This is a genomic window from Nonomuraea sp. NPDC050328 (assembly GCF_044459405.1).
In the GTDB taxonomy this organism is placed as follows: domain Bacteria; phylum Actinomycetota; class Actinomycetes; order Streptosporangiales; family Streptosporangiaceae; genus Nonomuraea.
Map to the genome: position 1 here is coordinate 56926 of NZ_JBITIW010000008.1, position 55348 is coordinate 112273.

Annotated in this window: 53 protein-coding genes and 1 other RNA gene (2 of these 54 running past the window's edge); 24 read left to right on the top strand and 30 right to left on the bottom strand. The window is 72.3% G+C overall.

Annotated elements, in window-relative coordinates; translation table 11 throughout:
* Positions 1–1059: the 5' end (the start) of a valine--tRNA ligase gene (valS, locus tag ACIBG7_RS27850; protein ID WP_397338160.1), read on the bottom strand. It extends 1419 nt beyond the left edge of the window; the window shows 1059 of its 2478 coding nt (coding positions 1–1059); the start codon lies at positions 1057–1059; the stop codon falls past the left edge of the window.
* 42 nt (positions 1060–1101) lie between these two features.
* Between valS and ACIBG7_RS27855 the strand changes: the two genes are divergently transcribed.
* The gene (locus ACIBG7_RS27855; protein ID WP_357921364.1) at positions 1102–1386 is read left to right on the top strand and encodes a DUF4235 domain-containing protein; all 285 of its coding nucleotides are present in this window, start codon (positions 1102–1104) and stop codon (positions 1384–1386) included.
* Here ACIBG7_RS27855 and ACIBG7_RS27860 read toward each other — a convergent pair.
* The 8 genes from ACIBG7_RS27860 to paaN all read right to left on the bottom strand — a co-directional run bounded on the left by ACIBG7_RS27860 (position 1367) and on the right by paaN (position 8721).
* Positions 1367–2752, bottom strand: coding sequence for a trehalose-6-phosphate synthase (locus tag ACIBG7_RS27860; protein ID WP_357921367.1), 1386 nt, complete (start codon positions 2750–2752; stop codon positions 1367–1369). The two genes, ACIBG7_RS27855 and ACIBG7_RS27860, sit on opposite strands and share 20 nt — an antisense overlap.
* Before the next feature lie 226 nt (positions 2753–2978).
* Positions 2979–3986 carry a 2Fe-2S iron-sulfur cluster-binding protein gene (locus tag ACIBG7_RS27865; RefSeq protein ID WP_397338161.1) on the bottom strand — a complete coding sequence of 336 codons (1008 nt, stop codon included), beginning with the start codon at positions 3984–3986 and terminating at the stop codon, positions 2979–2981.
* Entirely contained in the window at positions 3987–4445 is a 459-nt protein-coding gene (paaD, locus tag ACIBG7_RS27870) for a 1,2-phenylacetyl-CoA epoxidase subunit PaaD (RefSeq protein WP_397338162.1), read from the bottom strand.
* Entirely contained in the window at positions 4439–5089 is a 651-nt protein-coding gene (gene paaC, locus ACIBG7_RS27875; RefSeq protein ID WP_397338163.1) for a 1,2-phenylacetyl-CoA epoxidase subunit PaaC, read from the bottom strand. Before paaC ends, paaD begins: the two co-directional genes overlap by 7 nt.
* A complete protein-coding gene (gene paaB / locus ACIBG7_RS27880) occupies positions 5086–5358 on the bottom strand; it encodes a 1,2-phenylacetyl-CoA epoxidase subunit PaaB (RefSeq protein WP_357921379.1) in 273 nt (90 codons plus the stop codon). Before paaB ends, paaC begins: the two co-directional genes overlap by 4 nt.
* Entirely contained in the window at positions 5355–6263 is a 909-nt protein-coding gene (gene paaA / locus ACIBG7_RS27885; RefSeq protein WP_397338164.1) for a 1,2-phenylacetyl-CoA epoxidase subunit PaaA, read from the bottom strand. Before paaA ends, paaB begins: the two co-directional genes overlap by 4 nt.
* The gene (locus ACIBG7_RS27890; RefSeq protein WP_397338165.1) at positions 6260–7084 is read right to left on the bottom strand and encodes a 3-hydroxyacyl-CoA dehydrogenase family protein; all 825 of its coding nucleotides are present in this window, start codon (positions 7082–7084) and stop codon (positions 6260–6262) included. Before ACIBG7_RS27890 ends, paaA begins: the two co-directional genes overlap by 4 nt.
* Entirely contained in the window at positions 7081–8721 is a 1641-nt protein-coding gene (gene paaN / locus ACIBG7_RS27895) for a phenylacetic acid degradation protein PaaN (RefSeq protein WP_357921388.1), read from the bottom strand. The genes ACIBG7_RS27890 and paaN overlap by 4 nt, the downstream gene beginning before the upstream one ends.
* A 99-nt stretch (positions 8722–8820) precedes the next feature.
* Here paaN and paaI point away from each other — a divergent pair, with 99 nt between their 5' ends.
* Genes paaI through ACIBG7_RS27910 form a run of 3 tightly spaced genes read left to right on the top strand, consistent with a single transcriptional unit; the run spans position 8821 to position 11061 of the window.
* Positions 8821–9189 carry a hydroxyphenylacetyl-CoA thioesterase PaaI gene (paaI, locus tag ACIBG7_RS27900; RefSeq protein ID WP_397338357.1) on the top strand — a complete coding sequence of 123 codons (369 nt, stop codon included), beginning with the start codon at positions 8821–8823 and terminating at the stop codon, positions 9187–9189.
* On the top strand, positions 9186–10484 hold the full coding sequence (gene paaK / locus ACIBG7_RS27905) for a phenylacetate--CoA ligase PaaK (RefSeq protein WP_397338166.1): 1299 nt from the start codon (positions 9186–9188) through the stop codon (positions 10482–10484). The genes paaI and paaK overlap by 4 nt, the downstream gene beginning before the upstream one ends.
* A 4-nt stretch (positions 10485–10488) precedes the next feature.
* Positions 10489–11061 (top strand): TetR/AcrR family transcriptional regulator, encoded by a 573-nt coding sequence (locus tag ACIBG7_RS27910; protein WP_357921394.1) that lies wholly within the window; start codon positions 10489–10491, stop codon positions 11059–11061.
* A gap of 30 nt (positions 11062–11091) precedes the next feature.
* Here ACIBG7_RS27910 and ACIBG7_RS27915 read toward each other — a convergent pair whose 3' ends face one another.
* The 5 genes from ACIBG7_RS27915 to ACIBG7_RS27935 all read right to left on the bottom strand — a co-directional run bounded on the left by ACIBG7_RS27915 (position 11092) and on the right by ACIBG7_RS27935 (position 14890).
* Positions 11092–11322, bottom strand: coding sequence for a hypothetical protein (locus ACIBG7_RS27915; protein ID WP_357921396.1), 231 nt, complete (start codon positions 11320–11322; stop codon positions 11092–11094).
* A gap of 48 nt (positions 11323–11370) precedes the next feature.
* The gene (locus tag ACIBG7_RS27920; RefSeq protein WP_357922173.1) at positions 11371–12150 is read right to left on the bottom strand and encodes a hypothetical protein; all 780 of its coding nucleotides are present in this window, start codon (positions 12148–12150) and stop codon (positions 11371–11373) included.
* A gap of 213 nt (positions 12151–12363) precedes the next feature.
* A complete protein-coding gene (locus ACIBG7_RS27925; RefSeq protein WP_020542847.1) occupies positions 12364–12663 on the bottom strand; it encodes a DUF4193 domain-containing protein in 300 nt (99 codons plus the stop codon).
* Between the two features lie 284 nt (positions 12664–12947).
* Positions 12948–14198, bottom strand: coding sequence for a sensor histidine kinase (locus ACIBG7_RS27930; protein ID WP_397338358.1), 1251 nt, complete (start codon positions 14196–14198; stop codon positions 12948–12950).
* Positions 14199–14236: 38 nt separating this feature from the next.
* On the bottom strand, positions 14237–14890 hold the full coding sequence (locus tag ACIBG7_RS27935) for a response regulator transcription factor (RefSeq protein ID WP_357921402.1): 654 nt from the start codon (positions 14888–14890) through the stop codon (positions 14237–14239).
* Positions 14891–15060: 170 nt separating this feature from the next.
* Between ACIBG7_RS27935 and ACIBG7_RS27940 the strand changes: the two genes are divergently transcribed.
* Positions 15061–15228 carry a hypothetical protein gene (locus ACIBG7_RS27940; protein ID WP_357921405.1) on the top strand — a complete coding sequence of 56 codons (168 nt, stop codon included), beginning with the start codon at positions 15061–15063 and terminating at the stop codon, positions 15226–15228.
* 69 nt (positions 15229–15297) lie between these two features.
* Here the strand turns inward: ACIBG7_RS27940 and ACIBG7_RS27945 are convergent, their stop codons facing one another.
* Entirely contained in the window at positions 15298–16071 is a 774-nt protein-coding gene (locus ACIBG7_RS27945) for an inositol monophosphatase family protein (RefSeq protein ID WP_397338167.1), read from the bottom strand.
* On the bottom strand, positions 16068–18044 hold the full coding sequence (locus tag ACIBG7_RS27950) for a S9 family peptidase (protein ID WP_357921411.1): 1977 nt from the start codon (positions 18042–18044) through the stop codon (positions 16068–16070). The genes ACIBG7_RS27945 and ACIBG7_RS27950 overlap by 4 nt, the downstream gene beginning before the upstream one ends.
* 38 nt (positions 18045–18082) lie before the next feature.
* On the opposite strand from ACIBG7_RS27950, the gene ACIBG7_RS27955 reads away from it, so the two are divergent.
* The gene (locus ACIBG7_RS27955; protein WP_357921413.1) at positions 18083–19009 is read left to right on the top strand and encodes a ferrochelatase; all 927 of its coding nucleotides are present in this window, start codon (positions 18083–18085) and stop codon (positions 19007–19009) included.
* Here ACIBG7_RS27955 and ACIBG7_RS27960 read toward each other — a convergent pair.
* Positions 19000–20187: a lytic murein transglycosylase gene (locus ACIBG7_RS27960; RefSeq protein WP_357921416.1), complete on the bottom strand. Its 1188-nt coding sequence runs from the start codon at positions 20185–20187 to the stop codon at positions 19000–19002. The genes ACIBG7_RS27955 and ACIBG7_RS27960 overlap by 10 nt on opposite strands.
* A 143-nt stretch (positions 20188–20330) precedes the next feature.
* Between ACIBG7_RS27960 and ACIBG7_RS27965 the strand changes: the two genes are divergently transcribed.
* Positions 20331–21047 (top strand): polysaccharide deacetylase family protein, encoded by a 717-nt coding sequence (locus ACIBG7_RS27965; protein ID WP_357921419.1) that lies wholly within the window; start codon positions 20331–20333, stop codon positions 21045–21047.
* A 47-nt stretch (positions 21048–21094) separates the two neighbouring features.
* The gene (locus ACIBG7_RS27970) at positions 21095–22372 is read left to right on the top strand and encodes a D-arabinono-1,4-lactone oxidase (RefSeq protein WP_357921421.1); all 1278 of its coding nucleotides are present in this window, start codon (positions 21095–21097) and stop codon (positions 22370–22372) included.
* Positions 22373–22377: 5 nt separating this feature from the next.
* On the opposite strand, the gene ACIBG7_RS27975 is transcribed toward ACIBG7_RS27970, so the two are convergent.
* Positions 22378–23286 (bottom strand): hypothetical protein, encoded by a 909-nt coding sequence (locus ACIBG7_RS27975; protein WP_397338168.1) that lies wholly within the window; start codon positions 23284–23286, stop codon positions 22378–22380.
* 383 nt (positions 23287–23669) lie between these two features.
* Here ACIBG7_RS27975 and sepH point away from each other — a divergent pair, with 383 nt between their 5' ends.
* A complete protein-coding gene (gene sepH, locus ACIBG7_RS27980; RefSeq protein ID WP_397338169.1) occupies positions 23670–26369 on the top strand; it encodes a septation protein SepH in 2700 nt (899 codons plus the stop codon).
* Between the two features lie 214 nt (positions 26370–26583).
* Here the strand turns inward: sepH and ACIBG7_RS27985 are convergent, their stop codons facing one another.
* Together ACIBG7_RS27985 and ACIBG7_RS27990 are read right to left on the bottom strand one after the other, a co-directional pair.
* A complete protein-coding gene (locus ACIBG7_RS27985; protein ID WP_397338170.1) occupies positions 26584–28038 on the bottom strand; it encodes a PH domain-containing protein in 1455 nt (484 codons plus the stop codon).
* Entirely contained in the window at positions 28035–28544 is a 510-nt protein-coding gene (locus ACIBG7_RS27990; RefSeq protein ID WP_397338171.1) for a PH domain-containing protein, read from the bottom strand. The genes ACIBG7_RS27985 and ACIBG7_RS27990 overlap by 4 nt, the downstream gene beginning before the upstream one ends.
* 153 nt (positions 28545–28697) lie before the next feature.
* On the opposite strand from ACIBG7_RS27990, the gene ACIBG7_RS27995 reads away from it, so the two are divergent.
* From ACIBG7_RS27995 to ACIBG7_RS28010, 4 genes are all read left to right on the top strand, one after another.
* Positions 28698–29306 carry a YbhB/YbcL family Raf kinase inhibitor-like protein gene (locus ACIBG7_RS27995; RefSeq protein WP_357921433.1) on the top strand — a complete coding sequence of 203 codons (609 nt, stop codon included), beginning with the start codon at positions 28698–28700 and terminating at the stop codon, positions 29304–29306.
* A gap of 179 nt (positions 29307–29485) precedes the next feature.
* Positions 29486–30850 (top strand): hypothetical protein, encoded by a 1365-nt coding sequence (locus tag ACIBG7_RS28000; RefSeq protein WP_397338172.1) that lies wholly within the window; start codon positions 29486–29488, stop codon positions 30848–30850.
* Positions 30851–30964: 114 nt separating this feature from the next.
* A complete protein-coding gene (locus tag ACIBG7_RS28005) occupies positions 30965–33358 on the top strand; it encodes a SulP family inorganic anion transporter (RefSeq protein ID WP_397338173.1) in 2394 nt (797 codons plus the stop codon).
* The gene (locus ACIBG7_RS28010) at positions 33355–34362 is read left to right on the top strand and encodes an NAD-dependent epimerase/dehydratase family protein (RefSeq protein ID WP_357921441.1); all 1008 of its coding nucleotides are present in this window, start codon (positions 33355–33357) and stop codon (positions 34360–34362) included. Before ACIBG7_RS28005 ends, ACIBG7_RS28010 begins: the two co-directional genes overlap by 4 nt.
* A 256-nt stretch (positions 34363–34618) precedes the next feature.
* Here the strand turns inward: ACIBG7_RS28010 and ACIBG7_RS28015 are convergent, their stop codons facing one another.
* Positions 34619–35392, bottom strand: coding sequence for a MerR family transcriptional regulator (locus tag ACIBG7_RS28015; protein WP_397338174.1), 774 nt, complete (start codon positions 35390–35392; stop codon positions 34619–34621).
* On the bottom strand, positions 35389–36183 hold the full coding sequence (locus ACIBG7_RS28020; protein ID WP_357921446.1) for an alpha/beta hydrolase: 795 nt from the start codon (positions 36181–36183) through the stop codon (positions 35389–35391). The genes ACIBG7_RS28015 and ACIBG7_RS28020 overlap by 4 nt, the downstream gene beginning before the upstream one ends.
* An 82-nt stretch (positions 36184–36265) precedes the next feature.
* On the opposite strand from ACIBG7_RS28020, the gene ACIBG7_RS28025 reads away from it, so the two are divergent.
* Positions 36266–36805, top strand: coding sequence for a hypothetical protein (locus ACIBG7_RS28025; RefSeq protein ID WP_397338175.1), 540 nt, complete (start codon positions 36266–36268; stop codon positions 36803–36805).
* Between the two features lie 2 nt (positions 36806–36807).
* Here the strand turns inward: ACIBG7_RS28025 and rnpB are convergent.
* From rnpB to ACIBG7_RS28045, 4 genes are all read right to left on the bottom strand, one after another.
* Positions 36808–37198, bottom strand: an RNA gene (rnpB, locus tag ACIBG7_RS28030) — RNase P RNA component class A.
* A 142-nt stretch (positions 37199–37340) separates the two neighbouring features.
* Entirely contained in the window at positions 37341–38594 is a 1254-nt protein-coding gene (locus ACIBG7_RS28035) for a bifunctional RNase H/acid phosphatase (protein ID WP_397338359.1), read from the bottom strand.
* Between the two features lie 2 nt (positions 38595–38596).
* Positions 38597–39337 (bottom strand): C4-type zinc ribbon domain-containing protein, encoded by a 741-nt coding sequence (locus ACIBG7_RS28040; protein WP_357921451.1) that lies wholly within the window; start codon positions 39335–39337, stop codon positions 38597–38599.
* Positions 39338–39447: 110 nt separating this feature from the next.
* A complete protein-coding gene (locus ACIBG7_RS28045; protein ID WP_397338176.1) occupies positions 39448–40257 on the bottom strand; it encodes a Nif3-like dinuclear metal center hexameric protein in 810 nt (269 codons plus the stop codon).
* 101 nt (positions 40258–40358) lie between these two features.
* Here ACIBG7_RS28045 and ACIBG7_RS28050 point away from each other — a divergent pair, with 101 nt between their 5' ends.
* The 8 genes from ACIBG7_RS28050 (at position 40359) to ACIBG7_RS28085 (ending at position 49261) form a co-directional block, all read left to right on the top strand.
* On the top strand, positions 40359–41813 hold the full coding sequence (locus ACIBG7_RS28050) for a flavin-containing monooxygenase (RefSeq protein ID WP_397338177.1): 1455 nt from the start codon (positions 40359–40361) through the stop codon (positions 41811–41813).
* Positions 41814–41870: 57 nt separating this feature from the next.
* The gene (locus tag ACIBG7_RS28055) at positions 41871–42899 is read left to right on the top strand and encodes a dipeptidase (protein WP_397338178.1); all 1029 of its coding nucleotides are present in this window, start codon (positions 41871–41873) and stop codon (positions 42897–42899) included.
* Entirely contained in the window at positions 42896–43996 is a 1101-nt protein-coding gene (locus ACIBG7_RS28060) for a M20 family metallopeptidase (protein ID WP_357921462.1), read from the top strand. The genes ACIBG7_RS28055 and ACIBG7_RS28060 overlap by 4 nt, the downstream gene beginning before the upstream one ends.
* A gap of 83 nt (positions 43997–44079) precedes the next feature.
* On the top strand, positions 44080–44916 hold the full coding sequence (locus ACIBG7_RS28065) for a peptidylprolyl isomerase (RefSeq protein ID WP_357921465.1): 837 nt from the start codon (positions 44080–44082) through the stop codon (positions 44914–44916).
* Between the two features lie 30 nt (positions 44917–44946).
* Positions 44947–45681, top strand: a complete 735-nt coding sequence (locus ACIBG7_RS28070) for a GNAT family N-acetyltransferase (protein WP_397338179.1) — start codon at positions 44947–44949, stop codon at positions 45679–45681.
* A 54-nt stretch (positions 45682–45735) separates the two neighbouring features.
* The gene (locus ACIBG7_RS28075) at positions 45736–47151 is read left to right on the top strand and encodes an Nramp family divalent metal transporter (protein ID WP_397338180.1); all 1416 of its coding nucleotides are present in this window, start codon (positions 45736–45738) and stop codon (positions 47149–47151) included.
* A gap of 43 nt (positions 47152–47194) precedes the next feature.
* Complete coding sequence (locus tag ACIBG7_RS28080) at positions 47195–48166, top strand: WYL domain-containing protein (RefSeq protein ID WP_357921470.1); 972 nt, start codon at positions 47195–47197, stop codon at positions 48164–48166.
* A gap of 3 nt (positions 48167–48169) precedes the next feature.
* Positions 48170–49261 carry a C45 family autoproteolytic acyltransferase/hydolase gene (locus ACIBG7_RS28085; protein ID WP_397338181.1) on the top strand — a complete coding sequence of 364 codons (1092 nt, stop codon included), beginning with the start codon at positions 48170–48172 and terminating at the stop codon, positions 49259–49261.
* On the opposite strand, the gene ACIBG7_RS28090 is transcribed toward ACIBG7_RS28085, so the two are convergent.
* Together ACIBG7_RS28090 and ACIBG7_RS28095 are read right to left on the bottom strand one after the other, a co-directional pair.
* The gene (locus ACIBG7_RS28090) at positions 49245–49889 is read right to left on the bottom strand and encodes a response regulator (RefSeq protein ID WP_397338182.1); all 645 of its coding nucleotides are present in this window, start codon (positions 49887–49889) and stop codon (positions 49245–49247) included. The genes ACIBG7_RS28085 and ACIBG7_RS28090 overlap by 17 nt on opposite strands.
* On the bottom strand, positions 49886–50962 hold the full coding sequence (locus ACIBG7_RS28095; protein WP_397338183.1) for a sensor histidine kinase: 1077 nt from the start codon (positions 50960–50962) through the stop codon (positions 49886–49888). Before ACIBG7_RS28095 ends, ACIBG7_RS28090 begins: the two co-directional genes overlap by 4 nt.
* 68 nt (positions 50963–51030) lie before the next feature.
* Between ACIBG7_RS28095 and ACIBG7_RS28100 the strand changes: the two genes are divergently transcribed.
* Together ACIBG7_RS28100 and ACIBG7_RS28105 are read left to right on the top strand one after the other, a co-directional pair.
* Positions 51031–52284 (top strand): FAD-binding oxidoreductase, encoded by a 1254-nt coding sequence (locus tag ACIBG7_RS28100; protein ID WP_397338184.1) that lies wholly within the window; start codon positions 51031–51033, stop codon positions 52282–52284.
* A complete protein-coding gene (locus ACIBG7_RS28105; RefSeq protein WP_397338185.1) occupies positions 52281–53195 on the top strand; it encodes a carboxymuconolactone decarboxylase family protein in 915 nt (304 codons plus the stop codon). The genes ACIBG7_RS28100 and ACIBG7_RS28105 overlap by 4 nt, the downstream gene beginning before the upstream one ends.
* On the opposite strand, the gene ACIBG7_RS28110 is transcribed toward ACIBG7_RS28105, so the two are convergent.
* Positions 53146–54612 carry an AMP-binding protein gene (locus ACIBG7_RS28110; RefSeq protein ID WP_397338186.1) on the bottom strand — a complete coding sequence of 489 codons (1467 nt, stop codon included), beginning with the start codon at positions 54610–54612 and terminating at the stop codon, positions 53146–53148. The genes ACIBG7_RS28105 and ACIBG7_RS28110 overlap by 50 nt on opposite strands.
* Positions 54613–55348: the 3' portion of an acyl-CoA dehydrogenase family protein gene (locus ACIBG7_RS28115; protein WP_357921491.1), read on the bottom strand. It continues 266 nt past the right edge of the window; the window shows 736 of its 1002 coding nt (coding positions 267–1002); its start codon lies off the right edge, out of view; its stop codon occupies positions 54613–54615.

A 55348-nucleotide genomic window follows, 5' to 3' on the forward strand; every position in this document is an offset into this window, starting at 1 on the left:
GCGCTCGCGCGCGCTGTGCACCGTCTTGCCGGCCAGCTCCTTGTACGGCTCGGCGTCGACGCCCTGCGGCGGCTCGGCCAGCAGCCGGCCGTCCCAGCCGATGACCGCCCGGGTGGGCAGGTCGAGCTCGCGCCACCAGGTGACGTCGGTCAGGTCCCCGAAGGTGCAGATCATCGCGATGCCCGAGCCCTTGTCCGGCTCGGCCAGGTGGTGGGCCAGGACCGGCACCTCGACGCCGAACAGCGGGGTGAGCACGGTGGTGCCGAACATCGGCCGGTACCGCTCGTCGTCCGGGTGCGCGACCAGGGCGACGCAGGCCGGGATGAGCTCGGGCCGGGTGGTCTCGATGTGCACCGGGCCGGCGTCGCCGTAGAAGGAGACGCGGTGGAAGGCGCCGGGCCACTCGCGGTCCTCCAGCTCCGCCTGCGCGACAGCCGTACGGAAGGTGACGTCCCAGAGCGTCGGCGCCTCGGCCTGGTAGGCCTCGCCGCGCTCCAGGTTTCGCAGGAAGGCGAGCTGCGAGGCGCGCCGGGCGTTGGCGTCGATGGTGGCGTAGGTCTTGGACCAGTCGATGGACAGGCCCAGGCGCCGCCACAGCGCCTCGAACGCCTTCTCGTCCTCCTGCGTCAGCCGCTCGCACAGCTCGATGAAGTTGCGCCGGGAGATGGAGATCTGGTTTTTACCCGGCTTGGCGGGCGGCTCGAAGTCGGGGTCGTAGGGCACCGACGGGTCGCAGCGCACGCCGAAGTAGTTCTGGACCCGCCGTTCGGTGGGCAGGCCGTTATCGTCCCAGCCCATCGGGTAGAAGACCTCGCGCCCGCGCATCCGCTGGAATCGCGCGACGGTGTCCGTATGGGTGTAGGAGAAGACGTGGCCGACGTGCAGCGACCCCGAGACCGTGGGGGGCGGCGTGTCGATCGCGTAGACCTCGGCGCGGGTCCTGGTGCGGTCGAAACGGTAGGTGCCGTAGGCCTCCCAGCGCTCTACCCATACCTGCTCGAGCCCGTCGAGAGTGGGTTTCTCGGGCACGAAGACAGGAACGGGTCGCTGATGAGTCATGCCTCCTGATGGTAAGGCCTCTGGAAGGAATAGGGTTCACACATGGCAGATGACAAGCCGGACGTCGCATGGCGGGTGGTAGGCGGACTTCTCGGTCTGGCCACCGCGTGGGGCGCCAAGAAGGTTCTGGGCTGGGCCTGGGTCAAGGCGACTGGCAAGGAGCCTCCGCTCGATTCGGAGGCTCCCGAGGTCAGCATGGGGGAGGCCATCGGCTACGCGGTGGTCATGGGCGTCGGCATGTCCGTCGCGCAGATCGTGGTCAACAAGACCGCGAAGAAGCGCTACGACGCATGGCGGGCGCTGAAGCTCAAGACTCCAAAGCCGTGAGGAAGTCCCCCGCCCACCGGTCGACGTCGTAGGTCGCCACGCGGCGGCGCAACGTCCGCATCCTGCGGGCCATCTCGTGCGGGGTGGCCCGCATCGCCGTGATGAGGGTGGATTTCAGCCCCTCGACGTCGTAGGGGTTGACGCGGAAGGCCTGTTTCAGCTCGTCGGCGGCGCCGGCGAACTCGCTCAGCACCAGCGCCCCGCGCAGGTCGTGGTGGCAGGCCACGTACTCCTTGGCCACCAGGTTCATGCCGTCGCGCAGCGGGGTCACCACCATCAGGTCGGCGGCCAGGTAGAGCGCGGTCAGCTCGCGCCGGTCGTAGGACTGGTGGAGGTACTGGATCGGCTGGTGGCCCAGCAGCGAGTGCTCGCCGTTGATCCGGCCGACCTGCAGCTCGATGTCGTCGCGCAGCCTTCGGTACTCGTCCACCCGTTCCCGGCTGGGCGTGGCGATCTGCACGAAGACCGCCTCCCCCGGCTGCACCCGCTTCTCGTCCAGCAGCTCGCCGAAGGCCTCCAGGCGCTGCCCGATGCCCTTGGTGTAGTCGAGCCGGTCCACGCCCAGCAGCAGGTGCTCGGGGTCGCCGAGCTCGAAGCGGATCTCCTTGGCCCGGTGCACGATCTGCGGGTCGCGGGCGAGCGCGTCGAGCTCGCCGAAGTCCACCGAGATCGGGAAGGCCCGCGCGGTGATCGTGCGGTCCTCGTGGTAGATCTCGTTCCCCTTGTACGGCACGCCGAGCAGCCGCCGGCACAGCCGGATGAAGTTCGAGGCGCCGCCGGAGAGCTGGAAGCCCACCAGGTCGGCGCCGAGCAGGCCCTTGACCAGCTCGGTGCGCCACGGCAGCCGCCAGAACAGCTCGACCGGCGGGAAGGGGATGTGCAGGAAGAACCCGATGCGCAGGTCCGGGCGGCGCTCGCGGAGCATCGCCGGGACGAGCTGGAGCTGGTAGTCCTGCACCCAGACCACCGCGTTCTCCGCCGCCGCCTCGGCGGTGGCGTCGGCGAAGCGCTCGTTGACCGCGCGGTAGGTCTCCCACATCTCGCGGGAGAAGACCGGCGGCGCGACCACGTCGTGGTAGAGCGGCCACAGGGTCGCGTTGGAGAAACCCTCGTAGTAGAGCTCGATCTCCTCGCGCGACAGCGGGATCGGGATGAGGTTCATGCCGTCGTCACGGAACGGCTCGATCTGTTCGTCGGGCGCTCCGGCCCAGCCGAGCCAGGCGCCGTCGCGGCGCTGCATGACCGGCGCGATCGCGGTGACCAGCCCGCCCGGGCTCCGTCGCCACGTCGCCGTGCCGTCGGGCTCGATCGAGCGGTCCACCGGCAGCCGGTTGGCCACAATCAAGAACGAGCTACGGCCACCCACGTACGTCCCTCCCACGTGTTCACGGGAACCGGCCGGATGGCCGGTTCACTGGCAGCCGCTCTCGGCCCCCGCCCGGGGGACGTTCCAGCTCATCAGCCGGCGCACGGCGAGCGGTGCCGTGTACACCCTGCCCAGAACATGGCGAAACAAACCCGAACCGAGCATTTCGCCCACAAGGCTCACAATGCCACCGCGCCTCATCCGTCACTCCCGTCACAGGGCGCGCTCAGGCGTCGAAGTCTCCGGTGACCTCGGGCGTGACCGGATGGCTCTGACAGGCCAGGACGTAACCGGCGGCCAGCTCGGCCGGTTCGAGGGCGTAGTTCTGGTCCATGGACACCTCGCCGGTCTCCAGGCGCATCCGGCACGTGCCGCAGACCCCGCCGCGGCAGGCGTAGGGCGCGTCGGCACGGACGCGGAGCGCCGCGGTGAGCAGGGGCTCGTCGCCGTCGAGGGAGACGCGGGTGGTCCGTCCGTCCAGGGTGAAGGTGAACACCGCGCCCGAGGGCACGGAGTGCTGCCGGACGACCGGCTCCCCGGCGTAGAAGAGCTCGAAGTGCACCCTGCGGCCCGGCCCGAGCGCCTCGCGGGCGGCCTCGACCAGGCCGATGGGGCCGCAGAGGTAGTACTCGTCGCCCTCCCCCAGCAGCGGCAGCAGCGTCCGGAGCTTGGCCGCGTCGATCCGGCCGCTGGAGATCGGCGCCTCCATCGGCTCCTGGCTGAGCACGTGCAGCAGGGTGAAGCGCGGGCCGTACCGGTCCTTCAGGTCGGCCAGCTCCTCGGCGAACATCACCTCGCGGGCGGTGCGGTTGCCGTAGACGAGGCTGAACCGGCTGGACGGCTCGACGGCCAGCGTCGTGGCGATGAGCGAGAAGACCGGCGTGATGCCGCTTCCCGCCGCGATGGCCACGTGGTGGCGGGCCAGCTCGGGGCGGAGCTCGACGTGGAAGCGCCCCAGGGGCGGCATCGCCTCGACGACGTCGCCCGGCTTGAGGTCGCGGTTGGCCCACTCGGAGAAGGCCCCGCCGGGCAGGCGTTTGACGCCGATGCGCAGGGGGCCGCCGACCGGGGAGCAGATCGAGTAGCTGCGCCGTACCTCCTCACCGCCCAGGAAGGTGCGGACGGTGAGGTGCTGGCCCTGCACGAAGGGCAGCCGCTCGGCGAACGTGACGGCCACCGCGTCGTCGGTGAGCCGGTCCACGGCCGCGACGGTCAACGGCTGGAAGCGGCTCAATCAGAACTCCTTGAAGTGGTCGAAGGGCTCCAGGCAGTCGCGGCAGGCGAACATGGCCTTGCAGGAGGTCGAGCCGTACCGGCTGACCAGCCGGGTGCGGGGCGAGCGGCAGCGCGGGCAGCGGGGGTTGAGCTGCAGGACGGGGGTGCGGCCGGGCGGGGAGATGCCGTGCTCGGCCAGCTTGCGGCGGCCCTCGTCGGTGATCCAGCCGGTGGTCCAGGGCGGCGCGAGCACGGTGCGGACGCTCACCCCGGGCAGGACGCGCTGGATGTCCTCGCGGATGGCGTCCATGGCGGGGCAGCCGGAGTAGGTGGGCGTGATCACCACCTCGACCCCGCCGTCGGCCCGCCGTACGACGTCGCGCAGGATGCCCAGGTCGCCGAGGGTGAGCATGGGCAGCTCCGGGTCCGGGACGGCCGCGGCGGCCGCCCTCGCCTCCTCCAGTGACACAGTCACCATGTGGCCCCCGAGTGCTCGCGGTGCAGCGCCTGCATCTCCGCCAGCAACGCCGCCAGGTGCGGGCCGTGCTCGCCGCGCCGCCCGCCGGAGCGTTGCTCCACGCCTTCCGGTACGGCCAGCGAAGCCTCCGCCAGCGTCGCCAGCACGTACTGCTCCCACGGCCCGCGCAGCTCGGCCCGGCTCTCGAACAGCTCGTCCACGAAGGGCCACAGCGCCTCCAGCGCGGCCATGGTGCGACGGCGGCTCTCCTCGGTGCCGAGACCCAGCCGCAGCGTCCACACCCGCGCGTAGTCGCGGTGGTAGGCGAGCTCCTTGACGCCCTTGGCGGCCACCTCGTCGCCGGGGTGGGCGCGGTAGAGCTCGTACAGGTAGCTCGCGAACAGCAGGTGCCGGACGACGGTGTGCGCGAAGTCGCCGTTCGGCTGCTCGACCAGCAGGCAGTTGCGGAACTGGCCCGGGGAGCGCAGGTAGGCGAGCGCGTCCTCGTCGCCCTCGCGCGCCAGCAGCGCCCGGGCCTGGCCGAGCAGGTCGAGGGCGAGGTTGGCGAGGGCGACGTCCTCTTCGAGGGTGGGCGCCAGGGTGACCCACTCGGCCAGCCGCTGGGCCAGGACGAGGCAGTCGTCGCCGGTCTCGAGCGAGTTCACAGGTGTTTCACCCCTTCGGGCAGCTCGTAGAAGGTGGGGTGGCGGTAGGGCTTGTCGGCCGCGGGGTCGAAGAAGGCGTCCTTCTCGTCCGGGGAGGAGGCGCTGATCTGGTCGGCGGGCACGACCCAGATGCTGACGCCCTCCTGGCGGCGGGTGTACAGGTCGCGGGCGTGTCGCAGGGCGAGCTCGGCGTCCTCGGCGTGCAGGCTGCCGGCGTGCACGTGCGACAGGCCCCGCTTGGGGCGCACGAAGACCTCCCAGAGCGTCATGCCGTCTCCCGGGCGGCATAGGCCTGGGCGGCCTCGCGGACCCAGGCGCCCTCCTCGTGCGCCCGACGCCGGTGCGCGATCCGCTCGGCGTTGCAGGGCCCGTCGCCGGACAGCACCCGCTTGAACTCGGTCCAGTCGATCTCACCGAAGTCGTAGTGCCCGCGCTCGGGGTTCCAGCGCAGATCGGGGTCGGGCAGCGTGAGCCCGAGGATCTCCGCCTGCGGCACGCACATGTCGACGAAGCGCTGGCGCAGCTCGTCGTTGGAGTGCCGCTTGATCTTCCAGGCCATCGACTGCGCGGAGTGCGTCGACTCGGTGTCGGGCGGCCCGAACATCATCAGCGACGGCCACCACCAGCGGTCCACGGCCTCCTGCGCCATCCGCTTCTGGGCGGGGGTGCCGTGCGCGAGGGTGTGCAGCAGCTCGTAGCCCTGGCGCTGGTGGAAGCTCTCCTCCTTGCAGATGCGCACCATCGCCCGCGCGTAGGGCCCGTACGAGCACCGGCACAGCGGCACCTGGTTGACGATCGCCGCGCCGTCCACCAGCCAGCCGATCGCCCCCATGTCCGCCCAGGTGGGCGTGGGGTAGTTGAAGATCGACGAGTAGCGTTGCCGGCCGTCGTGCAGGGCGTCGAGCAGCTCGTCGCGGCTGACGCCGAGCGTCTCGGCGGCGCCGTACAGGTAGAGCCCGTGCCCGGCCTCGTCCTGGACCTTCGCCAGCAGGATCGCCTTGCGCTTCAGCGAGGGCGCGCGGGTGATCCAGCTCCCCTCGGGCTGCATGCCGATGATCTCGGAATGGGCGTGCTGCGCGATCTGCCTGATCAGCGTCTTGCGGTAGGCCTCGGGCATCTCGTCGCGCGGTTCGATGCGTTCGTCGGCGTCGATGATCTGCTGGAACGTGGTCATCGCTCCTCCTCCCACGTGTAGAACCCCTTCCCGGTCTTGCGCCCCAATTCCCCTTTCGCCACCTTTTCTCGGAGGATTTCCGGCGCCTCGAAGCGGGGGCCGAGGCGGTCGCGCAGGTAGTCGGCGATGGCCAGCCGGACGTCCAGGCCGACCAGGTCGCCCAGCCGGATCGGTCCCATCGGGTGGCGGTAGCCGAGCTCCATCGCGGTGTCGATGTCCTCGGGGGCGGCCACGCCCTCCTCGACCATGCGCATCGCCTCCAGGCCGAGCAGCACGCCGAGGCGGCTGGAGGCGAAGCCGGGCGAGTCGCGCACGACGATCCCGGTCTTGCCGAGCGCCCCGACCCAGCCCTTCGCCCGCTGGAGCAGCTCGGCGGGCGTCTCCGGCGTGACGACGATCTCGACCAGGCGCTGCACCGGGACGGGGTTGAAGAAGTGCAGACCGATCAGCCGGCCGGGCCGCTCCAGCACCGCGGCGAGCTCGCCGATGGACAGGGAGCTGGTGTTGGAGGCCAGGACCGCGCCGGGCGCCCGGCGCTCGGCCTCGGCCAGCACCTCGACCTTGAGCTTGGGGTCCTCCGGCACGGCCTCGACGACCAGCTCGGCCTCGGCCGGGACCGGCCCGAGGGTCAGCCGGTCGAGCGCGCCGGGGGCCGCGCCCTTGGACTCGGCGATGGCCAGGCCGCGGGCGACGGCCGCGCGGGCGGCCTCGGCCCGCGGCTCCTGGACGGTGACGGACGCGCCCGCCAGCAGGAAGACCTGGGCGATGCCGGCCCCCATGCGGCCTCCGCCGATGACCGCGACCTGGCTCGGGACGCTCATCGCCGCGACTGCACCACGTGGAAGCGGCCGGCGACGTAGCCGGGATCGGTCAGCGAGGCGGTGGCCGCCGGGTTGGCCCCGGTGCCGTGGAAGTCGCTGAAGGCCGCCGACTGGTTGACGAAGACGCCGCCGGTGAGGTTGCAGGACAGGTTGACCCCGGCGTCGATGGCCGCCTTCTCGGCCTGCTCCAGCACCTCCTCGGAGGTGGAGTAGACCGACGCGGTCAGCGCGCCGTGGGCACTGACCGTCTCGCGCAGCAGCCGGAGGCTGTCGGCGGTCGAGGCGGTCGGGATGACGAAGGAGATCGGCCCGAAGTGCTCGCTGGTGTAGACGTCGTCGCGGTCCGGGTCCACCCGGACGATGACCGGGGTGCGCACCACCGCGCCGGGGAAGGCCGGGTGCTTGAGCGCCCGCGACTCCAGCACCACCTCGCCGAGCGAGGGCGCGGCCTCCACCCGGGCCAGCACCTCGGGGTTGGCCAGCGCGCCGGTCAGCTCGACCGCGCGCGCGTCGTCGCCCAGGAGCTTGCCGACCGCGGCGGCCAGCCCGGCGGCGACCTCGTCGAAGCTCTTGTGCCCCTCGTCGGTCTCGATGCCGCCGGCCGGGATGAGCAGGTTCTGCGGCGCGGTGCACATCTGCCCGCTGTACAGCGACAACGAGAAGGCCAGGTTGCCGAGCATGCCCTTGAAGGAGTCGGTGGAGTCGATGACGACCGTGTTGAGCCCGGCCTTCTCGGTGTGCACGAGCGCCTGGCGGGCGTTGGCCTCCAGCCAGTCGCCGTAGGAGGTGGAGCCGGTGAAGTCGACGATCCGCACCGCCGGGTGGGTGGCCAGCTCGGTGGCCAGGCCGGTGCCCTCCTCCACGGCGAGCTGCACCAGCGCGGGGTCGAACCCGGCCTCGGCCAGGACGTCGCGGGCGATCTGCACGGTGATCGCCAGCGGCAGGATCGCCCGCGGGTGCGGCTTGACGATCACCGGGTTGCCGGTGACCAGCGAGGCGAACAGGCCCGGGTAGGAGTTCCAGGTCGGGAAGGTGGTGCAGCCGATCACCACGGCCACGCCGCGCGGCACGACGGTGAAACGCTTGTCCATGACCAGCGGCTCGCCCTTGGCCGGCTTCTCCCAGCGCGCCTGCCCGGCCGAGGAGGTCTGGGCGGCGTAGCCGTAGGCGACCGCCTCCAGGGCGCGGTCCTGCGCGTGCGGGCCGCCGGCCTGGAAGGCCATGACGAAGGCCTGGCCGCTGGTGTGCTGGACGGCGTTGGCGATCTCGAAGCTGCGCTGGTTGACCCGGTGCAGGATCTCCACGCAGGCCAGTGCGCGGGCCAGCGGCCCGGCGTCGCGCCAGGCGGGCATCGCCGCGCGGGCCGCGCCGACCAGGGTCTCGGTGTCCGGCGCGGGGTAGGTCACCCCCAGCTCGATCCCGTACGGCGAGCGTTCCGCCCCGACCCACGAGCCGGTCCCAGGCTGGTCGGTCGGGAAGGGCCGGCCCAGGTAGGACTCGAAGGCCGCCTTCCCCTGCTCCGCCGCGCCCTCGCCGTACACGCGGGGGCTGGGCGACTCTGGATAGGCGCTCCAGTAGCCGCGTTCGGCGATCGCGGAGAGCGCCTGGTCGAGGGTCTCCCGGTGCTGCTCGAACATGTTCGTCCCTCTCTTGACAGGGATCGGCCGGACGATGGACTGTTTACCGAACATTCGGTCAGTTGACAAGGGAGACTTCCGTTGGACAACGCGCGCCGCATGATGGAGGCCGACGCCGCCTCGGCCGCGCTGGGCATCGAGCTCACCGAACTGGGTCCGGGCCGTGCGGTGTGTCGCATGGCCGTCACCGACAAGATGATCAACGGGCACGGCCTGTGTCACGGCGGGTACGTCTTCCTGCTGGCCGACACCGCCTTCGCCTGCGCGTGCAACAGCCACGGCCCGGTCACCGTGGCGGCCGGCGCGGAGATCGTCTTCGTCGCCCCGGCCCACACCGGCGACGTGCTGGTCGCCGAGGCGGCCGAGCGCACCCGCTACGGCCGCAGCGGCGTCTACGACATCACCGTGCGCAGGTCCGGCGGCGACGTGGTCGCGGAGTTCCGCGGCCGCAGCAGGGAGTTGAGATGAGATACGGCCCTCCCCCCGCCCCGGGCGAGCTCGACCCCGCCGAGCGGATGTCCGTCGACGAGCTGTGGGCGCTGCAGCTCGACCGGCTCCGCTGGAGCGTCCGGCACGCCTACGAGAACGTGCCGCGCTACCGCGAGAAGTTCGACCGGCACGGCGTGCACCCCGACGACCTGAAGGAGCCGGGCGACCTGGCCGCCTTCCCCTTCACCACCAAGCAGGACCTGCGCGAGAGTTACCCGTTCGGCATGTTCGCCGTCCCCCGCGAGCGGGTGGCCCGCATCCACGCCTCCTCCGGCACCACCGGCAAGCCCACCGTCGTCGGCTACACGCAGGCCGACCTGGACGTCTGGGCGGAGGTCATGGCCCGCTCGATCCGCGCCGCCGGCGGCCGGCCCGGCGACCTGGTGCACGTGGCCTACGGCTACGGCCTGTTCACCGGCGGCCTCGGCGCGCACTACGGAGCCGAGCGGCTGGGCTGCACCGTGGTACCGGTCTCGGGCGGCATGACGCCGCGCCAGGTGCAGCTCATCACCGACTTCCGGCCCCGCGTGATCATGGTCACGCCGAGCTACCTGCTCGCCCTGCTCGACGAGTTCGAGGCGCAGGGGCTCGACCCGCGGGCCAGCTCCCTGGAGATCGGCGTCTTCGGCGCCGAGCCCTGGACCGAGGAGATGCGCAAGGAGATCGAGGAGCGCTTCGGGCTGCACGCGGTGGACATCTACGGCCTGTCGGAGGTGATGGGGCCGGGCGTCGCGCAGGAGTGCGTGGAGAGCAAGGACGGCCTGCACGTGTGGGAGGACCACTTCTACCCCGAGACCGTCGACCCCTTCACCGGCCAGGTCACCGACGGCGCCGGCGAGCTGGTCTTCACCTCGCTCACCAAGCAGGCCCTGCCGATCATCCGCTACCGCACCCGCGACCTGACCCGCCTGCTCCCCGGTACGGCCAGGCCCGCCTTCCGGCGCATGGAGAAGGTCACCGGCCGCACCGACGACATGATCATCCTGCGCGGCGTGAACCTCTTCCCGACCCAGATCGAGGAGCTCATCCTGCGCGTCCCCGGCCTGTCGCCGCACTTCCAGGTCGAGCTCACCCGGCCCGCGCGGCTCGACGTGCTGACCGTGCGGGTGGAGGCCCGGCCCGGGTTCGAGGCCCGCGACCAGGCCGCCGAGACGCTGCGCCGGGCGGTCAAGGACCACGTGGGGGTGAGCGTCGAGGTGGCGGTCACCGACCCGGAGACGCTGGAGCGGAGCATGGGCAAGCTCAAGCGCCTCATCGACAAACGGGATAATTGACGCCATGAAGAAGCGTGGCCACGATCCGGAGTCCGTCCTGCACACCGCCGTCGGCGTGTTCAACGAGCGGGGCTACGACGGCACCAGCATGGAGGATCTGGCCCGCGCCCTCGGCGTGACCAAGTCGGCCATCTACTACCACGTGCCCGGCAAGGAACAACTGCTCGGCCGGGCGCTCGACCGGGCGCTCGACGGGCTCTTCGCGATGATCGGCGACGAGCGGGCGCGGTCCGGCCGGGCCATCGACCGGCTGGAATGGGTGGTACGGCGCAGCGTGGCCATCCTGGCCGAACGCCTGCCGTACGTGACGTTGCTGTTGCGGGTGCACGGCAACAGCCCGACGGAGCTGGGAGCGCTGGAGCGGCGGCGGGAGTTCGACCGCTTCGTCAGCGCGCTGGTGAAGGAGGCGGCGGCCGACGGGGACGTGCGGCCGGACGTGGATCCTGCGCTGGTCACCCGGCTGCTGTTCGGCATGGTCAACTCGATCGCCGAGTGGTACCAGCCGGCCCGCGGGGGCAGCCCGGACGCGCTGGCCGAGGCGGTCCTGAAGATCGCCTTCGACGGCCTGCGGGTCTAAGCCGCCAGTGGTCTGAGCGGGCTGCGGGGTCTAGGCGGCCAGCGCGGGGGCGAAGGCGCGCTCGACGGCGGTGAGCGCCCAGCGCATGCGCGCGGCGTAGCTCTCGGGGTGGTCGCCGGCCTCCTGCGCGACCAGCGCGGCACACCGCGACAGGTCGCACGAGTGGTTCTCCACGGCCCGGCGGATCTCCGAGGCCGACAGCGCCTGCGACGGCTGCAGGGGCGAGCTGAACAGGATCTGGGCGAGTTCGGTGGTCGTCATCGGGGGCTCCTCTCCACTATCCATACAGACTCGTGAAGAGGCCCGGACTCATCGCTGGATCTGCTCGCGATCCTTGGCTTTCGGCAACGGCGGCAGCTTGCCCCGCAGATCGGTGCGGATCGCCTCGCCGAGCTTCTTGGTCGCCGCCCGGTTGAGCGCGCCGCCGGCGACCGCGCCGGTGAGGAACGGGCCCAGCGTGGTGAGGTGCCGGCCGAGCACGCGCATGAGGCGCTTGCGCAGCGCGGTCTTGGCGGCGGCGCCCAGCGCCAGGGTGACGGTGGCCGGCGCCAGCGGGTCGAGACCACGCTGGCGGGCCCAGGCGGAGGTGAAGGCGGCGGCGCGCTGCGTGCCGGTGCCGTCGATGCGCACGCCGTACACCTCGTGCAGCTCGGCCAGGAGCTTGACCTCGATGGCGGCCACCACGATGGTCTCGGCCACGAGCTGCGCGGGTGCGGACAGGAGAAGGGGTGGAGCGGCGAACTCGGCCGCCGACAGGGCTCCGCCGACCGCGCCGACCGTCATCGTCGCCTTCATCGCGGTGCGGACGAGATCGTCGGCCAGCGCCTCGCCGGTGAGGCCGTGGTGGTGCTCGGAGAGGGTCTGAAGATCACGAATGGGGATGCGGGGGGCGATGCTGAGGAAGACGTCGGCCAGCCATCGGCCGCGGCCCACGCCGGAGGCGCCGGCCTTCTTCGCTCCGGACGCCAGCGATCTGGCGAGACGGCCGAGCAGCCTGCGCCGCTCGGCCGGCTCGATCCCGTCCTCGCCGGTCAGCCTGCCGACGAGCTCGCCGACCTCGCGGCCGTGGTCGGCGTCGCCGGCCTCGATCCCGCCGCCGGCGTCGCCGAGCCCGGTGCCCGTCCCCTCGGGCGGCGATCCGGCCCCTACCGGATCGGGACCGCCGTCGGGTGTGGTCGCCCGGCCGTCGTCCGGCCGGGCACCGCGCTCCAGCTTGTGCTCGTTGTGCTGCTCTTTGTCCTTGGTCACGACGCGAAGCCTCCCTCGGTCTGCTTCCCTACCCCGAGCGTCGCCCTTGGATCGTCAGGCGGCGCATTCGCGGCAGACCTGCTGGCCGTTCTTCTCGCTGGCCAGCTGGCTCCGGTGGTGCACCAGGAAGCATCGCGAACAGGTGAACTCGTCCGCCTGCCGCGGGATGACCCGCAGCGAGAGCTCCTCGTTCGACAGGTCCGCGCCGGGCAGCTCGAGCGACTCGGCGAGGTCGGTCTCGTCGATGTCGATGCTGCCGGAGGACTTGTCGGTACGCCGCGCCTGGAGCTCCTGAAGGGAGTCTTCCCCCAGGTCGTCGTCCGTCTTGCGCGGGCTGTCGTAGTCGGTTGCCATTGTGCTTACTCCATCCCCCTCATATGTCTGCACGCGGGATTGCGCGTCGTGTAACGTCCGAGAGGCCCTTCTTGTGCCCGATTCCATCCGGGAGATTTTGCAATCGGTACCCCTCTGGAGTGGTTGCCGAACCTCCCTACACGCCAGTGCCTTCTGCCGGAAGCGGCGGTAAGCCAAATATGGCCAAACTCACAGCTTTGGCGTCATGCACCACCGTGTTCGACGGCACATCCAACCACATGTACGGCGGCTAGGAGACTTCCGCGCCAGATCAACACGCCGGATCAACGCCCGGGGAGCCGGACGGTGACGACAAGGCCTCCGCCCTCGCGTGGCGCGGCAGTCACCGACCCGCCATGGGCTTGGACGACCGCTCGCACGATGGACAGCCCCAGACCCGCTCCCTTGGCCGAGTCCACGCGGTCGGCGTGGAGCCTCCGGAACGGCTCGAACAGGCTGTTCACCTCGTACGCCGGGACGTGTTGCCCGGTGTTGGCCACCTGAACAACGGCCCCCCCGTCCGACATTCCCACCTGGATCCAGACTTTTCCGGATTCGGGCAGGTTGTACTTGACGGCGTTCTCCAGCAGGTTGCTGACCGACCGCTCCAGGAGCACCGGATCGCCGACCGTCCCCGCCCTGGCGAGGTCCGTCGTGATCGTCACCCCGTGCTCCTCGGCGAAGGGCAGCACCTGCTCCACGGCCGTGGCGGCGACGTCCTTGACGTCCACCGGCTTGCGCACGGCCAGCTCGCGCTCGCTGCGCGCCAGCAGCAGCAGGCCCTCGATGAGCTTCTCGTTGCGGGCGTTGACCTCCAGGAGGGTACGGCCCAGCGCCTTGAGGTCCTGCGACGCCTCCGGATCGGTCAGCGCGATCTCCAGGACCGTGCGGTTGATCGTCAGCGGGGTGCGCAGCTCGTGCGAGGCGTTGGCCACGAAGCGCCGCTGGGAGTCGAAGGCGAGGTTCAGCCGGGTCAGCATCTCGTCGAAGGTGTCGGCCAGCTCCTTGAGCTCGTCGTCCGGGCCCTTCAGGTCGATGCGCTGGTGGGCCAGGTTGCTCTCGGAGAGCTTGCGCGCGGTGGCGGTCATCTTGGCCACCGGTTTCAGCGCCCGGTCGGCGACCACGTAGCCCAGGATCATCGCGATCAGGCCCATCCCGATGAGCACCATCACCGACCGCCGCACCAGCTCGGCCCGCGCCGCGTCGATGGCCGCGTCCTGCAGCTTGGTCAGCACCTCCTGGACCTCCGGGTTGTACGACCCGATCCAGGCGGCCTCGATCGCCCAGCCGACGATCACGTAGATCACGAGCAGCAGGGCCAGGGCGGCGACGAAGAAGAGCGCGGCGTAGGTCAGCGTCAGGCGCCAGCGGATGCTCACTTGATGAGGCAGTTGCCGCATCCGCTCCCGCGCCGAGACCTTCAGGGGCGCGGGGTGGGGCGGCGGCGGGCCGTCCCAGGCGGGCGGCCCGGTGGGAGGTGGCGGCTGCCGGTCCCGGCCTCCGGGGGCGAGCACCTCGGTGTGCGGCCGGATCATGGGGTGCGTCGGCTCGGCCCGGCGCTCTGGCCGTTCGCTCACAACTTGTACCCCACCCCGGGCACCGTCTCGATCACCTGCGGCTCCCCCAGCTTCTTGCGCAGCGTCATCATGGTGACCCGCACGACATTCGTGAACGGGTCGATGTTCTCGTCCCACGCCTTGTCCAGCAGGTCCTCCTGGCTGACCACGGCGCCCTCGGCGCGCATCAGCTCCTCCAGGACCGCGAACTCCTTCTTGGTGAGCACGATCTCCTTGCCCTCGCGCTGCACCAGCCGCTTGCCCGGGTCGAGCCGGATGCCGGAGCGCTCCAGCACCGGCGGCAGCGCAGGCGCCGAACGACGGCCCAGCGCGCGCACCCGGGCGACCAGCTCGATGAAGACGAACGGCTTGGCCAGGTAGTCGTCGGCGCCCAGGCCCAGGCCCGCCACCTTGTCGTCCACGTCGCCGGCCGCGGTCAGCATCAGGATGCGCGTCGCCGAGCGGGACTCCACCAGCCGGCGGGCCACCTCGTCGCCGTGCACCACCGGCAGGTCGCGGTCGAGGACGATCACGTCGTAGTCGATGTACGAGGTCTTCTCCAGAGCGCTCCCGCCGTCGTAGGCGACGTCCACCGCCATGGCCTCCCGCCGCAGCCCGGTCGCGATCGCGTCGGCGAGCACCCGCTCGTCCTCGACCACCAGAACCCGCACAGCTCACTCCTCAAGTCGATAGCCCATTGTGGCCGCACGGCCGATAAGCGCACGGTAAGGCATCGACGGGCGCGGGTGACGCACCGCACAGCGATCCGGAGGTTTGGCGGGAGTCAGGAGGTGGGTAAACCAACCCGAACACCCACTGGAACCCCCTGAGAGTAGGTGAGATGGGCGAGTTCACGACGACCATCGAGCGGCGTCTCGACCAGGCTCGGCGCAATCTGGACGAGGCCAGGACGGCCGGGGACGACTTCCTCGCCGACACCCTCACCGCCGAGATCGAGGATCTGCGCCGACTGGCAGACGATAACGGCGTCGCCTTGCCCCGCGCGTAGCACCCGGAACGCCCGCGAGATCCCCCTCTCGCGGGCGTTTCCCTGTCCGGGCCCTGCTACGGATCGCTCTTAAAGGTCACGCTCCGGATCCAGGGGCGCGATCAGGTCGTGCAGCTCGGTGAAGAGCTCCGGAGCCGCGCAGATCGCCATCTCCTGGCTTGCCGGCCGGCCGTGCAGGCCGCCCAGCACCGCACCGGCCTCCTGGGCGATGAGGCCGCCGGCCGCGTGGTCCCACAGGTTGGTGCCGCGCTCGTAGTAGGCGTCCACCCGGCCCGCCGCCACCGAGCACAGGTCCACCGCGCACGAGCCGCCGCGCCGGATGTCCCTGACCCTGGGCAGCACCCGCGCCACGACCTCCGCCTGTACGGCCCGCCGCCCCGCCGAGTAGCCGAAGCCGGTGGCGACCAGCGCCCGCTCCAGCGGGACGCCGGTGGTGCAGCTCAGCCGCTCCCCCGCCAGCCACGCGCCGCCGCCCAGCGAGGCGGTGAACACCTCGCCGCGCGGCACGTTGTGCACCACGCCCGCGACGATCACGCCGTCGACCTCGACCGCGATGGAGACCGCCCAGTCCGGCAGGCCGTACAGGAAGTTGACCGTGCCGTCGATGGGGTCGACGATCCACCGGACCGAGCCCGAGCCGGTCGCGCCCTCCTCCTCGCCGAGCACGGCGTGCCCGGCCGGGATGCGGGAGCGGATCAGCTCCTCGGCCGCCCGGTCGAGCTCGGTGACGACGTCGGTGGGACTCGACTTGGTCGCGGCCACGACGGGCTTGGAGCCGCGCTCGGCGAGCAACATCTCGCCCGCCTCGCGCGCGATCTCCTCGGCCAGTTCGAGATGGGTCATGCCAGCGAGTCCGGGCGCTTCCACTCCTGGCCGAGCACGTGCTGGGCCAGGAAGGCCAGGACCGTCTCGTACCAGGCGACGACGTTGCCGGGCTTGAGGATCCAGTGGTTCTCGTCCGGGAAGTAGAGGAACTTCGACTCCACGCCGGTGCGCTGCAGGTCCCACCACAGGCGCAGCGCCTCGCCGATCGGCACCCGGTAGTCGCGGTCGCCGTGGATGACGAGCATCGGGGTGGTGATCGCCTCCAGCGAGTGGTGCGGGGAGAGCTTCTCGTTCAGCGGGGAGCCGGGGGCGCCGAGCTCGCGCTGCCAGTAGTTGGCGCCGTCGGTGGTGCCGCTGAACTGGTCGAGGTTCCAGAGCGCGGCGTGGGTGACGATGGCCTGGTAGCGGTCGGTGTGCCCGGCCACCCAGTTGGCCATGTAGCCGCCGTAGGAGCCGCCCATCGCGGCGGTGCGCCCGCCGTCGATGTCGTCCCGCGCGAGGGCGACGTCCACGATGGCGTCGAGGTCGGCCATGGTGCGCGGGCCCCAGTTGGCCCAGCCGCGGTCGATGTGGTGCTGGCCGTACCCGGTGGACATGCAGGGGTCGGGCATGAGGACGGCGTAGCCGGCCTCGGCCATGATCCACGGGTTCCAGCGCCAGGACCAGTCGTTCCAGGAGCCGATCGGGCCGCCGTGGATCCACAGCAGGAACGGCGCCGGGCTGTCGGCGGAGGCGCCGCGGGGCAGGACCAGCCAGCCGCGGATCTCCTGGCCGTCGTCGGCGGTGGCGCTGATCTCGGTGAGCGTGCCGGGCAGCTCCAGCTTCGGCGCGGGCGAGGGCAGCTCGGTGACCTCGCCGGTGGCCGCGTCCACGCGGACCGGCGCGGCCGGGCCGTCGTAGCCGCTGCGCAAGGCGTAGATCGCGCTGCCGTCGGCGGTGACGTTGAGGTTGGAGTAGGCGCCGTCGCCCGTCGTCAGCCGGGTCACCTCGCCGTCGACCGGGACGCGGAAGATCGGGCGGCGGCCCTGCTCGTCGGCGAACAGGTAGAGCGAGCCGGAGTCGGGCGCCCACTCGTAGCCGCCGGGGAACAGGTCGCCGGCGTAGGCGCGGCCCTCGCCGGTGGCCAGGTCGGCGATCCACAGCTCCGCCCGGGCCGAGAGCTCGGGGGTGGTCAGCCGCTCGCGGGTGAAGGCCACCTTGGTGCCGTCCGGGGAGACCTTGGGCGCATAGAAGCTGTGCTCCTCGTCCGACAGCAGCGTGCTGCGCTCGCCGGAGGGCACCTCGATGCGGACCAGTTCGGTACGGCTCTCGCCGAGCGGCAGGGCCACGGTCCAGGTGCTGATCACCGCGGTGCCGTCGGGGGTCAGGTCGAAGCTCGCCTCGGTCAGCGCGGACCCCGCGTCGGGGGTCAGGTCGCGCACCTCGGCCAGCCGGTCGCCGGTCAGCCGGCCGGCGAACAGCCGGGGCTGGTCGGGCCCGAGGTCGTGGTCCCAGAAGCGCACCGGGTAGCCCTCGTGCAGGATCGCGCTGATCCCGGCCTCCTTGCGGGCCTTGCGGCGCTCCTCCTCGGTGGCCTCGTCGTCGCCGAGCACGTCGGAGACGAAGACGACGGTGCTCGCGGCGGTGGCGAGCGCGGCCACGCCGCCCGGCCGGGTGGCGATCTGGCGGGCCTCGCCGGAGCGCGGGAGCTGCCAGAGCGCGGGCACCTCGTCGGAGGAGTCCTGGACGGTGGGGTCGGGGCGGCGGGAGGTGAACAGGACGTCGCCGGAGCCGGTGAACTCGGCGCTGGACTCGCCCTTGGCCGACCTGGTCAGCCGGACCGCCTCGCCCTCGCCGCTCGCGGGGATCTCCCACAGGGCCGTACCGTACGACTTGCCGTCGGGGTTGAGGGACTGCACCACGGCCACCAGCCGGGTGCCGTCGGGCGACAACCGCAGGGACGCGAGCCGGGGAATGGCCACATATTCACGAATGTCGTTGAATGCGCTCACTCGATGGAACCTACCTGGCAGGACATAGGGTTGTCGCCGTGGGGAGCTACGACGCACTGCTGGTGCTTTCTTTCGGGGGGCCGGAAGGTCCCGAGGACGTCATGCCGTTCCTGGAGAACGTGGTACGCGGCCGGGGGGTGCCGCGCGCCCGCCTGGAGCAGGTGGCCGAGCACTACCTGGGATTCGGCGGGGTCAGCCCGATCAACGCGCAGAACCGCGCGCTGGTCGAGGCGCTGCGGGCCGAGCTCGACGTCCCGGTCTACTGGGGTAACCGAAACTGGCACCCGTTCGGCGAGGACACCGTCCGGCAGATGCGGGAGGACGGCGTCCGGCGCGCGGCAGTCTTCGCCACCTCCGCCTTCGCCGGCTACTCCTCCTGCCGCCAGTACTACGAGGACATCGCCCGCATCTCCCTCGACGACGGGCCCGAGCTGGTCAAGCTGCCGCACTTCGGCGACCACCCCGGCTTCGTCGAGGCGCAGGCCGACCGGGTGCGTGACGCGCTGGCCGCGCTGGGCCGGCCGGCGCGGCTGGTCTTCACCGCGCACAGCATCCCGGTCTCGATGGCGTCGACCAGCCGCTACGAGGAGCAGATCCGCCGCTCGGCCGGGCTGGTCAACGCCGCGCTGGGCCGCGAGGAGGACTGGGACCTGGTCTGGCAGTCGCGCAGCGGCCCGCCCGAGGTGCCGTGGCTGGAGCCGGACGTGCTCGACCACCTGCCGAAGGTGGACGGGCCGGTGGTGTTGGTGCCGATCGGCTTCGTCTCCGACCACATGGAGGTCGTCTACGACCTCGACACCGAGGCCCGCCAGCTCGCCGCCGAGCTCGGCCTGCCGCTGGAGCGCGCGGCCACCGTCGGCACGCATCCGCGCTTCGTCCGGATGGTCGGCGAGCTGATGGCCGGCCCCGAGCCGGTCGCCTGCGCGCTGACCTGCTGCCCGCCGCCGGTGCGGCGTCAGGCGTAGTCGCGGGCGTAGGCGGCGGCCAGGTTCAGCACCTTGTCCACGTACGACCAGGAGTGGTTGTAGGCGTAGACCGCCTTGCGCAGGTTGCCGGGCGCGCCGGTGGCGCACAGGTAGTTGGCCGCGCCGGGCACGGCGTCGTAGGGGCTCCAGATGTCCTTGACGCCGTCGCCGTCGCCGTCCACGCCGTAGTGCTTCCAGGTGCGCGGCATGAACTGCATCGGGCCGAGCGCCCCCGCGCTGGAGGGGCCGTTGTTGCGGCCGTGCGAGCTCTCCACCTGCCCGATCGCCGCCAGCACCGTCCAGGACAGGCCCGGGCAGCGGGTGGCCGCCGCCTTGTAGAGCTCCAGGTAGCTGCCCGGCCGGCCGACCGTCACCTCCTGCGCGGGCGGAGCCTCGGTACGGCGGGGCTCCAGGGAGACCACCTGCGCGCCCTGGCCCAGGACCCGGCCGACCTCGCCGGTGCCGATCTTCCCCTCCTTGCCGTGCAGCAGCACGACCACGTCGGCCGCCAGGCCGAGGCTCTGCCCGGCCGTGGTGCTGACCAGGCCGTCGATGCCGCTGAGGCCGAGCGTCGCCGAGGCGGCCACGCGCAGCCGCGGACCGGCGTCCACCTGGTACTCGGCGCCGAGGATCAGCCCGAACCTGCGCACCGCGCCCGGGTCGGCGACCAGTTCGCCGCGTTCCAGCGCGCTCCAGACCGCGGGCTCGTCGGCCACCGCCTTCGGGGTCCAGGAGCGGAAGTCCACGGGATCGACGGCGAGCAGGTTGAGCCGGGTGCCGGCGATGGTGATCACCCCGGCGTCGACGGTGAGCACCTTCTCCACGTGCGGAAGCGCGGACAGCGCGTGCCGGGTCCTGGCCGGGACCGCCGCCGGGGCGATGGCCAGGACGCGCGGCGGGGACGGGGTGATGCCGGGGCCGCCGCGGCCGAACTCCTTCACCGGCCGCCGCGTGCCGCCGGTGGGCTGCTCGGCCATTGGCTGAGTCTCGGGGACGAGGCTCTCCAGGCGCTCGGCGCCGGCGTTGCCGGAGCCCGCGGCGAGCTGCCGGGAAGCGGCCGGTTCGAGGCCGGGCGGCTCGTGCCAGAGGGTGAGGCCGAGGGCGCCGCCGAGCGCGGTGAGCACGATCGCGGCCGCCAGGACCGGCACGATCAGGCGCAGGGATGACGGGGCGGACACTCCGGCAAGCGTAGTGGACGGAGGCCCAGAGATCGGGAGGTTCGGATTTGCTGGGACTTTCCGGGCGGACCTGACTCCTTCCGGAGGCATCGGCTAGGTTGCTGTGAACCCTCGTACCATCCGTCACTCGTGAAAGTTTTCCTATGTCCCGACAAATCACTTCACTCCTGGCTGCCGCCTGTGTTGCCGTCACTCTGGCCACACCGGCTTCAGCAGCGGCGAAGGACGAACCTGTCGACTGCACCCAGGTCAAGTGCATCGCACTGACCTTCGACGACGGCCCAGGCAAGTACGCCGACAAGCTGCTGGACACCCTGAAGAAGGAGAAGGCCAAGGCCACCTTCTTCCTGGAGGGCCAGTACGTGAAGCTGCGGCCGGCCTTCGCCAAGCGCATGGCCGCCGAAGGCCACGAGCTGGGCAACCACAGCTACTCCCACCCCAAGTTCACCGATCTCGAGCCGTGGGCCATTCGGAGCGAGATCCAGAAGACGCAGGACCTGGTCAAGCAGGTCACCGGTGTCGAACCCAAGCTGCTGCGCCCGCCGTACGGGCTGGTGGACATGCCGACCAGCGAGATCGCCGCCGACTTCGGCATGCCGGTCGTGCTCTGGACCGCGGGGTCCAAGGACTGGTCCTCCAAGAACGCGGACTCGATCAAGCAGCAGGTCCTGGACGTCGCCGCGCCCAACGGCATCATCCTGATGCACGACTGGGTCAAGGAGACCGTCGACGTCATGCCGAACATCGTCACGCTGCTCAAGAAGCGTGGCTACCACCTGGTGACGGTCTCCGACATCATCAAGCAGTACGACCTGAAGCCCGGGGACACCTTCCCGGTTCCCGAAGGCTGGGAGAGATGAGTATCGTTCACGTTAATTAGGAACGACGCTCTGCAAGGGGTGCTCACATGGCCTTCACCAACTGGGCTCGAAACCAGACCGGCACCCCCGCCGAGGTGCGCACCCCGTCGTCGGCCGACGACGTGGTGCGTGCCGTGCGCGACGCCGCCCGCGACGGGCGCCGCGTGCGCATGGTCGGCACGGGCCACTCCTTCACCGGCGTGGCCCTCACCGACGGGATCATGCTCCGCCCGCACGGGCTGACCGGCATCCTCGACGCCGGCCCCGGCTCGGTCACCGTCGCCGCGGGCACCCCGCTGCACACGCTCAACGAGGAACTCGACCGCCGCGGCCTCGCCCTGGCCAACATGGGCGACATCACCGCCCAGACCGTCGCCGGCGCCATCCAGACCGGCACGCACGGCACCGGCCGCGACACCGGCGGCCTCGCCGACCAGGTCCTGGCCCTCGAACTCGTCCTCGCCGACGGGAGCGTGACGCGAGCCGTACCGGGCGAGGACCTCTTCGACGCCGCCCGCGTCGGCCTGGGCGCGCTCGGCGTGCTCACCTCCGTGACCCTGCGCGTCGAACCCGCCTTCCTGCTGCGCAACGTGCGCCGCGTGATGTCGCTGACCGGCATTCTCGACTCGCTCGACGAGCTCACCGCGAGCAACGAGCACCTCGACTTCTTCTGGCTGCCGCACACCGACGCGTGCCTGGTCAAGACCAACAACCGGCACCCCGGACCGGCCGCGCCGCCCAGCCCGCTCAAGCACTGGCTGGACAACGTGCTGCTGGAGAACAAGCTCTTCGGCGCGATGTGCGCGCTCGGCGGGCGGCTGCCCGGCCTGATCCCCACGCTCAACTCGATCAGCGCCAAAGCCCTGGGCGACTCCTCGTCGGTCGACACCTCTTACAAGATCTTCACCTCGGTGCGGGACGTGCGCTTCCTGGAGATGGAGTACGCCGTCCCCCGCGAGCACCTCGGCCGCGCCCTGCGCGAGACCCGCGACCTGATCGACCGGATGGACTGGAAGATCACCTTCCCGATCGAGGTCCGGGTGACCCCGCCGAGCGAGGTCTGGCTCTCCACGGCGTACGGCAGGCCGTCGGCCTACGTGGCCTGCCACATCTACCGGCCCACCCCCAACCCGGCCTACTTCGAGGGCGTCGAGGAGATCATGACCCGGCTGGAGGGCCGGCCGCACTGGGGAAAGCTGCACACCCGCGACGCCTCCTACCTGTCGAAGGTCTATCCGCGCTTCGGGGACTTCGTCGCGCTGCGCGACCGGCTGGACCCGCAGCGGCTGTTCACCAACCCCTATCTGGACGGCGTGCTCGGCTAAGCCGCCTACGAGTCTCCGCCCGGCTCCTGGAACAGGCCGTCGCCTTGCTCGGGGGCCACATCTTCGGGCGGTACGGTCGCCTCGGGCTCACCGGACGGTTCGATCGGCGCCTCGGTGGTCGGCTCGGCGGTCGGCTCCTGCGTCGCCTCGTTCGTGGGCTCGCCGGTCGGCGTCGGGGTCGGCGTGGGAGTCGGCTCCCGCTCCTGCGTGCGCTCGGGGGTGGGGTCGGCGGTCTGCCGGGGCCGCTCCTCCTCGCGCTGGCGCTCCCTGCGCTCGTCGTCCTTGGGTGCCTTCTTCGCCACCGGGGTCTTGCCGGTGACCGCCTCGTGCACGGTGCGGTGGGCGAGGGTCTGGAAGGTCAGGATGCCGCCGACGCTGATCGCGAAGACCAGGGCCGCGGCCAGGACGAGCTTCAGCCAGGGCAGCGGACGGCGGCCGCCGTCCCCGGACACGGGGGCCATCACCAGCGTGTCACCACCGCCTTGACCGCTGGGGACGGCGGCGAGCTGGACGGTCTCGGCGCCCGGGTCCACCACGCCCATCGGACCGGTCTCGGCGTGCGGATCCACCGGCGCGGCCAGGACAGGGGCAACGGAGGCCGGGGACTGCGGCTCACCGCTCGTGGCCGCGGCGGGGGTCGCGTGGACGGCGGTGGCCAGCTCGCCCTGGCCCTCCTCCTGGTCCTGGCGGCGCCACGTGCCCAGCGTGTGCTCCTTGACCGCCTCACCGGTGCGCTTCAGGTAGTGCGTGTAGACCGCGCCCCCGACCGTGCTGGCCACGCTCGCCACGGCCGCGCCGATGAACGTCCCCGCCACCCCCAGATAGGAGGCCGCGACCGCGGCGGTGACCGCCGCCAGCGCACCTCCGGCGATCTGCGGCACGCTCAGCTCGAACTTCCGCTGCTCGCCGCTCATCCCCCGAACCAGTCCTCTCTCGCGCAGGTAAAGACCTTTCTCGTGAATAGACGCGACCGCGTGTCCTGTTGTTCCTGTGACGTGCGTGACAGGCAGATTCTCGGCTCGTGTCGGGCCGAACCAGAAGCACTTGCCCCAAGTCCACGGCGACGCGGATGCGGATTCGTCAGAATCCGACGAGGACCCCTAACCTCCTGCTGCACCGCGCCGAGGTGTGAACCCGGATGGATCCACTAAATGTGACCGGCGTCACATCATCTGGGAGCTATCCCAGGAAGGCGATGTTCGGACATGCCGGGTACGGTGCTGGCAGGCAACCGGCACACGCGAGAGACTCAAGGGTCCGGGGGAAGAATGAGCACGACGCTGACGAAAGGACCCGCATGCAGGAGCTCCGACTCGTCGCGGTGAGCGAGGACGGCACGTATCTCGTCTTGGCGACAGCCGGCCGGGGTACCCGTTTCACGCTGCCCGTCGACGACCGGCTCCGCGCTGCCGTCCGCGGAAACTTCTCCCGTCTCGGCCAGTACGAGATCGAAGTGGAGAGTCCGTTGCGCCCCAAGGAGATCCAGGCTCGCATCCGTGCCGGTGAGACCGCGGAGGAGATCGCCGCGACCGCCGGCATCCCGGTCGAGCGGGTCCGCTGGTTCGAGGGTCCCGTGCTCCAGGAGCGCGAGTACGTCGCCCAGCAGGCGCAGCGGGTCGCGGTCCGCATGCCCGGGGAGTCCGCCCCCGGCCCCACCCTCGGCGAGCTCGTCGCCGAACGCCTCACCCGCCGCGGCGTCCCCGCCGAGGAGATCGACTGGGACTCCGCCAAGCGCGACGACGGGCTGTGGCGGGTCAAGCTGGGCTACGTGTGGAACGGTCACACGCGGCACGCCGAGTGGCTGTTCGACCCGCGCCGCCGGCACGTCAGCCCGCACGACGACGAGTCCCACCGGCTGTCCCAGGCCGACTTCGACCCCGAGCCGCCGATCGAGGAGACCACCGTCACCCCGTTCCCGCCGCGGGTGACCAAACTCCAGCCCGTCCCGCCCCTGGGCGCGGACCCCGTGCCGTTCCCCTCCGTCATCCGCCGCGAGCCGCCCGCCGAAGAGCCGGCGGCTCTGCCGCGCCCTGCCCTGCCCAGCGCCTCCGGCGACGGCTCCTTCCCGGGGGTGCCCGGCCGTGGCGTGCCCGCCGCCTACCGCGACGGCGACCCCTCCCGTGTCCGCCCCGTCGAACCGCCTCGCCGTGAGCCGGCGCCCTGGCTGCCCGACTTCGGCCCCACCCGCGGCACCCTCCGCGACCCCGACCCCTCTTCCACCCCCGAACCCCCGGCCGCCACCCCTGCGTTGCCCGCCGCCACCCCCTCCCCGGCCGCCGGCCTCTCTTCACCTGTCGCCGGCCCCCCTTCACCTGCCGTCGCCGACCAGCCCGGGTCGCCGGCCGCCGGTGCCGCGAGCGGCTCCCCTGTCTCCGGCGGAACCGACGGGTCGCCGGTCTCCGGCCGCCCGGACGAGCCGTCCGTCGCTGACGTTGCGGACGGGTCGTCGGTCGCTGACGTTGCGGTCGAGTCGTCGGTCACTGGTGCTGCGGTCGAGTCGTCCGTCGCTGGTGCTGCGGACGAGTCGTCCGTCGCTGACGTTGCGGGCGGGTCGTCGGTGGTTTTCGACCAGAGCGCGTCCCTGGAAGCCCTGATCGACCAGGTCCCCGCTCGCCCGTCCCTCCCGGCCACCCCTGTCCCGGCCGTTCCCTCCCAACCCGCCGATCTCTCCGCTCAGCCAGCGGCCTCCCCCGCGCAACCTTCGGCCACCGTGCCCACACCGCCCGCCGAGACGGTCGCCCCGGCGGCCGAGGCTCCCGTCGTCGCGCCACCCGTGGCGGAGAGGCCCGTGTCGGGGACGCCCGCCGCCGAGCCCGCAGCCCAGGCCCCCGAGACCGTTGCGGTGGACGCGCCGGCCCCGCCTGCTGAGCCGGCAGCCACGGCCACCGTCGAGCCCAACAAGCCTGATCACACCGCTGCGGCCCCTGCCGTGGAGCCCTCCATCGAGGCTGCCAAGCCGGAGGAGCCCGCCACCAAGCCCGCCGAGTCCGCCACCGAGGCCCCCGCGGCCAAGGTCGAGGAGGCTCCCCCGGCCGAGCTCACCCACACCGCCGAGCCCGTGGCCGAGGTGGCCAAGGCTGCCGAGCCTGTGGTGGAGGCGGAGGTGCCCCCGGCATCCGAGGCGAGCACCCCGGTGCCCACGCCAGCGGCTGCGGTCACCGACCCCGCGCCCGTACGGCAGGCAGAGGCACCTTCAGCGGAGGGGTCCGAGGCTGAGACGCCCAAGGTGGAGGCGACCGCAGCCGAGGTGCCTAAGGCAGAGGCGCCCAAGGTGGAGGTGTCCGAAGCCGAGGTGCTCAAGGCCGACGTTGAGACCGCCGCTCCCGCTGAAGCCGCAGCTCCCGAGCTTGCCGCTCCCGATGCGGTTACCGCTCCCAGCGAAGTTGCCGCGTCTGCGGAGGCCGTGAAGACCGAGGCCACCCCGGCACCCGCAGTTGAGGAGGCCAAGCCGGAGACCCCCAAGGGCACGGCCGGGGCACCCGTCGCCGAGAAGTCGGCGACCGCCACCACCGCGCCCCAGACGGAGGCCCCGAAGACAGAGGGTCCGACGGCGGAGACCGCAAAGGAAGCCGTGAAGGAGTCGGCCGCTGCGGAGGTCGCTCCCCAGGAGTCGGCTCCCCAGGAGGCGGCCAAGGTCGACACCAACTCCGAGAAGACGGCCGAGCAGGAAGTGGCCCAGGCTACGGAGCCCGCTGAGGCGAAGCCGACCGAGGTGGAGTCCGCCCCGGCGAAGCCCACCGAGGTGGAGTCGGCCGAGGTGAAGGACGTCGAGCCCAAGGCCGCCGAAGAGCCTGAGGAGCCGGTGGTGCCGGAGCCTGCGGTGCCGGCGGCGCGGGCGAGCGGGGAGGACGGGAAGGCCAAGCCCGAGCCGGTGGCTCCCGTGGCCTCGCCTCCTCCGGCTCCGGCCGCCAGGCAGGCCAAGAAGAACGCGCGGGGCAGGCGGGCTTCGGTGCCGAGCTGGGACGAGATCATGTTCGGCGCACGGCGGCAGGACTGAGCGAGAAGTAGTCGGGTGAGCGGGAAGGGGCGGGCCGGGCGGTCCGCCCCTTCGGCGTGTCCGGCCGGCAGGCTCCGGACGGCCTGCCGTACTCCACCGGGAGCTGGTAACCGTGGACGGCCTGCCAACTTGGCGGCGGGCTCAGGGGAGGTGTCTGCCGTGCTCGGCACGGGGGCTCGGGAAACTCCGGCCTGCCGTACCCCACCCGAAGCGCTCAGGAAGGGGGTGGCTTGAGGAAAGGGGCGAGCCATTCCGGGGTGACCGAGGCGGGAAAGGCGGTGGCCTGGTCGGGGGAGACGTCGAGGGCCGCGTAGCCGCCCTTGCCGGCGCCGGCACCCGCGATGACGGTGAAGACGCCGGCACGGCGCTGGAAGAAGGTCTGGCGCAACCGCCATCCGACCACGGCCCGACGCTCCACGACGGCCTGGGAGCGACGGAGGGAGCCGGAGCGGACGGCGAGCCGTACGCCGTCGTAGCCGTGCCCCAGCGAGCGGTAGCGGTCCAGCCCGAGGGGCACGCCGAGGACGGCGAACAGCAGGGAGACGCCGAGCAGGGCACCCCAGAAGGGCGGGTTGAGGACAACGGCGGCGAGGGCCAGCAGGAGCCAGGGGAAGACGGCTCGGAAGATACGGCGCTGCCGGGCGGCGGGCGGGTGCGGGACGAGGGGCCCGGTGTAGGGCCCGATGGCCCGGGCGGTGAGGTCGAGGGCGACGGCGCGGGGGACGTCGGGAAGGAGCTGCCCACGCGTCTCAGAGTCCCCCAGGCCGGTGACGATGGCCCAGACGCGCACCACCCCGGCCCACCGCTCGAAGAGCGCGTCGACGACCTCGTAGCCCCGCACACGGGCGGCTTCGAGGGAGACGCTGCGCCGGGTGATGAGCCCGCGTTCGGCGACCAGGTGGCCGTCGCGGCGCTTGAGGGTGAAGTCCCAGTTGAACAGCGCGTACATGATGCCGCCGGCGAACGGCATGAGCACGACGAGCGCGAGGACGGCGATGAGCAGGAGGTGCGGCCGGTCCCAGAGCCAGCGGCCGGCCCCGAAGGCGGCTCTGCCGTACCCGAGGTCGTCACCCCACTGGAAGGCCAGGCCGATGGCGCCGCCGGCGATGGCGAAGGGGGTGAGGAGGTAGGCGCCGGAGAGCGGGCCGTAGATGAGCCAGGCGCGCGGGACCTTGATGATCACATCGTCGGGGACCGGCGCCGGTGGAGCCTCGGCGACGGAAGCGGGCGAAGCGGCGGCGGCGGGGGCGCGGCGGAGGAGGAGGTTCTTGAGGTGCTCGGCCTCGGCCAGGGTGACGCCGTTGAGCTCGCCCTCCTGCTGCCCGCCGCCGCTGGCGCCGGTGTCGATGCGCAGGACGGCCAGGCCGAGGAGCCGGTGCATGGGCGGGGTGGTGATGTCGACGCCGCGCACCCGTTCGAGCGGGATGGTGCGGACCGAGCGGCTGATCAGCGAGCGGCGCAGCTCCAGCCGGTCGCCGACGATGCCGTAGGTGAAGGTCAGCCAGCGCACGACGGCGAAGACGACGGTGCCGGCGACGCCCAGCGAGGCCCACAGGTAGGACCGCGCGGAGAACCCGCTGGCGAACAGCAGACCGATGAGCGGCACCAGCAGGGAGGGCAGCATCCGCACCGGGTCGATGACCAGCACCTTGGGGCTGAGCCGGTTCACGTGGCGTCGTCCCTGAGCTCTTCCGCGCGGCGGGCGAGCTCGTCGGCGAGGGCGGCGGCGACCTGGTGGTCGAGGCCCTTGACGGTCGAGGAGCCGGCGTGGGAGGCGGTGCGGATCTCCAGCGTCGCCAGGCGCAGCATGCGCTCGAACCAGCCCTGGCTCTTGTCGACGGTCTGGATGCGGCTGACCGGGACGAAGACCCATTCGCGGGTGAGGCAGCCGGAGCGGGCGTAGACCACGTCGCCCGCCAGCTCCCAGCGGTGGACGGCGTAGCGGACGAACGGCTCGGCGACCAGCAGCGGCAGCGAGATCACCACGACCAGCGCGGGCAGCACCCACCAGGAGCCGGCGAACCACTCGGGCACCCAGCCCCACTCGCTGCGGCCGATCCAGCGGGCCAGCAGGAAGGAGCCCCCGGCGAGCAGGACGAAACCGACGAGCGAGTGCAGCAGCCAGAGGTGCCGGGCCCTGGGCGAGACCTGGTGGGCGGGCTCACGGACGTTCACGGTTCCACACTATGCCGCACCGGGACAGGGCGATCACCCGTCCGCCTTCACCCCACTTGTCCTGCGATTTAGGGACGTTTCGGGGCGAGTTCCGGTCCTCGTGCACCGCGAAACGGTCTGCGCATCGCCGTAGGACGCGTAGCATCGTGCGACATGAGGCTGCGCATCCCCTCGGCACGCCGCGCCATCGCCACACTGGCGGCGGCGGTGCTCGTGGTCTGCGTCGCCGGATGCTCGGTGCTGCGGGGCAACGCCTCCGCCGCCCGGGAGCTTCTCCAGATCAACGTCTCCAGCCCGGAGATCAGGCCAGGCGGTCCGCTGCCTGCCGAATACACCTGCGAGGGCGGCAAGGGCAGCCCGATGCTCACCTGGTCGAGCCAGCCGCTCAAGGACGCGAAGACCTTCGCCGTCGTCGTCGACGACAACTCCGCGCCCGACCAGGCGGTGCACTGGATCATCTACAACATCGACCACCGCACGACCGTGCTGGCCGCGGGCATCCCGGCGGAGGGGGCGACCTCGCCCGACGGGACCAAGGCTCCGGAGGAGGCCACCCAGGCCCAGCTCCTGGACGGCACGCGGGGCTACTCCGCGCCGTGCCGCAAGCCGGCCGGCGAGGGTCCGGGCAACTACCGCTTCAGCGTCTACGCGCTCAGCGGCAAGGTGGCCACGGAAGAGGGCGACACGATCTCCAAGATCCTGCACAAGATCGCGGAGCTCACCATCGCCCGTGGCCGGTTGACCGCGGTCGACATCGAGTGAGAGCTCGGACACTGCAGGTAGTAGTGGTTACCAATTCTTCACTTAGGGTGTGACAACGCTCCCTGGGGTCGGCACAATCAGATCCAATTGTTAGGCGTTAGTGATCAAAGGGGAGGGATTGCGTCGATGGCCGCGCGATCCCGCTGGCGTCACAGGAAGGCCATGGCTGAGGTGGTGCAATGTTCGCGGTCGTCGTGATATTGGTCGCAGTCGTGCTCCTCGTGCTCGTAGTCGTGGCGCTGGGCATGAGGTCCATGAACAAGCGGGAGAGCAACCTGCCGCCCGAGCGGATGCGGGAGCTCATGGAGCGTGAGGAGCGCACTCAGGTCCGGTCCACGGACGAGTTCGCCGCTCACGAGCCGCGGATGACGAATTTCAGTCCGGACTTCAGCCCCCTCGACGAGGAGAAGCCCAAGCCGGTCCGCACCGGCCAGCGCGGCAAGCGCGGGGTGGACGAGTGGGGCAACGCGACCTCCGACGACGAGGACGAGGAGTTCTGGGCGAGCATCCGCAGCGACGCCGCCGAGGGCGGGTTCGGCGCCGGCGGCACGGTCAAGCCGCGGCAGGCGGCCAGCCGTCCCCGGGTCGACGACCCGCACGCCGCGACCGTCCAGGCGCCGCTGCCGCAGCGCCCGCAGGCCGCCCCGAGCACTCCTGAGCCCGCGGCCCAGCCGGCCGCCGCGCCGCTGGCCCCCGCGGCCGGGCTCGGCGCCCTGGTGGAGCCGCCGAGCCAGAAGGACCTGTCCGACCAGCGCACCGTGACCTTCGCGGCGCCGACGCACGACGTGATGAGCATCCTCGCGCCGGGCAGCAAGCCCGTCGCCGCCGAGGCCTCCTCCGGCTCCTTCGCCGCCACGAGCGGTTCGTTCCCGGAGACCAGCGGCTCGTTCCCGGCGGCCTCGGCCACCGGCACCGGTTCCTTCGCCGCCGCGCCGAGCGCCGGCGGGTCCTTCACCCCCGCGGCCGGACCGGCCTCCGACTCCTTCTCCGCCATCGCCAGCACCGGCACCTTCGCCGTCCCGCCGGGCCTGCACAGCGCGCCGACCAGCGACCCGTTCCCGGCCTACAACGCCGCGGACGCGCTGGAGACCACCTGGCAGCAGCCCACGCCCGCGGCCGGCACGACGGGGACCACCTCGGGCTCCTGGCCCGCCGCCTCGCCGGACATCCTCGACGACCCGGCGCCCGCCGGCGGCTCGTGGCCGGCCTTCGAGGGCGCCTACAGCTCGCCCGCGCCCACCTTCGCCTCCTACGAGGTGCGTCCCGGCTACGCCGCCCCCGACAACGACGCGCTCACCGGCCCGTCGCCCGCGGTCGGCACGCCCACCGCGCCCGGCCGGGCGGTCACGCCGTACGACGACGTGCTCTCCGGCGGCTACAGCACGCCGGCCGCGCCCGCCACCCCGGCCGCGTGGCCGGAACCGCCCGCCAACGCCTGGCCGTCCTACGGCGAGATGTACGGCTCGCAGCAGCAGCAGGAAGCGGCTGCGCGCGCGGGCGAGCGACGGGGCGCGGACAAGGATCTCCCGGACTACTACCGCTGATCGAGGCGGACGGGTCGGCGCGCGAGGGAGGTGCGGCGACCCCGGGACCACGATCATGTAAAAACCGCTGATCACGCCTTATGGGTATCGGTGATGCCCCGTTACAGTCACCCCATGACTCAGGGTGGCTTCGCCGATACTCTCCGTCACGATCTTCCGGCATCGCTGGTCGTCTTCCTCATCGCCATTCCGCTGTCGCTGGGCATCGCGGTCGCCTCCGGCGCTCCGCTCGCGGCGGGGCTGGTGGCCGCGGCCGTCGGCGGCATCGTCGCCGGCGCGCTCGGCGGCTCGGCGATCCAGGTGAGCGGACCGGCCGCCGGGCTCTCCGTGGTGGTCATCGACCTCGTCCAGACGTTCGGCTGGCGCGCGACCTGCATGATCACGCTGCTGGCCGGGGGCTTCCAGCTCGTCCTGGGCCTGTTCCGGGTGGCACGGGCCACGCTCGCCGTCTCCCCCGCCGTCGTGCACGGCATGCTCGCCGGGGTCGGCGTGGTGATCGCGCTGTCGCAGTTGCACATCGTGCTCGGCGGCAGCCCGCAACGCTCGGCGGTCGACAACCTGATCGAGCTGCCCGACCAGCTCATCCACCTGGAGGGGCACGGGGTCGCGGCCGGGCTGCTCACCATCGCGGTGCTGCTGGTGTGGGGGCGGCTGCCGAAGTCGGTCCGGACGGTGCCCGCCCCGCTGGCCGCCCTGGTGATCGCGGCGCTGGCCGCGTGGGCGTTCGGCTGGCAGGTCACCCGGGTCGACCTGTCGAACAGCATGTCGGAGTGGACCTCGCCGCTGTGGCCCGCGGGCGACTGGCACGACGTCGTCGGCGCGGTGATGCTGATCGCGGTGCTGTCGGCGGTGCAGTCGCTGCTGTCGGCGGTGGCCGTCGAGGGGCGCAGCGTCAACCTCGACCGCGAGCTGACCGGCCAGGGCGTGGCCAACGTGGTCGCCGGGGCGCTCGGCGGGCTGCCGATCGCCGGGGTGATCGTGCGCACCACCGCCAACAAGGTCGCGGGGGCGCGCAGCCGCTGGTCGACGATCCTGCACGGCTGCTGGGTGCTGGTGTTCATGTCGGGGCTCGGCTGGACCGTGCGGCTGATCCCGATGGAGTCGCTGGCGGCGCTCCTGGTCTTCATCGGCATCCAGATGATCAACCTCGGGCACGTGCGGAAGGTGCACGGGCACGGCGAGGTGCCGGTCTACGTGGTGACCCTGCTCGGGGTGGTCCTGGTCGGGCTCGGCGAGGGCATCCTGATGGGGCTCGCGCTGGCCGCGCTGCTGGCGCTGCGCCGGCTGACCTGGGTGAGCGTGCGGGTACGGCCCAAGGCCGACGGGCACTGGCACGTCACCGTGGACGGCTCGCTGACCTTCCTGGGGGTGCCGCGGCTGACGTCGGGGCTGCGTGCCGTACCGGCGGGGGTGCCGGTGGACCTCGATCTCAACATCGACTTCATGGACAACGCCGCCTTCGAGGCCCTGCACTCCTGGCGGCTGGAGCACGAGGGCGGCGGCGGGACGGTCGAGATCGACGAGCTGCACGACGAGTGGTACTCGCTGGCGGCCAGCGGGTCGCGGATGTATCCGGCGAAGTCGCCGCCCAAGACCCCCGACCGGTGGTGGCTGCCGTGGACGCACCGCCGGCTGCTGCCCCGTCACGGCGGGCCGGGGGCGCTGCGGTCCGGGGCCAAGGAGTTCCACGAGCGTACGGCTCCGCTGGTGCGGCCGATCTTCACCGAGCTGGCGCGGCAGCAGAGGCCGGGGCAGCTGTTCATCACCTGTGCCGACTCGCGGGTGGTGCCGAGCCTGATCACGGCGAGCGGGCCCGGGGACCTGTTCACCGTGCGGAACATCGGGAACCTGGTGCCGCGGTGCGGGACCGGGCCAACGGACGACTCGGTGGTGGCGGCGATCGAGTACGCCACGGAGGTGCTCCAGGTGCGGACGATCACCGTCTGCGGGCACTCGGGGTGCGGGGCGATGGCCGGACTGCTCAGCGGGGGGATCAAGGCGGGCGGGATGCCGGGGCTGCAGCGCTGGCTGCGGCACGGGAACCACAGCCTGGCGCGGTACATCTCGGGGGACCTGCTGCCGGGCGGTGAGCCGGGGGCGGGGGCGCTCGCGGCGGGCGGGGAGGTCCGGCCGGTCAAGGGCGTCCTGCCGGTGCGGGACGTGCTGCCGGTCGGGGACCCGCTGCCGGTGGGGGACGCTTTTCCGGCCGGTGGGCTTCCGGTGGCCGAGCTTCCGGCGGGTGGGGTCGGGGTGGCCGGCCGGGTGGGGATCGCCGATCGGGCCGGGACGCCCGGGCTCGGGTCCGGGCCGCTGGATCGGCTGTGCCGGGTCAACGTGCGGCAGCAGCTCGACAACCTGCGCACCTACCGGCGGGTGGACGAGCTGGTCCGGGCCGGGCGGCTGGAGCTGGTGGGGCTGTACTTCGACATCGGGGCGGCCCGGGTCGAGGTGCTGGAGAGCGCGGGCGGTTTCGCGGAAGACCGCATTTCCGGAAATATGGGCACATGAGAATTCTGGTGCTAGGTGGATCACGTTTCCTCGGCCGTGCCCTGGTCGAGGCGGCGCTGCGGCGAGGGCACGAGGTCACCACGTTCACCCGCGGCGTCTCCGGCCCGGGCGTCGCCGGGGTCGAGGAGGTGCACGGCGACCGCGAGCGTCCCGAGGACCTCGCCGCGCTGGTCGAGGGCCGGACCTGGGACTTCGTCATCGACACCTCCGGCTACGTGCCGCGCGTCGTGCTCGCCTCCGCCGAGGCGCTGTCCGGGCACGCGCAGACCTACGCCTTCATCTCCACCATCTCCGCCCTCGACGGCTTCCCCGCCAAGCCCGGCACCGACGAGTCCGGCCTGTGGCCGTGCGCCTCCGACGCCGGGCCCGAGGACGGCGACTACGGCGTGCTCAAGGCCGGCTGCGAGCGGGCGGTCGAGGAGGCCTTCGACGGCAACGCCCTGATCATCCAGCCCGGGCTGATCCTCGGGCCGTACGAGAACGTCGCCCGGCTGCCGTGGTGGCTGACCCGCATCTCGCACGGCGGCCAGGTGCTCGCCCCCGGCGACCCCTCGGTGCCGATGCAGCTCATCGACGCGCGCGACATCGCCGAGTTCACCCTCGACCAGGCCGAGGCCGGGGTGGCCGACCGGTTCATCGTCACCGGACCCGCCGGGAACACCACCTACGGCGAGTGGCTGGAGCTGTGCAAGCAGGTCACCGGGTCGGACGCGGAGTTCGTCTGGGTGGACGACCAGTTCCTGATCGACCAGGGCGTGGGGCAGTTCGTCGAGCTGCCCCTGTGGTCGGCGCCCAGCGACGACCGGGAGAACTTCTGGAACGCTTCGACGGACAAGGCCTTCGCCGCCGGGCTGCGCTCCCGGCCGGTGGCCGAGACCGTGGCGGACACGTGGGCGTGGTTGCGGGAGATCCCGGAGGACGAGCGGGTCTACGGGGGGAAGATGCAGCACGGGATCGCTCCGGAGAAGGAACAGGCCGTCCTGGCCGCCTGGGCCGCCCGCTGATGCCGGCGGTGTGTATTTTTCCGCGGTAGCCGTACGGGCCGGGGCCTAACGTCGGGGCCGTGCCCTTCGGGGCGCCGGACCCGCTCCCAGGGCCCGGGAAGGCGGGGGACTGTGCCTCCCCCGCCCTCCCCCGGGGCTTCAGGCATGTCGTCCACGCCGGCCGGGCGGTCATCTGGGCCGCCGTCATGGTCTCGCTCTTCACCGCGAAGTAGACGTACTGATCAACCGGCATGGCCCGGCCCTGGCGAGCCGGTGTTCAGGCGAGATCCACGCCCGCGGCCCGCATCCTCGCCTCCACCAGTGCCGTCAGCCGGCGCCAGCCCGGCTTCTCCTCCTGGCCGTGCCGGCTGAGCAGGCTGTAGCGCAGGGCGGCGTCCGGCCGGGCCCGCAGGCCGGGCGGGACTGGCAGCAGGGCGGGGTGGGCGAGGAAGTAGCCGGCCATGTCGGTGGCGAGCTCGTCGACGCGCGGGTCGTCGGCCGGCCACTCGGCGGCCTGCCACATGCGCTTGACCAGCGAGACGTAGTGCGGATCGTCGAGCGCGCCCTCGACCCTGGCCACGTAGTCGTCGAAGCCCTCCGGTACCAGGGCCCTGATCAGCACCAGGCCCTCGCGGGCCACCGTGACGTCCTCGGGGCTCAGGCCGAACTCCGCGGCGGCCTTGTCCAGCCTCGCGAGCACCCCGTCGGGCAGCAGGGCGCGGTCGCCGGTGGCCAGCCGGTGCAGCATGTCCCGCCGCGCGATCAGGTCGTCGATCCGCTCGGTCAGGCGCTGCCCGGCGTCTTCCAGGGCGGCGGCGAACGTCTCCGGGTCGGTGTCGAGGATCGCCTTCACCTCGGCCAGGGCCACTCCGGCGGCGGCCAGCGTCCGGATCTGCACCAGCCGGAGCAGGTCGGCCGAGCCGTAGCGCCGGTAGCCGGAGACGTCCCGGTGGGGCTCGTCGATCAGGCCGTGCTTGTGGTAGTGCCGGATGGCCTTCACGCTGAGGCCGGCGAACGCCGCCGCCTGCCCGATCGTGACGCCCTCGGTCATCCGCTCCCCCGGTCTGCCGATCGTTGCGCCAGCTCGCGTACCGCGTCCGCGACGGCGCGGAAGTCCTTGCGCAGGATGCTGCCGTGGTTGCTCGCCACCTTGGCGCTCACCTCGATGTTCGGCTTGCGGGCGAGCACCGGGCCGAGGCTGGCGCGCATGCTCTCCATCTCATCATGGCCGCCGCCGATGTTGCCCCCGGTGGCCACCACGTACCGAACCGGGCAGGTCAGGCCGTCCAGGACCGGCCCGAGGGCGGCGTAGATCTCGTTCAGCTCGATGTTGCTCCGGGCGTGCTGCTCGGCGGACATCCTCCCGGCCATGCCCACCTTCGCCAGCAACGGCAGCAGCCACCGCGACCGCAGCCACCACCGCCGCACCTGCTCCTCGGTCAGGGCGAACTCGTACGGGTAGCCCCCGTCCACGCACACCACGCCCAGGACGCGCCCCGGGTTCCGTGCCGCCCAGTGCAGCGCCACCGGCCCGCCGTACGACCACCCGACCAGCAACGGCCGCTCCACCTCCCGGGCGGCCAGGACGGTGCTGACGTCCCTTACGTGTGCCTCGAACGAGGCCGCTTCGGCGGACCGCCCCGACCCGCCGCGTGCTCGCATGTCGTAGGTGAGGTGCCGGTAACCGCTCCCGAGCTCGGCCACGACCCGCCGCCAGTGCCGCTGGCTGGCGAACTGTCCGTTGAGGTAGAGAATGGGGCGACCCTGGCCACCGGTGTCGGTGACGGCCAGCGCCGTGTCGTCGATGGGGACCATCCCGGTCCAAGGTGAAGTGGTGGTCACCCGTTCAGCCTGCGGCCTGACCCAAGGTCAAGGTCAAACCCGGCTGCTTGACGCTTCGCTATGAGCCCATGCTGGAGAACAGATGCCTAAGTTGCTCGCCCGCGTCGCGGACCCCTTCCTGGTGATGTACGGCTCGTTCACCGTCATGGACGTCGACGGCCTCTCGTTCTCCCCCGCCGCGCTCGCCCCGGAGGAGCTGTACGAGCTGGTGAGTGAGGGCGACCCCTGGTTCGCCGCCACGGAGAACATGGCGATCGTCTGCAGCCGCGAGGGCTACCACCACAGGGCGGAGGTCGCGTTGGAGCTGTGGGACGGCGAGCCGCCCGCCGACGCCGAGGGCCAGGCCGAAACCGCCGCCGAGCTGCTGCGCAGCAGCTCGGGACGGGTGCGGGCGACCAACTCCATGGGCAACAGCGGCTCAGTCCTCGACCTCGGAGAGCCGGCCGCCGTGTGGTCGGTCAGAGTCCGGCGGATCAGGAAAGGGAGCCAGGTCGCCGTCTACTACTCCTCATCGGAGGAGGCGGCTGACGAGGAGGACGAGGAGGACGGCGGCTACCCGGAGGGCTTGGAGGAGTTCCGCGTCCAGTTCTGGCCGGCCGCGCGAGGTGACTCCCCCAGGTGAGGGTGACGAGCCGGCCTGTAGGCCGGGTTCTGTCCTTCGCTGGTGCGAAGGGGCGACCATCCATCTAGGGCCGTCGTTGCCGGCGGCCTCAAGCGGTCTACCCGCGCGGCTCGGGCGGGCAGCCCTCGGACGTCGCGCGCGGGACGTCTCGCTGAGACGTCCCTTCTTGACCTTGCTCCAGGTGGGGTTTACCTAGCCGCCCACGTCGCCGTGGGCGCTGGTGGTCTCTTACACCACCGTTTCACCCTTACCTCCGGAAACCGGAGGCGGTTTGCTTTCTGTGGCACTGTCCCGCGGGTCGCCCCGGGTCGGCGTTACCGACCACCCTGCCCTGTGGAGCCCGGACCTTCCTCGGCGGGCCCGGAGGCCCGACGCGGCCGCCCGGCCGGCTCGTCCAAGTGAGACTACCAAATCCCAAGCGATCTCCAACTGAACGACAAGATCGAGAGCGAAGAATGGGACCTGTCACCGGCTGAGGGGGCTGGTGGCGCACATCGGCCGTGCCAGGTGTTCTGGCGGCGCCTGGCACGGCCGATCAACGCAGGTGGGAAGTGTCGTTCATCGACTTCACGACCGCCTGCCCGTCCACGTAGTACTCGATCCTGGACAGGCAGGCCAGGTCGAGGTGCAGCCGGTAGAGCGCGGCGGGCGGAGCCAGCAGCGCGAAGCGCAGGAGCATCTTGATCGGCGTGACGTGCGAGACGAGCACGATCGTGCGCCCCTCGTACCGCTCGACCAGGCGGTCTCTGGTCCTCTGGACACGTCGCGCCGCCACCCCGAAGCTCTCCCCACCCGGCGGCGCGACGGCAGGATCGGCCAGCCACGCGGCCAGCTCGCCGGGCCAGCGGCGCTGGATCTCGGTGAAGGTGTGGCCTTCCCAGGCGCCGAAATCGGTCTCGCGCAGGCCCTCGTCGATCTCGACGTCGAGGCCCCCGCAGGCCTTGGCCACGGCTTCTGCGGTCTGGCGGGCGCGCTTGAGCGGGGAGGAGACGATCACGTCGGGGGGTTCGCCGGTCGCCAGGCGGGCGGCGGCTCGGGCGGCCTGGTCGAGGCCCGTGGGGGTGAGTTCGGGGTCTCCGGTGCCGGAGAAGCGGCGCTCCACCGACAGCGGGGTCTCGCCGTGCCGGAGGAGGAGGAAGGTGGTGGAGGTCGTCGTGGGGGGACGCCACCCCCCGGTGACCGGGGCCTGCCCACCGACGGAGGCGCTCGCCGTAGCCAAAGGACTGCCCGATAGCGCGGAGGCCCGGTCCGAGGGGTCGGCCGGTACGGCGGAGCCGCGTGCCGTACCTGATGGGCCGGCGGGTACGGCGGAGCCGAGTGCCGTACCTGATGGGCCGGACGGTACGGCGGAGCCGCCCGCGCTCCAGGTGAGGCCCTTGGCGGCGGCGTCCATGGCCTCGTTGGCCAGCCGGTCGGCGTGGGAGTTGCGCTCGCGCGGGATCCAGGTCCACTCGGTGACGCGCAACCGCCGGGCCAGCCCGGCGGCCTCGTCGGCCAGCGGCCGCAACCCCTCGTTCTTGATCTTCCAGCGCCCGGCCATCTGCTCGACGACCAGCTTGGAGTCCATGCGGACGGCGACGGAGGCCCCGTCCCCGCCCAGGTCGAGCACGGCCCGTAGCCCGGCGATGAGGCCGCGGTACTCGGCGACGTTGTTGGTCGCCGTGCCGATGGCCTCGGCGACCTCGGCCAGCACCTGGCTGTCGGCGGCGTCACGCACCACCGCGCCGTACCCGGCCGGGCCGGGGTTGCCGCGGGAGCCGCCGTCGGCCTCGATGACGAAGGAGGGCACGCTCACAGCCCCGAGTTGGGCGTGCGCACCAGGATCCGGCGGCACTCCTCGCAGCGCAGCACCTCGTCGGCGGCGGCGGCCTTGATGCGGTTCATGTCCGCGATGGACAGCGACACCTTGCAGCCCTGGCAGCGCCCGGCGTGGAGCATCGCGGCGCCCACGCCGTACTGCTCGCGCAGCTTCTGGTAGAGGGCGAGCAGGTCGGCGGGGATCTCGGCGGCGACCTCGGCGCGGCGCGTCTGGTTCTCCCCGGCCTCCTTGTCGATCTCCGCGTAGGCGGCGTCGCGGCGGGCCTCGACGGTGGCGCGGGCGGCGCCGATCTCGTCGCGGGCGGCGGTGAGCTCGGCGACCTGGGCGTCGGCGGCCTCGCGGCGCTCCATGATCTCCAGCACGACCTCCTCCAGGTCGCCCTGGCGGCGCTGGAGGGAGACGATCTCGGACTGCAGGTTGGCGAGGTCCTTCGGCGAGGTGACCTGGCCGGAGTCGAGCCGCTTCTGGTCGCGCTCGGCGCGCTGGCGGACGGTGTCGACGTCGCTCTCGGCCTTGGTCTGCTCGCGGGCCAGGTCGCCGGCCTCGGTCTCGGCGGAGATGACCTGCGGCGCGATGCGCGCGTAGTTCTTCGTCAGCTCGTCGATCTCGGCGAGCTCGGGCAGGGTGCGGCGGCGGTGCGCGAGGCGGTCGGCGACGGCGTCGAGCTCAGCGAGGTCGAGGAGGCGCTGCTGAGCGGCGGGAGCGGCTTTCATGGTCAATTTCCCTCTTGTCATCGTCGTCGAAGGGCGCCCGAACTCGGCACCATCATCATTGGCGACCACGCCTACGGCGGCAAATCGCAGGGCGGCCGGGTCGTGCGGGGTCAGGTCCTGGCGGCCTGGGTCCAGGCGTCGGTGACCAAGGTGGAGACGCGGGTCTCCACCTGGAGCCCGGAGCCGTCGAGCAGGGCGGCGGCGGTGGGGAGCCAGGGCCACTCGGTCGCCCAGTGCGGCGCGTCGAGCAGGGCGGGGCCCCCGGTCTCGACGAACTCGCTGGCGGGGTGGTGCCGCAGGTCGGCGGTGAGGAAGGCGTCGACGCCGGCCGCGCGGGCCGCGCCGAGCAGCGAGTCGCCGGAGCCGCCGCTGACCGCGACGCGGCGTACCGGCCGGTCGGGGTCGCCGGCGAACCAGACGCCGCGCGCGGTCTCGGGCAGCCCGCCGAGCGCCGCCTGCGCGAACTCGGCCAGCGTGACCTGCGCGGGCAGGTCGCCGATGCGGCCGAGGCCGCGCCACGGGTCGTCGGGGAAGGGCTGCAGCGGCACGAGGTCGCCCACCAGGCCCACGGCCCGGGCCAGCGCGTCGGAGACGCCGGGATTGGCCACGTCGGCGTTGGTGTGCGCGGTGTAGAGGGCGATGTCGTGCTTGATGAGCCCGTGGAGCATCCGGCCCTTGTAGGAGGTCGTCGCCACCGAGGTGGTGCCGCGCAGGTAGAGCGGATGGTGCACGACGATCAGGTCGGCGCCCCAGGCGAGCGCCTCCTCGGCCACCGCCGGCACGGGGTCGACCGCGAACAGCACCCGGCGCACCGGCTGCTCGAGGTCGCCGCTGACCAGGCCCACCGCGTCCCACGACTCGGCCCGGTCGGGCGGATAGGCCGTTTCGAGCTGCTTGATGACCTCCGCGAGCCGCGTCACGCAGCCTCCTTCACCCTCTGTGTGCGTAAGAGGATATCCGGGGCTGTCGCCCGAACGTGGTTCGGCGTACTGTAAGTGAATCCTGACGCGGGAGGGACGGCATGACGCCAAGAATCGCGATCATCGGCGCCGGGTTCGGCGGGTTGTGCATGGCGATTCGGCTGGAACGGGCGGGGATCACCTCTTACACCGTCTTCGAGCAGGCTTCCGGGCTCGGCGGGACGTGGCGCGACAACACGTATCCGGGCGCCGGATGCGACATTCCCTCCCATTTGTACTCGTACTCCTTCGAGAAGTACACGAGCTGGACCCGCCGCTATCCCGGCCAGCCCGAGATTCTCGGCTATTTAGCCCATTGCGCCGATAAATATGACGTCAGGCGAAAAATCAGATTCGACACCGCGGTCACCGCCGCCGCCTTCGACGGCACGGGCTGGCGCGTCACCTTCCGCCCCTCCCCCGGTACGGCGGAGCCGCGGGTCGAGGAGTTCGACGTCGTCGTGGCGGCGGTCGGCCAGCTCAACCGGCCGCACCTGCCCGACATCCCCGGCCGGTCCACCTTCGACGGCGTCGCCTTCCACTCGGCCCGCTGGAACCACGACCACGACCTCACCGGCCGCCGCGTCGCGGTCATCGGCACCGGCTCCTCCGCCGCGCAGTTCATCCCGCCGGTCGCCGAGCGCGCCGCCCGCCTCACCGTCTTCCAGCGCACCCCGAACTGGGTGATCCCCAAGCCCGACGCCGAGTTCTCGCCCAGGACGCAACGGGCCTTCCACTTCGTCCCCGGCCTCCAGCGCCTCTACCGCGAGTGGATCTACCGCTACGCCGAGGGCACCCTCTACCCCGCGCTGGCCGGCGGCTGGAGCGCGGACCTGCTGCGCAAGCGCGCGCTCGGCCACCTCCACGCGCAGGTGCGCGATCCCGCCCTGCGCGCGAAGCTCACCCCCGACTACCCGCCGGGCTGCAAGCGCGTGGTGATCGACAGCCGCTTCTACCCCGCGCTCACCAGGCCCAACGTGGAGGTCGTCACCGACAAGATCACTCGGATCGCGCCGGGCGGCGTGGAGACCTCCGACGGCCGGCTGCACGCGGTGGACACCATCGTCTATGGAACCGGTTTCCGCAGCACCGAGTTCCTGGCGCCGGTCGACTTCGCCGGGCGCGACGGCCGGTCCCTGCGTGAGCAGTGGCGCGAGGGCGCCGAGGCCTATCTCGGCATCGCCGTCCCCGGCTTCCCGAACCTGTTCCTGCTCTACGGCCCCAACACCAACCTCGGGCACAACTCGATCGTCTACATGCTGGAGTGCCAGGTCGAGCACGTCATGCGCTGCCTGCCGTACCTGACGAGCAGAGGACCCATGGAGGTGCGGGCGGAGACCATGGCCGCGTGGCGCGCGCAGCTCGCGCGGGCGATGGACGGGATGGTGTGGGGCGAGGGCTGCCAGAGCTGGTACAAGACAGCCACCGGCCGCGTCACCAACAACTGGCCCGGCCCGACCACCCTCTACCGGAGGCTCACGGCGCGCCCTCCCGGCGGGGCGTACAAATTCGGCTGACCGGGTTGGTCGGACGGCACAAGGGTTTCGCCGGCCCGGCGCGATAACGTCACTGGCATGACGCTCCCCCTCCACCAGCAGGCGATCGTCGCCGACGCGCACAACGACCTCTTGATGGCCGTCGCGGCCCGGCCGCACGAGCAATGGGCGGAGTTCTTCCGCCGCCAGTGGCTTCCGCAACTGCGCGCGGGCGGGGTCAGGCTGCAGGTGCTGCCGGTCTTCATCGACGACGAGTTCCGGCCCGAGGGCGCGCTGCGCCAGACGCTGCGCATGATCGAGTGCGCCCACGTGATCGCCGAGGGCAACCCCGGCGCGGTACGGCTGTGCCGTACCGGCGCCGAGATCGACGCCGCCCTCGCCGACGGGCTGATCGCGCTGGTCCTGGCCCTGGAGAGCATGCCCGGCCTCGACGCCAGCGTGGAGCTGATCTCCACGGTGCACCGGCTGGGCGTGCGCATCGCCTCGATCGCGCACTGGGGCCGCACCCCGCTGGCCGACGGCAGCGGGGAGGACGCCACCGGCAGCGGCCTGACCTCCGACGGCGTCGCCGCGCTGGCCGAGATGGAACGGCTCGGCATCATCTTCGACATCTCCCACCTGGGCGCCACCGGCGTGGCCCACGTGCTGGAGCTGGCCACCAAGCCGGTCATGGCCACCCACTCCTCGGCGCGGGCGCTGCGCGACCACCACCGCAACCTCACCGACGAGCAGTTGCGCGCGGTCGCGGCCACCGGCGGCATCATCTGCGTGAACTTCTTCCACGCCTTCCTGTCCGAGACCAAGGCGACCTTCGACGACCTGCTCGACCACTTCGAGCACATCGCCGCCGTCGCCGGGATCGACCACGTGGGCATCGGCGCCGACTTCGTCCGCGAGGTCATGCTCGACCTCACGCCGCCGTGGTGCTGCGAGGGCGACGCCAACTCGCGCGGCGTCGACCCGTTCGGCTACGTCGAGGGCCTGGAGGGGCCCGCCGGGCTGCCGCTGGTCACCGAGGGGCTGCTCAAGCGCGGGCTGGCCGAGGACGACGTCCTCAAGATCATGGGCGGGAACATGCACCGGTTCTTCAAGGAGCGGCTGGGATGATCGAGACGATGCTGGCGGATCTGGAGGAGCTCGTCACCTGCGAGTCCTTCTCGGCCGACCTGGAGGCGGTGGCGCGCAGCGCCAAGGTCGTCGGGGCGATGGGGCGGCGGCTGCTCGGGGCCGAGCCCGAGTACCTGGTGATCGACGGGGTGACGCACCTGCGCTGGACCTTCGGCACGCCGAAGGTGCTCCTGCTGGGCCACCACGACACCGTCTGGCCGATCGGCACCCTGCGCACCCACCCGTGGTCGGTGGTGGACGGGGTGGCCAGGGGGCCGGGCGTCTTCGACATGAAGTCCGGGCTCGTCCAGATCTTCCACGCCCTCGCCGGGCTGGACCCGCTCGACGGCGTCTCGGTGCTGATCACCGGGGACGAGGAGGTCGGCTCCACCACCTCCGCCCCGCTCATCGAGGAGAGCGCGCGCGGGCTGGCCGCCACCTTCGTGCTGGAGGCCAGCGCCGACGGCGGCGCGCTCAAGACCGCGCGCAAGGGCACCTCCGACTACCGCGTCACCGTGTACGGCAAGGCCGCCCACGCCGGTCTCGAACCGGAGAAGGGCGCCAACGCCGGGATCGAGCTCGCCCACCAGATCCTGGCCATCGCCGGCCTGGGCGCCGGGGCGCCGGGCTTCTCGGCCACCACCGTCACGCCGACCGTGCTGGCCGGCGGGAGCACGGTCAACACCGTGCCCGCCGAGGCCTGGGTGGGCGTGGACGTGCGGGTCGCCACGCTGGCCGAGCAGGCCCGGGTGGACGCGGCCATGCGGTCGTTGTCGCCGGTGGTGCCCGGCACCCGGCTGGAGGTCGCGGGCGGTCCCAACCGGCCGCCCATGGAGGAGGCCATGTCCGCCTCGCTCTTCGCCCTGGCCCAGTCGGTGGCCGGACGGCTGGGGCTCGAACCGCTGAGCTCGGCCGCGGTGGGCGGGGCCTCGGACGGGAACTTCACCGCCGGGCTGGGCTGTCCCACGCTCGACGGGCTCGGCGGGGTGGGCGGCGGCGCCCACGCCGACCACGAGCACGTGATCGTGGCCGAACTGCCCCGGCGTACGGCACTGCTGCGGGAGCTGGTGCGGGAGGTGCTGGCCGGGGCGGCTTGATCGGCGGGCCGGCGGGGGTTGACTCGGCGTGTCAGATCGAATAGACCCACAGGGGATCATTCGATCATTCCGCAGGAGGGCCGATGTCGGGTAGAGCAGCCGTGCGAGGGGTCGTCAAAGGCGGGTTAGCCGTGGTGGCGGCCGGAGTCCTGGCGGCGGCGGGCAGCACGCCCGCCACGGCCCAGACCGCCGGCTCAGGAGGCTGGGGAGTCCCCACGGTGGATCCAGGCGGGGCTCCCACAGTGGATTCGAGCGCGGCCCCGGCTGTGGACGGGGCGGGGCGGCCGCCGCGGACGACCAAGGGGCCGTGCGGCTACACCGAGACCCCGGACGAGCCGCCGGCCCGCAAGGTGCACCTGCCGCCCGACCCCCGGCGCACCCCCACCCGGCCGGTGTCGGTGACGCTGGACACCAACCACGGCCGGATCGTGCTGACCCTAGACCCGGCCAAGGCCCCCTGCACGGTGCAGAGCTTCGTGCACCTGGTCCGGCACCGCTTCTACGACCGGACGTCGTGCCACCGGCTCACCGCCTACGACCGGCTGAAGGTGCTGCAGTGCGGCGACCCGAGCTTCACCGGCGAAGGCGGGCCGGGCTACCGCTACAAGGACGAGCTGCCCACCGACCTGCCGCCGTGGCCCGGCGACCCGACCGGCGAGCGCAAGACCTACGCCCGAGGCGTCCTGGCCATGGCCAACGCGGGACCGGACACGAACGGGAGCCAGTTCTTCCTGGTGTACGGCGACTCGGGACTGCGGCCCCACTACACGATCTTCGGCACGGTGGACGCGGGCGGCCTCGCCGTCCTCGACCGGATCGCGGCCGGCGGCATCCAGCCGACGCCCGACGGGCCGACCCCGCCGGTGGACGGGCGGCCGGTGCTCCCGGCGGACATCCTCGACGCCCGGGTCCGCCGCTAGCCGAGCCGGTCCGGCGGGTAGAACCGTGGGGTGAGCCTCAGCATTCGCGAACTCCGCGAGATCCACGACCTCCAGCGGGTGGCCGACCTCTTCGACGAGGTCTGGAAGCCGGAGCCGGGCAACCCGCCGGTGCCGCTGGACCTCATGGTGGCCTTCGCGCACGCGGGCTGCTACGTGGCCGGGGCCTTCGACGGGCAGGAGCTCGTCGGGGCCTCGGTCGGCTTCCTGGGCGCGGGGGCGAGCCTGCACTCGCATGTCACCGGGGTCCGCGCGGCGGGGCGCGGGGTGGGGTACGCGCTCAAGCGGCACCAGCGGGAGTGGTGCCTGGAGCGGGGGCTGGAGACGATCAAGTGGACGTTCGATCCGCTGGTGCGGCGGAACGCGCACTTCAACCTCACCAAGCTGGGTGCCCGGCCGGAGGAGTACCTGGAGGACTTCTACGGGGAGCTGCGGGACGAGCTCAACGCGGGTGACCGGTCGGATCGGCTGCTGGCGGTGTGGCGGCTGACCGAGGAGGCGGGGGCCAGGCCGGTGCCGGGCGGGGCCGGGGTGGTGCTCGACGAGGACGGGCGGGCGCACGAGGCCGACACGCCCGTGGTGCTGGTGGCCACGCCCCGGGACATCGAGGCGCTGCGGCGGCGGGAGCCGGAGCGGGCCAGGGCCTGGCGGCCGGCCATGCGGCAGGCTCTGGGCGGGCTGATGGCCACCGGCGGCAAGGTCGTGGGCTTCACCGACGCCGGGCACTACGTGGTGGTGCGCGGGTAACGCGGATTGCCCGATCCGGAGCACTATGTGGTGGTGGGCGGGTAGCACTGCTGCATGACAGCGGAGTTCACCCCCACCGTCCCGGACCGGCGGCTGCCGCCGGTGACGGTTCGCGACCTGCCCGAGCCGCCGAGCAGCATGTGGCGGATCATCGGACCCGGCCTGGTCGGCGCCGGCGTCGGCCTCGCCTCGGGCGAGTTCATCCTGTGGCCCTACATCGCCTCGCAAGTCGGCCTGGTCTTCATCTGGGGCGCCGCGATCGGCATCCTCACCCAGTGGTTCCTCAACATGGAGATCGAGCGTTACACGCTGGCCACCGGCGAGACCGCGCTGACCGGGTTCAGCCGGTTGTGGAAGCACTGGGGCCTGGTCTTCGTGCTGATGACGCTGTTGTCGAACCTGTGGCCCGGCTGGGTGACCACCTCGGCGACGATGGTCACCTACCTCACCGGCGGCACGCCGCGTTACATCGCCATCGGCATGCTGGTGGTGATCGCGCTCGGCCTGACGCTGGCCCCGGTGATCTACACCGCGCTGGAGCGGGTCATCTTCGTCAAGATCGCGCTGGTCGTCACCCTGATCGTCGTCGCGCTGATCTTCGCGATCACCTCGGACGCCTGGGTGAGCCTGGGCCGCGGGCTGACGGTGGACGCCACCTTCCCGGTGCCGCCGCTGGAGCTGGCCGTCCTGATGGGCGCGATCGCCTACGCGGGCGCGGGCGGCGGCCAGAACCTGTGCCAGAGCAACTGGATCCGCGACAAGGGCTTCGGCATAGGCCAGTACGTGCCGCGGCTGGTCAGCCCGGTGACCGGGCACGAGGAGGCGGCGCCGTCCACCGGCTTCCAGTTCGCGCCGACGCGGGAGAACCTGGCCCGGTGGAGGCAGTGGTGGCGCTTCGCCAACCTGGAGCAGGGCACCACCTTCGCGCTGGTCAGCTTCGTCACCATCGCGCTGATGTCGATGCTCGCCTACTCCACGGTGTTCGGGCGGGAGGGGCTGGCCAACAGCATCGCCTTCCTGGAGACCGAGGGGCAGGTGCTGCAGGAGACGGTGGCGCCGTGGTTCGGGGTCCTGTTCTGGGTGATCGGGGCGCTGTCGTTGTTCGCCTCGGCGATGGGGATCGTGGACTACACCTCCCGGCTGGCCGCGGACATGATCAAGACGGTCTACGCGCGGCAGGCGTCGGAGAGCCGGATCTACTCGATCATCGTGTGGGCGATGGCGGCGGTGGGCGTGCTCGTCCTGCTGATCGGCTTCGACCAGCCGCTCATCCTGCTGGTGCTGTCGGCCAGCTTCGCCGCGGTGATGATGTTCGTCTACTCGATCCTGCTGATCATCCTCAACCGGCGGGCGCTGCCGAAGGAGCTCAAGGTGCGCTCCTACCGGCTGGCGGCGCTGGTGTGGTCGGTGGCCTTCTTCGGGACGCTGACCGTGCTGGTGCTGATCCAGCAGGCCCAGAAGCTGTTCTGAATCGCGGAAGCGGGCTTTCCTCGATACCCGGCACACTGGAGGCATGCTCGAAACCTCGGCCCGTCTGCTGCGCCTGCTCTCCCTGCTCCAGGCCCACAAGGAGTGGTCCGGCCCGGAGCTGGCCTCCCGGCTGAACGTCTCCACCCGCACGGTCCGCAACGACGTGGAACGGCTGCGCACCCTCGGCTATCCGGTGCATGCCACGCCGGGGGTGGCCGGCGGGTACCGGCTGGGGGCGGGCGCGGCGCTGCCGCCGCTGCTGCTCGACGACGAGGAGGCCGTGGCGGTCGCGGTCGGGCTGGGCCGGGCGGCGGGCGGCGGGGTGGCGGGCATCGAGGAGAGCTCGGTCCGGGCGCTGGCCAAGCTGGAGCAGGTGCTGCCCAGCCGGCTCCGGCACCGGGTCTCGGCCCTGAACAGCCACACCGTGCACATCCCCGGCGCCAGCCCCCAGGTGCCGCCGGAGACGCTGACGGTGATCGCCAACGCCGCCCGCGACCACGAGCGGCTGCGCTTCGACTACGTGGGCCACGACGGGGCGGCCAGCCTGCGGGAGGCGGAGCCGTACAAGCTGGTGCACCGGCGGGGGCGCTGGTACCTGGTGGCGTGGGACGTGACGCGGGAGGACTGGCGGACCTACCGGGTGGACCGGCTGAAGCCGCGCACGCCCAACGGCCGCCGGTTCACCCCGCGCGAGGTGCCGTTCGACGTGGCCGAGCACGTGGAGCAGGGGGTGAACACGGCGATGTGGCGCTATCGCGCGACCGTGCGGATCCACGCGCCCGCCGAGCGGCTGGCCGGGCTGCCGCTGGGCCTGGTGGTGGAGCCGGAGACGGAGCAGACCTGCCTGCTGCGCACCGGCGCCGACGACCCGGAGGGCATGGCGGTCTGGCTCGGCTTCCTCGGGGCCGACTTCGAGGTGCTCGACTCCCCCGAGCTGGTCGCCGCGCTCGACCGGCTGGCCGCCCGCTACCAGCGCGCGGTCAGCGGCTCGTCAGCGCGCGAGTCCACCGTGTGAGGCATGACGACGAAGCAGATCGCCGGGAGCGAGCAGGACTTCCAGCTCGTGACCCGGATCCACGCCGCCGGTTCGCAGGAGGGCATCGGCCGCGTGCTGGGCCGGCGCGCCGAGGCGGCGTACGGCTGGCAGCCCCGGCCGATCGACCCGGAGCTGGGCCGGGCCCGGCACGAGTGGTTCGCCGAGCACTGGCCCCAGCACCACGCGCGGCTGCGCGGTCTGGCCGGCGGGCGGCTGCGGGACGACCTGGAGTACGACGGCCTGAGCGGGCTGCCGCAGGGGTGCTCCGCGTTGTGGGTGCCGCCGTCGGCCTCGACCGACGGGCACGGCCGCATCGGCCGCACCTATGACTTCTTCCCCTGGACCACCAGCGAGATCATGCACGAGACCTTCCCGCTGCCGGGCGAGCTGCCGATGGCCTCCCGCCCGCACGTGATCACCACGGTGCCGGACGACGGCCTGGCCTCCACCGTGGTGTCCATGAGCGACCTGGACGGCTGCATGGACGGCGTGAACGAGGCCGGGCTGGCGGTGGCGCTGCTCATCCAGGACTTCGCCGGCGCAGAGCCGCCGGAGGAGACCGGCGCCCAGGTCGGCGTCAACTCCGTGCAGCTCCCCCGGTTCCTGCTGGACACCTGCGAGAGCGCGGCCGAGGCCAAGCGCGCGCTGGCCGGCCTGCGGCACTACGACTTCGGCATGCCGCTGCACTACATCGTGGCCGACGCCGCGGGCGAGGCGTTCGTCTGGGAGGGCGGCCGGGCCTTCGAGACCGGCGGCGGCCCGCTGTGCGTGACCAACCACCCGCTGCACGAGCACCCCGACCCCCTCGCCCTGCCGCCGGACAGCGCGCGGACCTTCGGCTCCTTCGGCCGGCTGCGCTCGCTGTACGAGGCGAGCCGGGGCGGGCCCATGTCGCCGGAGGAGCTGCGCGCCTCGCTCGCCGAGGTGAGCTGCGGGCAGGACCAGGTGTTGCGCACGCTGTGGACCACGGTCTTCGACACCACCGAGCGCACCATGGCCGTCCGCTTCTACCTGGGCGACGGCGAGAAGGAGCCACGCTACAGCGAGGAACTGCTGTTCACCTGCGGGGTGTGACCAGCCCCGACTCGTAGGCGAGCACGACGAGCTGGGCGCGGTCGCGCGCCCCCAGCTTGGTCATGGCGCGGCTGACGTGCGTCTTGGCGGTGAACGGGCTGACCACCAGGTGCGCGGCGATCTGGTCGTTGCTGAGCCCGCGGGCGACCAGGCCGACGATCTCGCGCTCGCGGCCGGTCAGCACGGCCATGTCGCCGGCCGGGGCGGGCGCCTGGGAGACGAACTGCTCGATCAGCCGCCGGGTGATGCCCGGCGACAGCAGCGCGTCGCCGCGCGCCGCCACGCGCACGCCGTGCAGCAGGTCGGCGGGGTCGGTGTCCTTGAGCAGGAACCCGGCCGCGCCGGCGCGCAGGGCCTGGTAGACGTACTCGTCCAGGCCGAAGTTGGTCAGGATGACGATGTGCGTGCCGTCCAGGCCGGCCAACCGCCGGGTGGCCTCGATGCCGTCCATGACCGGCATCTGGATGTCCAGCAGCACCACGTCGGGCCGCAGCTCGGTGGCCAGCGCGACCGCCTGCTGCCCGTCGGCGGCCTCGCCGGCCACCTCGATGCCGTCCTCGGCCTCCAGCAGCGCGCGGAAGCCGGCCCTGATCAGCGCCTGGTCGTCGGCGAGCAGCACGCGGATCATGCCGGCTGCCGCATCCGGCCAGGAACCGGCAGCTCGGCCCGCACCAGGAAGCCCCGCTCCCCCGGGCCGGCCTGCAGCTTCCCGCCGAGCGCCTCCGCCCGTTCGCGCATCCCGGTCAGCCCCTTCCCCGGTACGGCAGGCGCCGCGCCGGCCCCGTCGTCGGCGACCGTGACGGTGACGGCGCGCCTGCCGTACGCGAGGGTGACCTCGGCGCGCGCGCCGGGGGCGTGCCTGGCGACGTTGGTGAGCGCCTCCTGCACGATGCGGTAGGCGGCCTGATCGACCTCGGCCGGCAGCGCGCCCGGGTCGCCTTCGATGCGCAGGCCGAGCGGCAGGCCGGCGGCGCGCAGCCGTTCGGCCAGTTCGGGGAGGCGGGCGAGGGAGACGCTCTCGTCGCGCAGGACCTCCAGGGTCTCGCGCAGCTCGCGCATGGCCTCGCCGCTGGCCTCCTGGATGGCGGCGAGCGCGGGCGGCACCTGCTCGCCGCGCTTGGCGGCCAGGTGCGCGGCGACGCCGGCCTGGACCTTGATCACCGAGATGGTGTGGGTGAGCGAGTCGTGCAGGTCGCGGGCGATGCGCAGGCGCTCCTCGCCGGCGCGGCGCAGCGCGGCCTCCTCGCGGTTGTGCTCGGCCTCCTGGGCGCGCTGGTCGGCCTGCTGGAGCGCCACTCCCATGGCGACCGCGGCGACGAACCAGCCGGTGACCAGGATGCCGCCCTTGACCGCGGCCAGCGGGTCCTGGCCGGCCAGCAGGTAGGCGGCGATCATGGCCAGGATGAGGGCGAGCGCGGCGACCTGGGAGAGCCGGCGGTGGCCGTGCCGTACCGTGCTGGCCAGGGAGATCAGGGCGGGCAGGCCCGCGGTGAGCTCCGGCTCGACGAACAGGGCGTACAGCAGGGCGCAGCCGGTGGTGACGACCAGCACCTGCTGGGGGGCCACCCGGTGCCAGTGCAGCGCGACGGCGGCGGCGGCGAGCAGCGCGTAACCGCCCGGCCCGGCCACGCCGTTGATCAGCGTGGCCGACACCATGACCAGCCCGACGGCGGGGGCGACCACCAGGTCCAGCCTCTTCATGGTGGCAAACTACGCCACCCGGGCGGCGAACGCGTCATCTGTACCGACTACTCCCATTGGAGTAGGCGATGCCTCTTCTGGCGCGACGACCGGGCCCGGTGCGCCGGAGCATCGTGAAGGGCATGCAGAACTTCACCGGACCTGTTCACCTGCCCGGCACCGACGGCTACGAGAACGAGCGGCTGGCCTGGAACCGGGCCGTCGACCCCAAGCCCGCGCTGGTCGCCGAGGCGCTGACCGCCGAGGACGTGCGGGTGGCGGTGCGGACCGCCGCCGAGCGCGAGCTGCCGCTGGCCGTCCAGAGCACCGGCCACGGGACCGTGACCGGCAACGAGGGCGCGCTGCTGCTCCGGACCAGCCGGCTGAAGGGGGTGCGGATCGACCCCGCCCGCCGGGAGGCCACCGTCGGCGCGGGCACGCTGTGGTCGGAGGTGCTCCCCGAGGCCGCGTGGTACGGCCTGGCCCCGATGTCCGGGACGCCGGGCATCGGCGTGACCGGCTACACGCTGGGCGGCGGCGCGGGCTACCTGTCGCGCCTGCACGGCCTGGCCGCCGACAGCCTGGTCGGCGCGCGGCTGGTCACCGCCGACGGCGAGCTGCGCGAGGCGGAGGGCGACCTGCTGTGGGCCCTGCGCGGCGGCGGCGGCAACTTCGGCGTGGTCACCGAGCTGACCTTCCGCCTCCACCCGGTCCGCGAGGTCGTGGCCGGCATGACCTTCCACCCGTTCGAGCACGCCGGGCGGCTCCTGGAGACCTACGGCGAGTGGGCGGCGACCGCGCCGGACGCGCTCAGCACCGCCGTGCTGCTCATGCGCGGTCCCGACGGCGGCCGGCTGCTGGGCCTGCGCGCCTTCGCCGCCGAGGGCTCGGAGCGGGCGCTCGAACCGCTGCTGGCCGCGGCCGGCCCGGTGCTCTCCGGGGCGCACCGGGCGATGAGCTTCGCCGAGGCGTCGGCGGCGCTCGGCCCCGACCACCCGCCGATGCCGCTGCGCCACCGCTTCGAGCTGTTCCGCTCGCTGCCCGGCGACCTGATCGCGGCGCTGCTGGAGGCGCCGGTGGACGGCGCCGAGATCCGCCACTGGGGCGGCGCGATGACCAAGCCCGGCGGCCCGGCCGCCCACCGCGACGTGCCCTTCTCCATCACGCTCAGCCAGGACGTCGAGCTGCCGCACGCCACCGGCGGCACCTTCCTGAACTTCCTGACCGACCCCGGCCGGGTCGCCGACGCCTTCACCCCCGACGCGTACGCCCGGCTGGTGGCGCTGAAGCGGCGGTGGGACCCGGCCACGCTCTTCCGTCCCGGCCTGCTGATCGGAGCATGATGCCCTTCCGCCACATCACCCCCGTCGAACCGCGGGACGCCTCGGGGCTGGTCACCGAGGTCTACAGCCAGCAGGCCCGCGACATGGGCCTGTCGCGGATGCCCGCGCTGATGACGCTGTCCCCCGTGCCCGAGCTGCTGGCCGCCACCTGGTCGTTGCTGCGCGAGTCGCTGGTCGCCGGACCGGTCTCGCGCACCGAGCGGGAGCTGGTCGCGCTGGGCGTCTCGATGCGCAACCAGTGCCCGTTCTGCGTGGACGCGCACACCATGCTCCTGCACGCCACGGGCGATCACCGGCTGGCCGAGTCGATCGCCCGCGGCGAGCGGCCCGCCGATCCCCGCCAGGCGGCGCTGCTGGACGGCCGGGGGCTGGACGCGCCCGAGCTGGTCGCGGTCGCGCTGACCTTCCACTTCATCAACCGGATGGTCTCGGCCCTGCACACGCCCGAGGTGTTGCCCGCGGGCCTGGCCCGGCTGCGCCCGGTGCGCTCCCTGGCCGGGCGCTCCCTCGCGGGAGCCGCCCGGCGCGTCGCGCCACCGGGCGACAGCCTGCGCCTGCTGCCGGTCCGCCCCGAAGCGCCCGCCTGGGCCGGTGACTCCCCCGCCGGTACGGCTTACGCCGCCCTCGTGGAGCTGGCCGGCCGGCCCCTCGGCCCGTGGTGCGAGGCGGTGCGCGCCGAGGTCGCCGCCTGGGACGGCGCGCACCCCGGCCTGGCCGGTCCGGCCCTGTCCGAGGAGCAGGGCCCGCGCTTCCGGCTGGCGGCGCTGGCGGCCCTGGCCCCCTACCGGATCGGCGAGCGCGACGTGGCCGCCGCCGGGCTCGACGACGCGGAGCTGGTACGGGTCCTGGCCTTCGGCGCGATCACCGCGGTCCGGCGTCAGGAGTCGCTTCTCCCAGGTATTCGGCTTTGACCTTCGAGCGCGACAGCTTGCCGGTCGGGGTGCGCGGCAGGTCCCGGAACTCGATCACCTTGGGGTGCTTGAACCGCGCCAGCCGGGGTTCGAGGTGCTCCAGCAGGTCCTCGGCGCTCACCGGCGAGGCCGGCTGGACCAGGGCGACGACGTTGTGCCCCCACTCCTCGTCCGGGACCCCGATCACCGCGGCGTCGGCCACGGCCGGGTGCTCCAGCAGGGCCGCCTCGATCTCGGCGGGGTAGATGTTGACCCCGCCGGAGATGATCAGGTCGGTCCGGCGGTCGCAGAGGAACAGGTAGCCCTCCTTGTCGAGGTAGCCGATGTCGCCGGGGGTGTACCACTCGCCGCGCATGCTGGCCGCGGTCTTGGCCGGGTCCTTGCGGTACTGGAAGCCGCCCAGCCCCGATTTGACGTAGATCATGCCCGGCTCGCCCGGCGGCAGCTCGTTGCCGAGCTCGTCGAGGATCTTCGCCTCGAAGGCGGGCGCGGGCCGGCCGACGGTGCCGGGGCGGGCCAGCCACTCGTGCGGCTTGACGGCGAAGGCGATGGCCGACTCGGTGGAGCCGTAGTACTCGTACAGCACCGGGCCCCACCAGTCCATGATCCCCTGCTTGACCGCGACCGGGCAGGCGGCGGCCGTGTGGATCACCTGGGCCAGGCTGCTGACGTCGTACCGCTCGCGCACCTCGGCCGGGAGCTGGAGCATCCGGTGGAACATGGTCGGCACCATCATCGCGTTGGTCACGCGGTGGCGTTCGATGAGTTCGAGGATCGGCTCGGGGTCGAATCGCGGGGCCAGCACCAGCGTGTGGCCGAAGTGCAGGGCGAAGGAGGTGTGCGCGCAGGGCGCCGAGTGGTACATCGGCGAGGTCACCAGGTGCACGCCGTCGCCCGGCCGCAGGTCGCAGACCTCGCCCAGGAACCAGACGTACAGCGGGACGACCGCCTCGGGGGCCGTCCCCGACAGCGGGCGCTGCACGCCCTTGGGGAAGCCGGTGGTGCCGGAGGTGTACCACATGACCGCGCCCGCCGTACGGTCGCCCGGGGTGGTGTCGGGCTGGCCCTCGGCCAGGGCGGCGACGTCGGCCGGGCCGGTGAGCACGACCTTGGCGTCGCAGTCGCCGACGATGTAGTCGATCTCCGGCTGGGCCAGGTGCCAGTTGATCGGCACGTAGTACATCCCGGCCTGCCCGGTGGCCATCAGCATGACCACCGGATCGATGCCGTTGCGCAGCACCCCGGCGACCACGTCCCCGGTGCCGAGGCCACGGGCGCGCAGGCCGTGGGTGACCCGGTTCACCCTGGCCAGCAGCTCGCCGTAGGTCGTGCGGGTGCCGTCGGTGTCGATCACCGCGAGGCGGCCGGGGTCGGCCTCGGCGATGGCGTAGAACCCTGGGTACTGGCTGATGTCCATCTAGAGCTCCAATAGCTCGGCGATCCTGGCCCGGTGCTCGCGGGGCGGGCCGAGCAGCACCTCGTCGGCCTTGGCCCGCTTGACGTACAGGTGGGCGTCGTGCTCCCAGGTGAAGCCGATGCCGCCGTGCAGCAGCAGATGGTCGGCGGCGACCTCGTAACAGGCCCGGCCCACGTAGGCCTGGGCCAGCGCCGCCGCCATCGGCAGCTCGCCGGGCGCCTCGTCGGCGGCCCACGCGGCGTAGCGCACGATCGACTCGGCCTGCTCGACCTTGCAGTGCATCTCCGCCAGCTTGTGCTTGACCGCCTGGAAGGAGCCGACCAGCCGGCCGAAGGCGGCCCTGATCTTGGCGTAGGCCACGATCGCGTCCAGCGCGGCGCGCATCACGCCGAGCTGCTCGGCGGCCAGCACCACGGCCAGCCGGTCGCCGATGCCGAGCGCGGCCCGCGCCGGTCCCAGCTCGCGGGCCGGGGCGGCGTCGAGGACGATCCGGGCCTGGCCGCGGGTGAGGTCGAGGGTTTCGAGCGGGCTGCGGCTGACGCCGGGGCCGGTCAGCTCGACCGCGTACATCGCCGCACCGGCCCGCACGACGATGGTCTCGGCCTCCATGCCGCCCAGCACCTGGGCCAGTTCGCCGCTGACCGAGGCGCCGTCGCCGCTCAGCTCGCCCTCGGCCACGGTGACGACCCGGCCCTCGGCGAGGCGGGTGAGCAGTTCCTTGTCGCCGATCCTGGTC

Coding starts and splice junctions, on each gene's coding strand:
- ACIBG7_RS27945 (WP_397338167.1), bottom strand. CDS start 16,071: ATGACCCATCTCGAACTGGCCGAGGAGATCGCGCGCGAGGCGGGCGAG.
- ACIBG7_RS28100 (WP_397338184.1), top strand. CDS start 51,031: ATGCCTCTTCTGGCGCGACGACCGGGCCCGGTGCGCCGGAGCATCGTG.
- sepH (WP_397338169.1), top strand. CDS start 23,670: ATGCAGGAGCTCCGACTCGTCGCGGTGAGCGAGGACGGCACGTATCTC.
- ACIBG7_RS27995 (WP_357921433.1), top strand. CDS start 28,698: ATGAGGCTGCGCATCCCCTCGGCACGCCGCGCCATCGCCACACTGGCG.
- ACIBG7_RS28015 (WP_397338174.1), bottom strand. CDS start 35,392: ATGACCGAGGGCGTCACGATCGGGCAGGCGGCGGCGTTCGCCGGCCTC.
- ACIBG7_RS28085 (WP_397338181.1), top strand. CDS start 48,170: ATGACGACGAAGCAGATCGCCGGGAGCGAGCAGGACTTCCAGCTCGTG.
- ACIBG7_RS28000 (WP_397338172.1), top strand. CDS start 29,486: ATGTTCGCGGTCGTCGTGATATTGGTCGCAGTCGTGCTCCTCGTGCTC.
- ACIBG7_RS27965 (WP_357921419.1), top strand. CDS start 20,331: ATGTCCCGACAAATCACTTCACTCCTGGCTGCCGCCTGTGTTGCCGTC.
- ACIBG7_RS28055 (WP_397338178.1), top strand. CDS start 41,871: ATGACGCTCCCCCTCCACCAGCAGGCGATCGTCGCCGACGCGCACAAC.
- ACIBG7_RS27910 (WP_357921394.1), top strand. CDS start 10,489: ATGAAGAAGCGTGGCCACGATCCGGAGTCCGTCCTGCACACCGCCGTC.
- ACIBG7_RS28010 (WP_357921441.1), top strand. CDS start 33,355: ATGAGAATTCTGGTGCTAGGTGGATCACGTTTCCTCGGCCGTGCCCTG.
- ACIBG7_RS27915 (WP_357921396.1), bottom strand. CDS start 11,322: ATGACGACCACCGAACTCGCCCAGATCCTGTTCAGCTCGCCCCTGCAG.
- ACIBG7_RS28080 (WP_357921470.1), top strand. CDS start 47,195: ATGCTCGAAACCTCGGCCCGTCTGCTGCGCCTGCTCTCCCTGCTCCAG.
- ACIBG7_RS27930 (WP_397338358.1), bottom strand. CDS start 14,198: ATGATCCGGCCGCACACCGAGGTGCTCGCCCCCGGAGGCCGGGACCGG.
- ACIBG7_RS27975 (WP_397338168.1), bottom strand. CDS start 23,286: ATGAGCGGCGAGCAGCGGAAGTTCGAGCTGAGCGTGCCGCAGATCGCC.
- ACIBG7_RS28065 (WP_357921465.1), top strand. CDS start 44,080: ATGTCGGGTAGAGCAGCCGTGCGAGGGGTCGTCAAAGGCGGGTTAGCC.
- ACIBG7_RS28025 (WP_397338175.1), top strand. CDS start 36,266: ATGCCTAAGTTGCTCGCCCGCGTCGCGGACCCCTTCCTGGTGATGTAC.
- ACIBG7_RS28050 (WP_397338177.1), top strand. CDS start 40,359: ATGACGCCAAGAATCGCGATCATCGGCGCCGGGTTCGGCGGGTTGTGC.
- paaA (WP_397338164.1), bottom strand. CDS start 6,263: ATGACCACGTTCCAGCAGATCATCGACGCCGACGAACGCATCGAACCG.
- ACIBG7_RS28110 (WP_397338186.1), bottom strand. CDS start 54,612: ATGGACATCAGCCAGTACCCAGGGTTCTACGCCATCGCCGAGGCCGAC.
- paaB (WP_357921379.1), bottom strand. CDS start 5,358: ATGACGCTCTGGGAGGTCTTCGTGCGCCCCAAGCGGGGCCTGTCGCAC.
- ACIBG7_RS27940 (WP_357921405.1), top strand. CDS start 15,061: ATGGGCGAGTTCACGACGACCATCGAGCGGCGTCTCGACCAGGCTCGG.
- ACIBG7_RS27970 (WP_357921421.1), top strand. CDS start 21,095: ATGGCCTTCACCAACTGGGCTCGAAACCAGACCGGCACCCCCGCCGAG.
- paaI (WP_397338357.1), top strand. CDS start 8,821: ATGATGGAGGCCGACGCCGCCTCGGCCGCGCTGGGCATCGAGCTCACC.
- ACIBG7_RS28005 (WP_397338173.1), top strand. CDS start 30,965: ATGACTCAGGGTGGCTTCGCCGATACTCTCCGTCACGATCTTCCGGCA.
- paaK (WP_397338166.1), top strand. CDS start 9,186: ATGAGATACGGCCCTCCCCCCGCCCCGGGCGAGCTCGACCCCGCCGAG.
- ACIBG7_RS28105 (WP_397338185.1), top strand. CDS start 52,281: ATGATGCCCTTCCGCCACATCACCCCCGTCGAACCGCGGGACGCCTCG.
- paaN (WP_357921388.1), bottom strand. CDS start 8,721: ATGTTCGAGCAGCACCGGGAGACCCTCGACCAGGCGCTCTCCGCGATC.
- ACIBG7_RS28075 (WP_397338180.1), top strand. CDS start 45,736: ATGACAGCGGAGTTCACCCCCACCGTCCCGGACCGGCGGCTGCCGCCG.
- ACIBG7_RS27890 (WP_397338165.1), bottom strand. CDS start 7,084: ATGAGCGTCCCGAGCCAGGTCGCGGTCATCGGCGGAGGCCGCATGGGG.
- ACIBG7_RS28095 (WP_397338183.1), bottom strand. CDS start 50,962: ATGAAGAGGCTGGACCTGGTGGTCGCCCCCGCCGTCGGGCTGGTCATG.
- ACIBG7_RS28040 (WP_357921451.1), bottom strand. CDS start 39,337: ATGAAAGCCGCTCCCGCCGCTCAGCAGCGCCTCCTCGACCTCGCTGAG.
- ACIBG7_RS28090 (WP_397338182.1), bottom strand. CDS start 49,889: ATGATCCGCGTGCTGCTCGCCGACGACCAGGCGCTGATCAGGGCCGGC.
- ACIBG7_RS28060 (WP_357921462.1), top strand. CDS start 42,896: ATGATCGAGACGATGCTGGCGGATCTGGAGGAGCTCGTCACCTGCGAG.
- paaD (WP_397338162.1), bottom strand. CDS start 4,445: ATGGTGACTGTGTCACTGGAGGAGGCGAGGGCGGCCGCCGCGGCCGTC.
- ACIBG7_RS27925 (WP_020542847.1), bottom strand. CDS start 12,663: ATGGCAACCGACTACGACAGCCCGCGCAAGACGGACGACGACCTGGGG.
- ACIBG7_RS27855 (WP_357921364.1), top strand. CDS start 1,102: ATGGCAGATGACAAGCCGGACGTCGCATGGCGGGTGGTAGGCGGACTT.